A 57,319-nucleotide genomic window follows, 5' to 3' on the forward strand; every position below is an offset into this window, starting at 1 on the left:
TGGGCTCAGTGGGGATGGGCAGGTCGGGTTCGGGGCGCTGAACTCGGGCACCGGCAATATCGGGTTGTTCAACTCCGGCACCGACAACATCGGGTTGTTCAATTCGGGGACGGGCAACTTCGGGATCGGCAACTCCGGTGACTACAACACTGGCATCGGCAACGCGGGCGCCACCAACACCGGCCTGTTGAATGCGGGTCTGGTCAACACCGGTGTGGGCAACGCGGGCAACTACAACTCCGGCGGCTTCAACGCCGGGCACACCAACACCGGCAGCTTCAACTCCGGTGACTACAACACCGGCTATCTCAACCCGGGTAACTACAACACCGGTCTGGCCAACAGCGGCGACGTCAACACCGGTGCGTTCATCTCCGGCGACTACAGCAACGGCGCCTTCTGGCGCGGCGACCACCAAGGACTGGTCGGCTTCTCCTACGCGATCAACATCCCCGAAACCCCAGGCCACGCCGAAATAAGCATTCCGATCGATATACCGATCAATGGCACGATTGGTGACATCAACACCCCGCGGGTCCGAATTCCCGAATTCCCACTCAACGTCTATGTCTTCACTCCCATACACGTCGGCGACGTCGGCCCAATAGTCCTTCCGCCGATTCGGATAACCGGACCAACGCTGACCGGAAACATCGGTGGTCCAACCACCTCGATCGACATCGGTATCGGCGGGACCCTGGGGCCGGCCAAGATCACGATCATCGATATCCCGGCGGCGCCAGGTTTCGGGAACTCGACGACGAGCCCGTCGTCGGGCTTTTTCAATTCCGGCGACGGTAGCGTCTCGGGGTTCGGCAATTTCGGCGATCACACCTCGGGCTTGGTGAATTTCGGTTCCGGAAATTCGGGTGCGCAGAATGCGGGCGCGCTGCAGTCGGGCTTGGCCAACCTGGGGGACACGGTCTCGGGTGCGTTCAACACCGGTCTGGGCGTGCCGGCGCATGTCTCGGGTGTGGGCAATCTGGGCAGTGAGCTGGCGGGATTCTTCCGCGACGTCACCGGGCACGCGCGGTTCAATCTGGGCTTGGGCAATATCGGTTTCGGCAATGTGGGTAGCGCCAATGCGGGCAACTTCAATGTGGGCTCGGGCAACATCGGCGACTACAACATCGGTCCGGGCAACCTGGGTGACTACAACATCGGCCTGGGGAACCTGGGTGACTCGAGTATTGGCTTTGCCAATGCGGGTGACCACAACCTGGGTGTGGCCAATGCCGGCTTCAACAATTTCGGTTTCGCCAATACGGGCAGCAACAACATCGGGATTGGGCTCAGTGGGGATGGGCAGGTCGGGTTCGGGGCGCTGAACTCGGGCACCGGCAATATCGGGTTGTTCAACTCCGGCACCGACAACATCGGGTTGTTCAATTCGGGGACGGGCAACTTCGGGCTCGGCAACTCCGGTGACTACAACACTGGCATCGGCAACGCGGGCGCCACCAACACCGGCCTGTTGAATGCGGGTCTGGTCAACACCGGTGTGGGCAACGCGGGCAACTACAACTCCGGTGGCTTCAACGCCGGGCACACCAACACCGGCAGCTTCAACTCCGGTGACTACAACACCGGCTACCTCAACCCGGGTAACTACAACACCGGTCTGGCCAACAGCGGCGACGTTAACACCGGTGCGTTTATCTCCGGCGACTACAGCAACGGCGCCTTCTGGCGCGGCGACCACCAAGGACTGGTCGGCTTCTCCTACGGTTTCACCATCCCGGCACTGCCCGCACAGCTCGAAGCGCAGATACCGGTCAACATCCCCGCCACCGCCACCGCCGGCGATACGACCATCCACTCGGCCACGTTCCCCGCAATTCACTTCGACACTTTCGGACTACTTCCGCAATCGAACGGTACTTTCGGGCCCGTTACCCTGCCGGACATCACCCTCAGCGGCCCTGCCTTCTCATTGCTCATGGGTGGACCCGACACTGTTGTCGGCATCAAAGCCGGCGGGGTCGCCGGCCCCGTAACGTTCTCGTTTATCGATATTCCGGCGGCTCCGGGTTTCGGGAACACCACGGCGACCCAATCGTCGGGATTCTTCAATTCCGGTGCAGGCAGTGCCTCTGGATTCGGCAACTCCGGCGCCGATAACTCGGGATTGCTGAATCTGGCCTTCGGAAGTTCGGGCTATCAGAATGTCGGTGCGCTGCAATCGGGAATCGCCAACCTGGGTAACACCATGTCGGGCGTGTACAACACTGGCCTTGCGGTGCCCGCCCACGTCTCGGGCATCGGAAACATCGGCCACAACCTCGCCGGCCTGCTACGCGGGACCGCAGGCCAGGTCCCCGTCAACGTGGGCTTCGCCAACAACGGCGCCGGCAACGTCGGATTCGGCAACGTCGGTTTCGGCAACGTCGGTAGCGGCAATATCGGCAGCTTCAATGTGGGCTCGGGCAATATCGGCGACTACAACATCGGTCCGGGCAACCTGGGTGACTACAACATCGGCCTGGGGAACCTGGGTGACTCGAGTATTGGTTTCGGCAATGCGGGTGACCACAACGTGGGTGTGGGTAATGCCGGCTTCAACAATTTCGGTTTCGCCAATACGGGCAGCAACAACATCGGGATTGGGCTCAGCGGGGATGGGCAGGTCGGGTTCGGGGCGCTGAACTCGGGCACCGGCAACATCGGGTTGTTCAACTCCGGGACCGACAACATCGGGTTGTTCAATTCGGGGACGGGCAACTTCGGGATCGGCAACTCCGGTGACTACAACACCGGCATCGGCAACGCGGGCGCCACCAACACCGGCCTGTTGAATGCGGGTCTGGTCAACACCGGTGTGGGCAACGCGGGCAACTACAACTCCGGCGGCTTCAACACGGGCAGCACCAACACCGGCAGTTTCAACCCGGGCGACTACAACACCGGCGGGCTTAACCAGGGTGACTACAACACCGGTTACCTCAACTCGGGTGACTACAACACCGGTTTTGTCAATGCCGGTGACGTCAACACGGGCGCATTCATCTCCGGAAATTACAGCAACGGATTCTTCGCCAGAGGCGATTATCAGAACTTGATCGGTTGGTCCTACTCGATCACGGTGTCCGAGTTCCCCGCATACGGCACCCTCGATATTCCCGTGTACATACCATTCACCGGCGCCATCGGACCCATCACCATACAAGAGTTCACGATTCCCAGTTTGCCCCTGGATGCGTTGGTATATATCAACGGAACCCCCATCCCGATTTTCTATGATTTTGGCCCGATCACCGTCGATGAGACCACCACCGACCCCATTGCGCTGAATTTTGTTTGGGATCAGCTCTATCACTACGAAGTGGGTCCCAGAACGTTCGGTCCCTACGAAATTCCGCTGTTCAGCTTCCCCGGCCCCGGATTCGCCAACTCGACCACCAGCCCCTCGTCGGGCTTCTTCAACTCCGGAACCGGTCCTACCTCGGGCTTCTTCAACTCCGGTGCGGGCAGCCTCTCGGGTCTGATCAACCTCGGAGCCAATAACTCCGGCTTCGCAAACACCGGTATCGGCGGCCTCGGAAACTCCGGCTTCATCAACGATGGCGCACTGCAGTCCGGCATGGCCAACGTGGGCAATACCATATCTGGCATATACAACTCGACCACGCTGGATCCGACAGCGGTGGCCAATGTTTCGGGTATTGCAAATACGGGCGTCGACCTAGCCGGCGTGTTCCGCGGGGCCAGCAGGATTCATAACTTGGGCTTCGCGAACCTTGGGTTTGCAAACCTGGGTAGCGCAAACATCGGCGACCTCAACCTGGGCGGCGCAAACTTCGGCAGTGCAAACATTGGCAGCGGAAACATCGGTTTCGGCAACGTCGGTGGCGGCAATGTGGGCAGCTTCAACCTTGGCTTCGGGAACCTGGGCGACCACAACATCGGTCCGGGCAACCTGGGTGACTACAACATCGGCCTGGGCAACCTGGGTGACTCGAATGTTGGTTTCGGCAATGCGGGTGACCACAACGTGGGTGTGGGCAATGCCGGCTTCAACAATTTCGGTTTCGCCAATACGGGCAGCAACAACATCGGGATTGGGCTCAGCGGGGATGGGCAGGTCGGGTTCGGGGCGCTGAACTCGGGCACCGGCAACATCGGGTTGTTCAACTCGGGCACCGGCAACATCGGGTTGTTCAACTCGGGCACCGGCAACATCGGGTTGTTCAACTCGGGCACCGGCAGCTTCGGGATCGGCAACTCCGGGAACTACAACACCGGCATCGGCAACGCGGGGGCCACCAACACCGGCCTGTTCAACACGGGCCTGGTCAACACCGGTGTGGGCAACGCGGGCAACTACAACTCCGGTGGATTCAACACGGGCAGCACCAACACCGGCAGCTTCAACTCCGGTGATCACAACACCGGTTACCTCAACTCGGGCGACTACAACACCGGCCTGGCCAACAGCGGCGACGTCAACACCGGCGCGTTCATTTCCGGCAACTACAGCAACGGCTTCTTCGTCGATGGCGACCACCAAGGTCTGATCGACGGGACTCCGGGCTTCTTCAACTCGACCACCAACCCATCGTCTGGTCTGCTCAACTCGGGGGAGGGCAGCGAGTCCGGGGTGGGCAACTACGGCGTCGGCAATTCAGGCTTCCTGAACTTCGCCTCGGTTACCGGTGCGGGCAGCTCCGGCCTACTCAATGTCGGCGCACTGCAGTCGGGCATCTTGAACCTGGGCAGTACTATCTCCGGGTTCGGCAACACGGGCTCGGTGACGCCGGCCTTTGTCTCCGGGGTCGCCAACGCCGGAACCAGACTCTCCGGCTTCTTCTTCAGGGGGACCGGTCCGTAGTCGCACGTAGCGCGGCCGGCGTTTGCGCCGGTGGCCCGGGCGCCAGGGGCTACGAGCGCAGCGCCGCCGGGCGGCACATCGGCGCGTTTGCTGCTGGTCGGCTCGGTGCGACTGGACCGCGCCGCTGTCGGTGGTCGGTGGTACACCATTCGTGGACGACGCGGCCGGCGGGTTTGTGATCTGCGACACGCCGTGTCGACGTCCGACACAGCCTTACGACCAGGGAATTTCAAAAATGTCATTCCGAACATCTTGTACCTCTTCTCGTTGTCACCCCCTAGGTGTAGTGTTTCGAGGACCGACAGAACCCAGGTTCACCGGTTCCCAGCAGATTCACGGGATTCGAGGAACTTCCCGGGATCGGCATCGCCAGGTCGACGGACATGGCGGCCGCGCAACGGGAATTTGGGGGCTTGCCGGGCCGCTGAAACATAGCGAAGACGCACAACCCAAATCGTTGCCAGTCCCAACAGGCCAGACTCCCCGACTTCCGCAAAGGAGCGGTACACCCATGACCATCACCGTGTACACCAAGCCCGCATGCGTGCAGTGCAGCGCCACCTACAAGGCACTGGACAAGCAGGGCATCGACTACGACAAGGTCGACATCAGCCTGGACCCGGAGGCGCGCGACTACGTGATGGCGCTGGGCTACCTGCAGGCGCCCGTCGTGGTGGCCGGCGACGACCACTGGTCCGGTTTTCGGCCCGACCGCATCAAGGCGCTCGCCAAGTCGGCGCTGAGCGCATAGCGGCGCCCGGCGCACAGCGGGGCAGACGATAGCGAAGGAGGCTGTGGTGGAGCCGTGCAACCTGGTCTATTTCTCCAGCGTCTCGGAGAACACCCACCGCTTCGTGCAGAAGCTAGGTCTTCCCGCCACGCGGATACCCCTGCACGGCCGTATCGAGGTCGACGAGCCGTACGTGCTGATACTGCCCACCTACGGGGGCGGCCGGGCTAACCCGGACCTCGATCTGGGCTCCAACGCCGGCGGCTATGTCCCCAAACAGGTCATCGCCTTTTTGAACAACGAACACAACCGATCGCTGATCCGGGGCGTGATCGCCGCCGGCAACAACAACTTCGGTGCCGAATTCGCCTATGCGGGCAACGTGGTGTCCCGCAAATGCGGTGTTCCGTATCTCTACCGCTTCGAACTGATGGGTACCGCGGACGACGTCGCCGCCGTCCGCGCGGGACTTGCCGATTTCTGGAAGGAACAGACGTGTCACCAACCGTCACTGCAGAGCCTGTAACCACCAGCGCGCACGCGCTGCCCGGGGAAACGGACTACCACGCGCTCAACGCGATGCTGAATCTGTACGACGCGGACGGCAAGATTCAGTTCGACAGGGACGTTCTTGCCGCACGTCAGTTTTTCCTGCAGCACGTCAACCAGAACACGGTCTTCTTCCACAACCAGGACGAGAAGCTCGACTATCTGATCCGCGAGAACTACTACGAGCGTGAGGTGCTCGATCAGTACTCGCGCAACTTCGTCAAGACGCTGCTCGATCGCGCCTACGCAAAGAAGTTCCGGTTCCCGACGTTCTTGGGGGCGTTCAAGTACTACACCTCCTACACGTTGAAGACCTTCGACGGCAAGCGTTACCTGGAACGCTTCGAGGACCGCGTGGTCATGGTGGCGCTGACGCTGGCCTCCGGTGATGCGACGTTGGCCGAGAAGCTCGTCGACGAAATCATCGACGGTCGGTTCCAGCCGGCGACGCCGACCTTTTTGAACTCCGGAAAGAAGCAGCGCGGCGAGCCGGTGAGCTGCTTTCTGCTGCGCATCGAGGACAACATGGAGTCGATCGGACGATCGATCAACTCCGCGTTGCAGCTATCCAAGCGGGGTGGGGGAGTAGCGCTGCTGCTGACCAACATTCGCGAGCATGGTGCGCCGATCAAAAACATCGAGAATCAGTCGTCGGGCGTCATCCCGATCATGAAGCTGCTCGAGGACTCGTTCTCCTACGCCAACCAGCTGGGGGCGCGTCAGGGTGCCGGCGCGGTGTACCTGCACGCGCACCATCCCGACATCTACCGCTTCCTGGACACCAAGCGCGAGAACGCCGACGAGAAGATCCGGATCAAGACCCTGAGCCTGGGGGTGGTGATCCCGGACATCACCTTCGAGTTGGCCAAGCGCAACGACGACATGTACCTCTTCTCGCCCTACGACGTCGAACGCGTCTACGGTGTGCCGTTCGCCGACATCTCGGTGACCGAGAAGTACTACGAGATGGTCGACGACTCGCGCATCCGCAAGACCAAGATCAAAGCGCGAGAGTTCTTTCAGACGCTGGCCGAGCTGCAGTTCGAGTCCGGCTACCCCTACATCATGTTCGAAGACACGGTGAACCGGGCCAACCCCATTGAGGGCAAGATCACCCACAGCAACTTGTGCTCGGAGATCCTGCAGGTGTCCACGCCGTCGTTGTTCAACGACGACTTGTCGTATGCCAAGGTGGGCAAGGACATTTCCTGCAACCTGGGCTCATTGAACATCGCCAGGACCATGGATTCCCCGGACTTCGCCCAGACCATCGAGGTGGCGATCCGGGCGCTGACGGCGGTCAGCGACCAGACGCACATCACCTCGGTGCCCTCAATCGAGCAGGGGAACAACGACTCCCACGCCATCGGTCTGGGACAGATGAACCTGCACGGCTACCTGGCCCGCGAACACATCTTCTACGGCTCCGAAGAAGGCGTTGACTTCACCAACATCTACTTCTATGCGGTGCTCTACCACGCGCTGCGGGCGTCCAACCGAATCGCGGTCGAACGCGGCACGCGCTTCAAGGGTTTCGACCAATCCAAGTACGCATCGGGGGAGTTCTTCGACAAGTACACCGAACGGGTTTGGGAGCCGAAAACCGAGAAGGTGCGCCAGCTCTTCGCCGACGCGGGCATCCGCATTCCCAACCAGGACGACTGGCAGCGGTTGAAGGAGTCCGTGCAAGCTCACGGCATCTACAACCAGAACCTGCAAGCGGTGCCGCCGACCGGGTCGATTTCCTACATCAACCACTCGACCTCGTCGATCCACCCCATCGTCTCCAAGGTCGAGATCCGCAAAGAAGGCAAGATCGGTCGCGTCTACTACCCGGCGCCCTACATGACCAACGAGAACCTGGACTACTACCAGGATGCCTACGAAATCGGCTACGAGAAGATCATCGACACCTATGCGGCCGCCACTGAGCATGTGGACCAAGGGCTTTCGTTGACGTTGTTCTTCAAGGACACCGCCACCACCCGCGACGTCAACAAGGCGCAGATTTACGCCTGGCGCAAAGGGATCAAAACCCTGTACTACATCAGGCTGCGGCAGATGGCGCTGGAGGGAACCGAGGTCGCCGGCTGCGTGTCCTGCATGCTCTAGGCCCGCAGAAGGTAAGTCGACCGCGGGTTCGAGGCGTCTCGAGCCGCCCTGGCAGCATGTCATGTCTGCCCAGGTCAGCAACTGCTACACGGTAAGGTATTTGACGTGCGGAGAATAAGCCGACCCCACCCCAATGCAGACGCGGGGGTGAAAGTCGACGCACGCAGCGAACGATGGCGCGAGCACCGCAAGAAGGTCCGCAACGAGATCGTCGAAGCGGCCTTTCGCGCCATCGACCGGTTGGGGCCCGAACTCAGTGTCCGCGAAATCGCTGAGGAAGCCGGCACCGCCAAGCCCAAGATCTACCGGCACTTCACCGACAAGTCCGATCTCTTCGTCGCGATCGGGGAGCGTCTGCGCGACATGTTGTGGACGTCGATCTTCCCGTCGATCAACCTGGCCACCGACTCGGCCCGCGAGGTGATCCGGCGCAGCGTCGAAGAGTACGTCAGCCTGGTCGACAAACATCCCAACGTGCTGCGCGTGTTCATCCAGGGTCGCTTCGCGACCCAATCCGAGGCGACGGTGCGGACCCTCAACGAAGGCCGAGAGATCACGCTGACCTTCGCGGAGATGTTCAACAACGAGCTGCGCGAGATGAAGCTGAACCGTGCGGCCTTCGAACTCGCCGCCTTCGCCGCCTTCGGGTCGGCGGCGTCGGCCACCGAATGGTGGTTGGGGCCGGAACCGGACAGTCCGCGGCGCATGCCGCACGATCAGTTCGTCGCGCATCTGACCACGATCATGATGGGCGTCATCGTGGGCACCGCGGAAGCGCTCGGCATTGCGATGGACCCCGACAAGCCGATTCACGACGCGGTACCTGCGCCGACTGCCGACCGCCGTTGACATCGTTGCGGCTATCGATAACACTCGTGTTATCCGATACCGGGGGTACCGGGTATTCGCGTTCAGGTGGACGCCTATCGTCGTAACTGCGCGTACTCACACAACAGGAAAGACCGCCATGACCGATGTCGTGATCCCCAGCACAGAAACAACAGCATCCGGGGAACCGCAGGCGCCCACACCGCCAGTCAAGACCCGCGCGGTCATCATCGGCACCGGGTTCTCCGGTCTCGGCATGGCCATCGCGCTCCAACAACAAGGCGTTGACTTCGTCATCTTGGAGAAATCCGATGACGTGGGTGGAACCTGGCGTGACAACAGCTATCCAGGTTGTGCCTGCGATATCCCTTCACACCTGTACTCGTTCTCGTTCGAGCCCAAGCCGGACTGGCGCAACCCGTTCTCCTATCAACCCGAGATCTGGGACTACCTCAAAGGGGTTACCGAGAAATACGGGCTGCGCCGCTACATCGAGTTCAACTCCCTGGTCGACCGCGCCTATTGGGATGACGAAGAGTGCCGTTGGCATGTGTTCACCAGCGATGGGCGCGAATATGTCGCCCAGTTCCTCATCTCGGGGGCCGGTGCGCTGCACATTCCCTCCTTGCCCGAGATCGAGGGCCGCGACGAATTCGCGGGACCGGCGTTCCATTCGGCCGAGTGGGACCACAGCGTGGATCTGACCGGCAAGCGGGTGGCGATCATCGGCACCGGCGCCAGCGCGATCCAGATCGTCCCCGAGATCGTCGAGCAGGTCGGCGAACTGCAGCTCTACCAGCGCACCCCGCCGTGGGTGGTACCGCGTTCCAATCCGGAGATTCCGCCGGCGCTGCGCCGGGCCATGGAGAACGTTCCAGGGCTTCGCGCACTGGCGCGCCTGGGGATCTACTGGGCGCAGGAGGCGTTGGCCTTCGGCATGACCAAGCGGCCGAATGTGCTCAAAGTCGGTGAGGCCTATGCCAAGTACAACATCCGCCGGTCGGTGAAGGATCGTGAGCTGCGCCGCAAACTCACCCCGCATTACCGCATCGGCTGCAAGCGAATCCTGAACTCGTCGAGCTACTACCCGGCCGTTGCGAACCCGAAGACGCGCCTGATCACCGACCGCATCGCGCGAATCACCCGCAATGGCATCGTGACCGCCGACGGTGTCGAACATCAGGCCGACGTGATCGTGTACGCCACCGGGTTTCACGTCACCGACTCCTACACCTACGTTCAGATCAAGGGGCAGCACGGCGAGGACCTGGTCGACCGGTGGAACCGGGAGGGCATCGGCGCTCACCGCGGCATCGCCGTCGCCGATGTCCCCAACCTGTTTTTCCTGCTCGGCCCGAACACCGGATTGGGGCACAATTCGGTGGTCTTCATGATCGAGTCGCAGATCCACTACGTCGCCGATGCGATCGCCAAGTGTGACAAGCGGGGTGCCCAAGCGCTGGCTCCCACTCGGGCTGCGCAGGATCGTTTCAACGAGGAGCTGCAACGCAGGCTGGCGGGCTCGGTGTGGAACAGCGGCGGATGCAGCAGCTGGTATCTCGATGAGCACGGGCGCAACACCGTGCTCTGGTGTGGCTACACCTGGCAGTACTGGCTGGCCACTCGGTCGGTCAAACCCGAGGAGTATCAGTTCTTCAAGGCCGGCGCCAAGAGCTCGGTCAACGGCTGAGTAGTTGGGCGAAGGCCCGTGCGGCCGCGTCCACGCCGGCGTCGTCGTCGGTGGCAACGAGGTCGAGCAATAGGCCACGGATGACTGCCAGCCCGAGTCGCACCAGCGCGGGATCGGCCGACCCCTCGGTGACGGCGTTGGCCTCGGCCAGCCAGCCGTAGACCGCGCGGGGAACCATCTGAGCGAATCGCTTTTCGCCCTGCGCGGCGCGGGTGTAGCACTCGAAGAACAGACGCTCGAGCTGGCGCAGCTCGGGCCGACGCACGTCGGCCCACATCGCGGTGAAACTTTCCGCCGGGCTGGTCGGCAACTCGGGCAACAGACTCATCTGTCGACGCTCGACCTCTTCGACCACGGCCACCAGCAGATTGTCTCGAGATCCAAAGTGGTGCAGCAGCATTCGATGGCTTGTGCCGACCGCCGCCGCAACGTCGCGCAGCGATCGGTCGCCGACCCCGTGCGCGGCGAAGTCCTCGACCAGAGCGTCCAGTAGCTGTCTGCGCCGCTGAAGGTCAGGCGTGCGCGCCACGGGCACGCCCGAGTTGCTCGGCTCTGCTCTTCAGGCCGCTGGCCTCCATGTCGAGGTAGCGCTTGGTCATGCTGGTCATCAGCCGGCCGACCAGGGAGCCGAATGCGCCGCGCTGGTCGATTTGCTGGCGCACCAGCGTCCGGCCGCCGGGCAGGGGGGTGACGTCGTGGCGCGCGTACGCCAGGGCACCGGGGCCGCGCTGTTCCCATGTCCACGAGACGCCCGGATCGATCTCGGTGACCTTCCAGACGAGCTTGGTCATCCGCGGTTGCTTGATCGCGAACCGTTTGCCCACGGCGAGGCCCGGTCCATCCAGTGCGGCCAGCGAGGTCACCGAGGCGGTCCATTCGGGCCAGCGTTCAACATCGCTGAAGACCGCCCAGACGGTTTCTGGTGGCGCATCGATCTCGACACTGTGCTCGGTAATCATGTACCAAACGGTACATGATTGATCGGCTTCTGGATAGGCCCTGGTAGCGCGGCCGCCCTGGATTCCGAGCCGCTTGGTTGGCGACACGCAAACACAACTTCTTGTGTTGCGCCGCCTTGTCGGCCCCTACGGGTAGTGTTTGTGGCCTAAGCAACGCGCTGGCCAATTTGGCCCAATTTGGCCCAATCGCCCTGGAGGAGTGGAGTTCCGGTGACTGGAAATGCAAAGCTGATCGACCGCGTCTCCGCGATCAACTGGAACCGCGTCCAAGACGAGAAAGACGCCGAGGTCTGGGACCGGTTGACCGGCAACTTCTGGCTGCCCGAGAAGGTCCCGGTATCCAACGACATCCCCTCCTGGGGCACGCTGACCGCCGGTGAAAAGCAGCTGACCATGCGGGTGTTCACGGGTCTGACGATGCTGGACACGATTCAGGGCACCGTGGGTGCGGTCAGCTTGATCCCCGACGCGCTGACTCCCCACGAGGAGGCGGTGCTGACCAACATCGCGTTCATGGAGTCGGTACACGCCAAGAGCTACAGCCAGATTTTCTCCACCCTGTGCTCGACCGCCGAGATTGACGACGCGTTCCGCTGGTCGGAGGAAAACTCCAACCTGCAGCGCAAGGCGGAGATCGTGCTCGAGTACTACCGGGGCGACGACCCGCTCAAGCGCAAGGTGGCCTCCACGCTGCTGGAAAGCTTCCTGTTCTACTCGGGCTTCTACCTGCCGATGTACTGGTCGAGCCGGGCCAAGCTGACCAACACGGCCGACATGATCCGGCTGATCATCCGCGATGAGGCTGTACACGGCTACTACATCGGCTACAAGTTCCAGCGCGGGCTTGCGGCCGCCGACGAGGCCCGGCGTACCGAGCTCAAGGACTACACCTACGAGCTGCTCTTCGAGCTATATGACAACGAAGTCGAGTACACCCAGGATCTCTACGACGAGGTCGGGCTGACCGAGGATGTCAAGAAGTTCTTGCGTTACAACGCAAACAAGGCGTTGATGAACCTCGGCTACGAGGCCCTGTTCCCGCGCGATGAGACCGACGTGAACCCGGCGATCCTTTCGGCGCTGTCGCCCAATGCCGACGAGAACCACGACTTCTTCTCCGGCTCGGGGTCGAGCTACGTGATCGGCAAGGCCGTGGTCACTCAAGACGAGGACTGGGACTTCTAGGGCGCCACCAGGCGCCATCATCGGGCCCGCCATATATGTGCGGTCCGTGAACGGCCGGTGAATTGTGCACACGACAGGACCCCACGGTGGCGCTGGCGAGGCGCCTACCGTGACACTGGTGGGGTGATGAAAACCTTGTCTTCTCACCCCCGGTTCGTCCGGTCAGTGGTTCGTTGGCTGCAGGCGGGCTACCCTGACGGCGTTCCGGGGCCCGATCGGGTGCCCCTGTTGGCGTTGTTGCGCAGCACACCGCTGACCGAGGACCAAATCCGGCAGGTGGTGCGCGATATCACCGCGGAGGGTTCACCCGCGACGGCCGACGGGGTGATCAACCGCGACGAGATTGCGGAATTCATTACCGACGTGACTCACCACGATGCGGGACCGGAAAACATCCAGCGGGTAGCCGGCGTGCTCGCCGCCGCCGGCTGGCCGCTGGCCGGCATCGACCTCAGTGAGACCGAGGATGGCGACGCCGAGACACCCGAAGGGCTTTCGTCACAGGCTTGATGTATCGATGACGAATCGATAGCGCACGTCGCTGGCCAGCACCCGCTCGTAGGCTTCGTTGATGTAATCGGGCTCGATGAGCTCGATTTCGGGCGTGACGCCGTGCTCGGCGCAGAAGTCCAACATCTCCTGGGTCTCGGCGATCCCGCCGATGTTCGATCCGGACAGGCTGCGCCGCATCAGCGCCAGCGCGAATGCCGGCACCTCCATGGGGTGCTCCGGGATGCCCAGCTCCACCAGCGTGCCGTCCACGTCCAGCAAGTTGAGGTACTGGCCCATGTCCAGGTTCGCCGACACGGTGTTCAGGATCAGATCGAAGCTGCCGCGCAGCTTGCGGAAGGTGTCCGGGTCCGATGTTGCGTAGTAGTGGCTGGCGCCCAGCCGCAACCCGTCTTCCATTTTCTTGAGTGACTGCGACAACACGGTCACCTCGGCGCCCATCGCGGTGGCCAGCTTCACGCCCATGTGCCCGAGCCCGCCCAGGCCGATCACCGCAATTCGCTTGCCCGGCCCGGCGTTCCAGTGCCGAAGCGGTGAAAACAGCGTGATGCCCGCGCACAACAGTGGGGCGGCCGCATCCAGCGGCAGTGCGTCGGGGATGCGCAGCACGTAACTCTCGTCGACGACGATCGCCTTGCTGTAGCCGCCCTGCGTCGGTTGGCCGTCTTTGCCGACCGAGTTGTACGTGAAGGTCGCGCCGCGCTTGCAGTATTGCTCGATGCCGCGCTCGCAACAGCTGCACTCGCGGCAGGAGTCCACGAAGCAGCCGACACCGACGTGGTCGCCCACCTTGTGCTTGGTTACCTGCGAACCCACCGCGCTCACCACGCCGGCGATCTCGTGGCCCGGAACCACGGGGTAGTTCGGCTGGCCCCACTCGGCTTTGACGGTGTGGATGTCGGAGTGACAGATGCCGGCGAACTTGATATCGATTGCCACATCGTGCGGGCCGGGGTCGCGACGGGTGATCGTGGTCTTGGTCAGCGGTTCGGTGGCTGACAGGGCGGCGTATGCGGAGACGGTGTTCATGGAAGTCCTCTTCGAATCCTCGGGAGCATCGCTTTTTGTAAAGATTAGCTAAGTTAAAGTTCTGGGGCCAGGTGAGGGCGCTCACTCACCAGCCTATGACTCGGCCCGCGGTCCGGTCTGACCGGTCGAGCGTTCAGTTGATCGGTGCGTTCACCCAGCGCAGGTCATCGACAATGCCCCGAGCGGCAACCAAACCCTCACCCGTCTGCCATATCTCGTCGTTGACGATCAGGACCCGGTTGTCGTGGTTGGCGGACAGATTGCGCCACGGACCGCTGTCCAGCACGGTAGCGGCTCGTTCGGCGGCCGCGGGGGAGGCGCAGGACACGTAGATGATGTCGGCGTCAGCGGCCGAAAAGTCCGGTCCGTTGGCAAGTTCGGCGTCGGTGGTGCCCATCTCGAGATAAGGCTTGTCGGTGAACCGCTGCGATGCGGGCCGATCCACCCCGACCGCGGCGAGCACACTGGCCGCAAAGTTGCGGGACCCATAGATCCGCATGCTGTCACGGGTCAGCTGGACGATCGACGCTTGGAAATGGGTTGCGTCATGTTTGGTCCCCACCTGTCTGGCCCGCTGGGTGAATCCGCTGAGCAGCTCCTCGACCGCGGCGCTGCGGGCGGTCGCGGCCCCGACGCCGCGCAGATTGTCCTCCCACGCCGCCCCCGGTGCCGCCGTGAACACGGTGGGGGCGATCGCCGCCAACTGCGCATACAAATTCGGTGTCAGCGCTTCTGAGCCCAGGATCAGATCCGGGTGGGCCGCATCGATCGCCTTCAGATCCGGTGCGGTCCGGCTACCGACCCCCGGCAGGTCGTGCACGGCGGTGCCGAGGTAGGAGGGCTGGCTATTGGAACCGTCCGGGAAGGCGGCACCGACCACCCGGGATTGCAGTCCCAGCGCACACAGCGCGTCGAGCTGGTCGCCGGAGAGCACCACGATGCGCTGCGGTTCTGCGGAGATCTGGGCGACATCCGGGGTGACGCCCGCGGCGTTGTGCGCCGGGCGGGTTGCCGGCCCCGGGTCGGGTGCGGCCGCCTCGCGCGCGCACGACTCATCGGCCTTGCGGTCGTTTCCCAGCACCCCGGCGCCCGCGATCTGGGTGGTAGGAGTGGCCACCGAACGCGACGCTTTGGTGGCGGGTTGGCTTGACCCGCAACCGGAGCACACCACGATTGCCACACTCAGAGATACAGCGACCAGACCCAGTCGCATCCGGCCGAATTGCACGCGTTCGACGTTAACATCTGCCCAGGTGCGGGCGATCCGCCCGAGCTCGATGGGCGCCGCCGGAACTCAATTACGACAGTTTGTAGGACCAGGCCTGCCGGCCGGCTGATAGCGGGCTAAGATTCGTATCAGTGTTGGGTAAAGCGACCCTGTCCGCGCTGGATGTTTGGAGGAGCTGTTGACAGCCGAAGCGCCCCCTTTGGGAGAACTCGAGGCCATTCGTCCGTATCCGGCCCGTACCGGTCCCAAAGGGAATCTGGTCTACAAGCTGCTGACGACGACCGATCACAAGCTGATCGGCATCATGTACGTCGTCACCTGCTTCATCTTTTTCCTGATCGGCGGGTTGCTGGCGCTGCTGATGCGAACGGAGCTGGCCACGCCGGGCCTGCAGTTCTTGTCGAATGAGCAGTTCAACCAGCTGTTCACCATGCACGGCACGGTCATGCTGCTGTTCTATGCGACCCCGATCGTGTTCGGCTTCGCGAACCTGGTGCTTCCGCTGCAGATCGGGGCGCCCGACGTCGCGTTCCCGCGGCTGAACGCCTTTTCGTTCTGGCTGTTCCTGTTCGGCGCCACGCTGGGTATGGCCGGCTTCATCACGCCCGGTGGCGCCGCCGACTTCGGCTGGACCGCCTACACCCCGTTGACCGACGCCATCCACTCACCCGGCGTCGGCGGTGACCTGTGGATCATGGGCATCGCGGTCGGTGGTCTGGGCACCATCCTGGGCGCGGTCAACATGATCACGACCGTCGTGTGCATGCGTGCGCCCGGTATGACGATGTTCCGGATGCCGATCTTCACCTGGAACATCCTGGTCACGTCGATCCTGGTGCTGATCGCGTTCCCGTTGCTGACCGCGGCGCTGTTCGGGCTGGCTGCCGATCGCCACCTGGGCGCCCACATCTACGACCCGGCCAATGGCGGGGTGCTGTTGTGGCAACACCTCTTCTGGTTCTTCGGTCACCCCGAGGTGTACATTCTCGCGCTGCCGTTCTTCGGGGTGGTCTCCGAGATCTTCCCGGTGTTCTCGCGCAAGCCGATCTTCGGCTACACCACGCTGGTCTACGCGACCTTGTCGATCGCGGCCCTGTCCGTTGCCGTGTGGGCGCACCACATGTTCGCCACCGGTGCGGTGCTGCTGCCGTTCTTCTCCTTCATGACCTTCCTCATCGCGGTACCGACCGGGATCAAGTTCTTCAACTGGGTCGGCACCATGTGGAAGGGGCAGTTGACCTTTGAGACGCCGATGCTGTTCTCGGTGGGCTTTGCCGTCACGTTCCTGCTGGGCGGTCTGAGTGGGGTGCTGCTGGCCAGCCCGCCGCTGGACTTCCACGTGACCGACAGCTACTTCGTGGTCGCGCACTTCCACTACGTGCTGTTCGGCACCATCGTGTTCTCCACCTTCGCCGGGATCTACTTCTGGTTCCCCAAGATGACCGGTCGGCTGCTGGACGAGCGGCTGGGCAAGCTGCACTTCTGGTTGACGTTCATCGGGTTCCATACCACGTTCCTGGTGCAGCACTGGCTCGGCGACGAGGGCATGCCTCGCCGGTACGCCGACTACCTGCCCACCGACGGCTTCCAGAGCCTGAACATCGTCTCGACCATCGGGGCGTTCATCCTGGGCGTGGCGATGATCCCGTTCGTGTGGAACGTGTTCAAGAGCTGGCGCTACGGCGAGGTGGTGACCGTCGACGACCCGTGGGGCTACGGCAACTCGCTGGAATGGGCGACCAGCTGCCCGCCGCCGCGGCACAACTTCACCGAGCTGCCCCGCATCCGTTCGGAGCGCCCGGCGTTCGAGTTGCACTACCCGCACATGGTGGAGCGTCTTCGGGCCGAGGCCCACGTGGGTCGTCACCACGACGAGTTGGCCAAGGCAACGTCGAGCTGATGGAAACGCACCGCCTGGGCCGGTGCTCGGCGTGGCTGGGTGGTAATCGCGAGTGAGCGTGCCCGCCAAAGTGTCGGTGTTGATCACTGTCACCGGCATCGACCAGCCGGGTGTGACCTCCGCGCTCTTCGAGGTGCTCTCCAAGCATGGCGTGGAGCTCCTCAACGTCGAACAGGTCGTCATCCGGCGCCGGCTCACGCTGGGAGTGCTGGTGTCCTGCGCACCGGAAGTCGCCGACGGCGCCGCGCTGCGCGAGGACGTCGAAGCCGCCATCCATGAGGTGGGCCTGGACGTAACGGTGGAGCGCAGCGACGACCTACCGGTCATCCGGGAACCGTCGACGCACACCATCTTCGTGCTGGGCCGCCCGGTGACCGCCGGGGCATTCGGTGCGGTGGCCAAAGAGGTGGCGGCGCTGGGCGTCAACATCGACTTCATCCGCGGCATCTCCGACTATCCGGTCACCGGCCTGGAGCTGCGGGTCTCGGTGCCGCCCGGCACCTATCGACCCTTGCAGACGGCCCTGACCAAGGTCGCCGTCGACGAGCGGGTCGATGTCGCCGTCGAAGACTACGGGCTGGCCTGGCGGACCAAGCGACTGATCGTGTTCGATGTCGATTCGACACTGGTTCAGGGTGAGGTCATCGAGATGCTCGCGGCCCGGGCCGGCGCCGAGGGCACCGTGGCGGCGATCACCGAGGCCGCCATGCGCGGGGAACTGGACTTCGCGCAGTCGCTGCAACAGCGGGTGGCCACCCTGGAGGGCTTGCCGGCCACGGTCATCGACGATGTCGCCGCACAACTGCAACTGATGCCCGGCGCGCGCACCACGCTGCGCACCTTGCAGCGGTTGGGTTTTCGCTGCGGCGTGGTCTCCGGTGGGTTCCGCCGGATCATCGAGCCACTGGCGCAAGAGCTGAACCTGGACTTCGTCGCCGCCAACGAGCTGGAGATCATCGACGGCACACTGACCGGCCGGGTCGTCGGCTCCATCGTCGATCGGCCGGGCAAGGCCGCGGCGTTGCGAGAATTCGCCGGGCGCTTCGGCGTTCCGATGGAGCAAACCGTCGCGGTGGGCGACGGAGCCAATGACATCGACATGCTGGCCGCCGCCGGCCTGGGTGTCGCGTTCAACGCCAAGCCGGCCTTGCGCGCCGTGGCCGACGCGTCGTTGAGCCATCCATACCTGGATACCGTGCTGTTTCTGCTGGGGGTGACTCGCGGCGAGATTGAAGCCGCCGACAACGTCGACGGTGTGATGCGCCGCGTCGAGATCCCCGAGGACTAAACCGCCGCGCGCAATCGCGCTGAGCAGACGCAGACTCGCAGCAAAATCACCGATTTTGTGCGAGTCTGCGTCTGCTCGCGGGTGGGGGAGCGGGTAGCGCGCGAGTCTGTCGAACACCTGATAAAGTTTTCAATTGATAAATTCACAGAAACTGAAATTGTGGAATTCTAAGCGAGGTCGGGTGACGGAGCCGCTCTACAAGCTCAAGGCCGAGTTCTTCAAGACGCTGGGGCATCCGGCCCGGGTCAGGATTCTCGAACTGCTCTCCGAGCGGGATCACACGGTAGCCGAGCTGTTGCCCGAGGTGGGCCTGGAGTCGTCCAATCTGTCTCAGCAGCTCGGCGTCCTGCGCCGGGCTGGAGTGGTGAGCGCGACCAAGGATGGCAACACGGTCATCTACTCGATCACTTCGCCATTGATCGCCGAACTGATGGCCGTGGCGCGCCGGGTGTTGACCGGGATGCTCAGCGGTCAGGTCGCCATGCTCGAGGATCTGCGGGCCGGCGTTCCGGGCGCGGACAACTAGCGGGGCGGCGGGCAATGGGTTGGATCGCCAGAATCATGCGACTGGGCCGGGTGGCCGAGAAGCTGGGGGACGAATCCACCCCGGCGGTGGCGGCGCCGGCCGGGTTGCGGGGGTCCCTTCAGGTGCGCCACGTCGATGCCGGGTCCTGCAATGGCTGCGAGGTGGAGATCTCCGGAGCGTTCGGGCCGGTCTATGACGCCGAGCGGTTTGGGGCCCGGCTGGTGGCCTCGCCGCGGCACGCGGATGCGCTGCTGGTCACCGGGGTGGTGACCAGGAACATGGCGCAACCTTTGAAGAACACCTTGGCGGCCACACCCCAACCGCGGGTGGTGATCGCGTGCGGCGACTGCGCCCTCAACCGTGGGGTGTTTGCCGACGCCTATGGGGTGGTGGGTGCGGTCAGCGAGGTCGTCCCCGTCGATGTCGAAGTCCCGGGCTGTCCACCCACGCCCGACCAGGTGGTTGCCGCGCTGCGATCGGTGACCGGCCGGTGACGGCGACACTGTCGGACGCACCGCCCGAGCATCAGGTTGCGCTGTCGGGCAACGGTTTCGGGGCGGTGCTGAGCGGCGCGACCACGGCGGGCATCGGCGCGTGCGGTACCGCCCTGGGGCTCACCGCGGTCTTCGGCGTGGTGCGGCAGGTTCACATTGCCTGGCTGGTGCCGCTGATCGGCGTCGATTTCGATATTGGGCGCCTCGGTGGGTTCTTCATTGCCCTCACGGGTGCGGTGGCCGTGGTCGCCGGCATTTACAGCATCGGGTATGCGCGCCGTGAGCACCTCGGTGCGGTCGCGCTGACCATGCTGCCGGTGTTTGTCACCGCGATGCTGCTGGTGCCCGCGGCCGGATCGGTGAGCACGTTCCTGCTGGCGTGGGAGCTGATGGCGATTTCCTCGCTGGTGCTGGTTGCGACGGATCATCGCCGCGCTCAGGTTCGTTCGGCGGCGGGCTACTACGCGGTGATGACCCAGCTGGGCTTCGCGACACTGCTGCTCGGACTGATGGTGCTGGCCGCCGCGGCCGGTACCGATCGCTTCGCCGACATGGCGGTGCCGTCGGAGGGGGTACGCACCTTCGTTTTCGTTGCGACATTGCTCGGATTCGGATCGAAGGCGGGCTTGCTGCCGTTGCATGCATGGTTGCCGCGGGCACACCCGGAGTCGCCCAGTCCGGTGTCGGCGTTGATGAGTGCCGCCATGGTCAACCTCGGCATCTATGGTCTGGTGCGGATTGATCTGCAGTTGCTCGGGCCGGGGCCCAAGTGGTGGGGCGTGACACTGCTTGTGATCGGCGCTTTTTCGGCCATGTACGGGGTGCTGCAGGCGTCGGTGGCCACCGATCTCAAGCGTCTGCTCGGGTATTCGACGATTGAAAACATGGGCCTGGTGACCCTCGGGCTGGGGGCGGCCACGCTGTTGTCGGCGGCCGGTGCCGGCCCGGCGGCCGTCATCGCGATGACCGCGGCCCTGCTACACCTGATCGCCCATGCGGCGTTCAAGAGTCTCGGATTCTTGGCCGCCGGTTCGGTTCTGGTGGCGACGCAACAGCGCGACCTGGACATGCTGGGCGGCCTTGCGCATCGGATGCGCTGCACCACCACATTCTTCGGTATCGCCGCACTCGGCGCTTCCGGATTGCCGCTCGGCGCCGGCTTCGTCAGCGAATGGCTGCTGGTGCAGTCGCTGATTCACGCCCGGCCCGAACACAACACCATCGTGGGCTTGGCCACCCCACTGGGAGTCGGTGCCGTCGCACTGACGACGGGGCTGGGGGTGGCCGCCATGGTGAAGGCATTCGGTACCGGGTTTCTGGCGCGACCCCGCTCGGGGTCGGCCGAGCGGGCGCGGGAAGCCCCGGCCACCATGCTCGTGGGCATGGCGGTCGCCGCCCTCGGGTGTGTGGTCATCGCGATCGCGCCGGCGGTCGTCACGGGACCGCTGCAATCGGTGCTGGACACCCTGCCCGCATCCAGGAATGCCGATCTGACCGACCTGGGCACGGTGTTGCGACTACCGGGGATGGACGGCTCGATCTCACCGGCACTGCTGGCCGCGGCCCTGGTGGCGGCCCTGCTGGTGGTGCTGGTGCTGGCTCGCTGGGGGTCGCGTCACCGCCCGGAGCCGGTGACCTCGCCGCTATGGGCATGCGGCGCAGACGAACTCACCGCCCGGATGGAATGCACGCCGACCTCCTTTGCGCAACCGCTGCAACGCGTCTTCGACGACGTGCTGCGGCCCGATACCGGCATCGAGGTGACTCACCTGGAAGCAACCCGCTATCACGTCGAGCAGATCGCCTATCGCGCCCATCTCAGCGATGCCATCGAAGACCGCGTCTACGCCCCGGTGTTGCGGGCACTGGCGTGGTGCGCGCAGGTGATCCGTCGCGCGCACAACGGAAGCGTGCACCTCTACCTGGGCTACGGCGCCCTGGGCGTGCTCATCGTGCTGGTGGTGGCGCGATGAACCTGATGTCGGCGATGGCCGGGGCGGCGCAGATCGGCGCCGTCATTCTCGGTGCCCCGTTGGTGATCGGGCTGATGCGACAGATCCGGGCGCGATCCGAAGGGCGCTGCGGCGCGGGAATTCTGCAGCCCTGGCGCGATCTGCGCAAGCAGTTGCGCAAGCAGCAGGTCACCCCGGAGGGGACCACGGCGGTGTTTGCCGTGGCACCGGCGGTGGTGGCGGCAACCACCCTGCTGATCGCGGCGATCGCACCGCTGGTCGCCACCGGCTCACCGCTGGACCCGGTGGGCGACTTGTTTGTGGTGGTGGGCCTGCTGTTCTTGGGTACCGTCGCGTTGACCCTGGCCGGAATCGACACCGGGACTTCCTTCGGCGGCATGGGCGCCAGCCGTGAGATCACCATCGCCGCCTTGGTTGAACCCACCATCCTGTTAGCGGTCTTCGCGCTGTCCATTCCCGCGAAATCGGCCAATCTTGGCGCCATCGTCGCCTTTAGCCTCGAGAACCCGGCCGAAGTGGTGTCGCTGGCCGGAATACTGGCCTTCGTAGCCTTGGTGATCGTCGTCATCGCGGAGACCGGCCGGCTCCCGGTCGACAACCCCGCCACCCACCTGGAGCTGACCATGGTGCACGAGGCGATGGTGCTGGAATACGCGGGACCACGGCTGGGCGTCATCGAGTGGGCCAGCGGCATGCGGCTCACCGTGCTACTGGCACTGCTGGCGAATCTCTTTGTGCCGTGGGGGATCGCGGGTGCGGACCCCAGCCTGATCGGGATTGCGGTCGGCATCGCGGCGATCAGTATCAAGGTCGCGATTGCCGCCGGTGTGCTGGCTACCGTGGAGGTGTTCATCGCCAAGCTGCGATTGTTCCGGGTGCCCGAATTGCTGGCGGGCTCGTTCCTGCTGGCGCTGCTGGCGGTCACGTCAGCCAATTTCTTTACGGCCCAGGTGTGATGCGATGACCGATCTCAACTACGCCGGTGTGCTTGACCTCGCCCCAGGAGGGCTGGTCCTGACCGCGGTGCTGATCGTGTGGCGGCGCGACCTGCGCTCGATCGTGTGGCTGCTGGCGGCGCAGGGTCTTGCGCTGGCCGCGATCCCGATGATTCTTGGTGTGCACTCCCATGACTGGGAGCTCGTTGGCATCGGTCTGGCCCTGTTCGCGCTGCGCGCAGTGGTCCTGCCGTGGCTGCTGGCCTGTGCGCTGGGAGCCGAGAAACATGAGCAACGGGAGGCGACCCCGCTGGTCAACACCACCGCGTCACTACTGATTGCGGCGGTGCTGACGGTGGTCGCGTTGGCGGTCACCCGCCCCATCGTGGACCTGGACTCCAGCGCGGCGGTCAGCGCCGTACCGGGAGGTCTGGCGGTGGTGCTGATCGCGCTGTTCGTGATGGTGACCCGGCGCCACGCCATCTCGCAGGCCGCGGGATTTCTCATGTTGGACAACGGGATCGCGGCCACGGCGTTTCTGCTGACGGCTGGGGTGCCGCTGATTGTCGAAATGGGTGCTTCGCTGGACGTGCTTTTCGCGCTGATCGTGCTGGGTGTGCTCACCGGACGACTGCGGCGGACGTTCGGCGGCACCGACCTGGACCGGCTACAGGAACTGCGAGACTGATGACTGCTTTGATTCTGGTGCCGATCGTGGCGCCACTGGTGGCGGCAGCCCTCGCACTGGCAGGTGGCTGGCGACGCGCAACCGCGGTGCTCACCGTGCTGTCGGCGGTCGCTGTGCTCGGATCGGGCATTGCGCTTGGTCTTCAGACAACGCCGCAACCACACCTGGTGCTGGGCGGCTTGCTGCGCGTCGACGCGTTGTCGGTGATCATGCTGATCGTCATCGGGGCCGTCGGCACCTTGGCGACCTGGGCGAGCATCGGCTACATCGATGCCGAACTCGAACACGGCCACACCGATCGCCGCGATGCCCGGCTGTACGGGGCGCTGATGCCGGCGTTCTTGGCGGCAATGGCGATCGCGGTGTCCGCCAACAACATCGGGTTGATCTGGGTCGCGGTGGAAGCTACCACGGTTGTCACCGCGTTTCTGGTCGGACACCGTAGGACGCGCACCGCGCTGGAAGCCACCTGGAAGTACGTGGTGATCTGCTCGGTCGGCATCGCAGTGGCATTTCTGGGCACGGTGCTGTTGTACTTCGCGGCGCAACACGCCGGCGCCGACGGTGCCAACGCGCTCAACCTCGATGTCCTGACGGCCTGTGCGGCACACCTCAACCCGGCCGTCACGCGGCTCGCCGGTGGTCTGCTGCTGATCGGGTACGGCGCCAAAGTCGGCCTGGTGCCCTTTCACGGTTGGCTGGCCGACGCGCACAGCCAGGCCCCGGCACCGGTCTCGGCATTGATGAGCGGGGTGTTGCTCTCGGTGGCCTTCTCGGTGCTGATCCGCCTACGGCCGGTCATTGATGCCGCGGTGGGGCCGGGTTACCTGCGCGCCGGGCTATTGACGGTTGGGCTCACAACGGTGCTCATCGCGGCCTTCCTGCTCACCGTGGTCACCGATCTCAAGCGGATGCTGGCCTACTCCTCGATGGAGAACATGGGCCTGATCGCGATTGCGGCCGCGGCGGGAACCAAGCTGGCGATCGCGGCCCTGCTGTTGCATGTGCTTGCGCACGGCATCGGCAAGACGGTGTTGTTCCTGGCCGGTGGGCAGCTGCAGTCCGCGCATGACTCGGCGAGCATCGCCGACATCACCGCGGTGTTGTCGCGGTCGCGGGTGGTCGGCGTCTCGTTTGCCGTCGGTGTCGTTGTGCTGCTCGGGTTGCCGCCGTTCGCAATGTTTGCCAGCGAGGTGTCGATCGCCCGGTCGCTGGCCAACTCCGGGCTGGCCTGGGTGCTCGGTGTGACGTTGCTGTTGATGGTGGTGGCTTTCGCTGCGCTGGTGGCGAATTCGCGGCGGATGCTGCTCGGCGCCGCCAGCGAGGGTGCTCCGCGGATCGCGGTGCCCGCGACGGTGGCGGCGGCCCTGGTGACCGGCGTCGTGGCCTGCATCGCGTTGGGGGTCACCGCGGGACCGCTGGGCGGGCTTTTCGATGCGGCCGCGGGTCAGTTCGGAGCGAACTGATGGCACACAAGACGGTCAGCCGCACGGTTTCGGATGCCGAACTCGCCGAATCGGTGGCGGAACTACTGGCCGAGGGCTACCGGCTTGCGTTGGTCGCGGCGCACGACGATGGCGACGCACTGCGGGTGGTCTACCTGCTGGTGGCGGGACAGCCGGATCGGCGAGTCGAGCTGACGCTGCGCACCGGCGCGGCGAATCCGTCGGTGCCGTCGCTGGCGGGGTTGTCCATCCCGGCGGGCCGCTTCGAGCGGGAAATGATGGACCTGTACGGGATTTCGCCAGTGGGGCATCCGCAGCCACGACGGCTGGTGCGCCACGCGCATTGGCCGCAGGATTGGCATCCGATGCGCCGCGACGCCGGTGACCCGCCGCCCTTCGATGCGGTGGGACGCTTTCCATTCGTGACCGTTGAGGGCCCGGGGGTCTACGAGATCCCGGTCGGGCCGGTCCATGCCGGCCTGATCGAGCCCGGGCACTTCCGGTTCTCGGTGATCGGTGAATCGATACTGCGGCTCAAGGCGCGACTATGGTTCGTACACCGGGGCGTCGAGAAGCTCTTCGAGGGGCGAAATGCGCTGGGCGCCAGGGAGGCTGTGGAACTCGCCGAACGAATCAGCGGAGACAGTTCGGCGGCGCATTCGCTGGCGCACTGCCTGGCCGTCGAGGACGCGCTGGGATTGGATGTGCCCGAACCGGTGCACCGGCTGCGCGCCCTGCTGGTGGAATTGGAGCGGCTTTACAACCACGTGACCGATCTGGGTGCGCTGGCCAACGATGTGGGTTTTGCCCTGGCCAACGCCCATGCGCAGGGCATCCGCGAGCGGGTGTTGCGGATCAACCGGCGGGTCACCGGACATCGCCTGCTGAGGGCCGCGATGGCCCCTGGAGGCGTTGTGCTGCAGGAGCTTCCGGATCCGGCGGAGCTGCACGCGGTGGCCGCAGAGGTTGCCGAGATCAGCGAGCTGACGCTGCGAAATTCGGTCGTCTACGACCGGTTCGCCGAGACCGCGGTGCTGCACAGCGAGGATGCGCGCGCGCTCGGGTGCCTCGGCTACGTTGCGCGCGCCAGCGGCATCGCTACCGATGCCCGGCTGGATCACCCGACGGCCGAGCTGCCGGTCACCGCGGTTGCGGCCCGCGGAGGTGACGTCCTGGCTCGCTACACGATTCGGCGCGACGAGTTCGCCGCATCGGTCGCGTTGGCCTGCCACCTGGTCGAGAACCACCACGGTCGAACCCGGTTCGCGCCGCCGCCGGCGGCCAACGGCGCGCGGTCGGCGGTGACATCGGGCGTGGGGATCGTCGAAGGCTGGCGCGGCGCGGTGCTGCATCGGGTCGAAGTCGACGGCGCGGGCCGCATCACCCGATGCAAGATCGTCGATCCCTCGTGGTTCAACTGGCCCGCGTTGCCGGTCGCCATGGCCGACACCATCGTCCCGGACTTTCCGTTGGCGAATAAGAGCTTCAATTTGTCCTATGCCGGCAATGACCTCTAGTGCGGTGTAGGCCCCTCGCGGGGCCCGGCCCGGCGAACCCGGGCGGGGCGAGACGACCCGGCAACGGTTGCGGTGGCGCGGTACGGCACGATGGTCGAGTGTCTGAAGCTGGGCCTGATACAGCCGATCCCGACCTGTTGATCGACTTCAGAGACGTTTCGCTGCGTCGCGGCGGACGCACCTTGGTCGGTCCGCTGGACTGGGCCGTCGAACTCGACGAGCGTTGGGTGATCCTGGGCCCCAACGGCGCCGGCAAGACCTCCTTGCTTCGGATGGCCGCCGCCTCCGAGCACCCGTCCTCGGGGGTTGCCTTCGTCCTGGGCGAACGGCTGGGCCGGGTCGACGTGTCGGAGCTGCGCGCGCGCATCGGGCTGAGTTCCTCGGCCCTGGCGCAGCGCATACCCACCGACGAAGTGGTGCGAGACCTCGTCGTATCGGCCGGCTACGCGGTGTTGGGCAGGTGGCGGGAGCGCTACGAGGACGTCGACTACCGCCGGGCCGTCGACATGCTGGAGAGCCTGGGCGCCGAGCATCTGGCCGACCGCACCTACGGAACCCTGTCCGAGGGGGAGCGCAAGCGGGTCCTGATCGCCCGTGCGTTGATGACCGACCCCGAACTGTTGCTGCTCGACGAGCCCGCGGCCGGCCTCGACTTGGGCGGCCGCGAGGAATTGGTGGCGCGGCTGGCCGATCTGGCCGCCGACCCGGATGCGCCCGCCCTGGTGCTGGTCACCCACCATGTCGAAGAGGTTCCTCCCGGCTTCAGCCACTGCCTGCTGCTGGCGGAGGGCCACGTCGTGGCATCGGGCCTATTGTCCGACGTGCTCACCGCCGAAAACCTGTCGGCCGCATTTGGCCAACAGATTGCCGTCGATTTCGTCGACGGGCGATATTTCGCCCGCCGGATCCGCGCCCGCGCAGCCCACCGGAGGCAGCAATGAATTCCCCGCCAGACCCCGTTCCATTGCAGGCCAGGCCCGCAGCAACCGTGATGCTGGTCCGCGACACCGGGCTCGACACCGGACTCTCGGTATTCCTGATGCGACGGCACGCGGCGATGGATTTCGCTGCCGGGGTGATGGTGTTTCCCGGCGGCGGCGTCGACGACCGGGACCGCAACGCCGACCTGGGCGGGCTGGGGGCCTGGGCCGGCCCGCCGCCGTTGTGGTGGGCCCAGCGCTTCGGCATCCAACCCGATCTGGCTGAGGCGCTGGTCTGCGCCGCGGCGCGCGAGACGTTCGAGGAATCCGGGGTGTTGTTCGCCGGACCGGCCGACGACCCCGACGGCATCGTCGGTGACGCCTCGATATACAGCGAGTCCCGCGCGGCGCTGGCCGACCACACGCTGTCCTTCGCGGACTTCCTGCGCCGCGAAAACCTGGTGCTGCGCGCCGATCTGCTGCGGCCCTGGGCGAACTGGATTACCCCGGAGGCGGAACGGACCCGTCGCTACGACACCTTTTTCTTCGTCGGAGCACTGCCGGAGGGGCAGCGCGCCGACGGCGAGAACACCGAATCCGATCGGGCGGAGTGGATGCTGCCCCGTGATGCCATCGCCGACTTCGCCGCGGGCCGAAACTTCCTCTTGCCGCCGACCTGGACTCAGCTGGACGCGCTGGCCGGCCATACCGTCGCCGATGTGCTCGCCGTGGAACGCAAGATCGTGCCGGTGCAACCCAACCTCGCGCTCAAGGGCGACAACTGGGAGATCGAGTTTTTCGACTCCGATCGCTACAACCAGGCGCGGATCTCCGGCGGATCGACCGTTTGGCCGTTATGAACGAGTTCGTCAGCGTCGTGGCTGACCAGGGACTGGCCACCTTGGTGGTGTCCAGGCCACCCACCAATGCGATGACCCGCCAGGTCTACCGGGAGATCGTCGCGGCCGCCGACGAGCTGGGACGCCGCGACGACATCGGCGCAGTTGTGCTCTTCGGCGGCCACGAGATTTTCTCCGCCGGCGACGACATGCCCGAACTGCGGACCCTCAACGCCCCGGAGGCCGACACCGCCGCCCGGGTCCGGCTGGAGGCCATCGATGCGGTGGCGGCGATTCCGAAACCAACCGTGGCGGCCGTCACCGGATACGCGTTGGGCGCGGGGCTGACCCTGGCGCTGGCGGCCGACTGGCGGGTCAGCGGTGACAACGTGAAGTTCGGCGCGACCGAGATCCTCGCCGGCCTGATTCCCGGCGGCGGCGGCATGGGGCGCCTGACCCGCGTGGTCGGGTCCAGCAGAGCCAAGGAGCTGGTTTTCAGCGGGCGATTCTTCGACGCCGAGGAGGCCCTCGCGTTGGGCCTGATCGACGACATGGTGGCCCCCGACGACGTCTACGACTCCGCCGTCGCGTGGGCCCGCCGCTATCTGGAATGCCCGCCGCGCGCCTTGGCCGCCGCCAAGGCGGTCATCAACGACGTCTTCGAACTGGAAGCCACCGAGCGGGCCGCCGCGGAACGGCGCCGTTATGTCGAGCTGTTTGCCGCTGGTCAGCGCGGTCCTGACGGCCGTGGGCCGGGCGGTGGTAACACGGGCGACCAAGACGGTCGTTAGGCTGCCCTGCATGACGAGGAGCTCGGAGATACCTGCCGACGCGGCGCCCAACCCGCACGCCACTGCCGAAGAGGTGGAGGCCGCCCGGCACGACAGCAAGCTCGCCCAGGTGCTCTACCACGATTGGGAAGCCGAGAACTACGACGAGAAGTGGTCGATCTCGTATGACCAGCGTTGCGTCGAGTACGCCCGGGGCCGCTTCGACGCCATCGTGCCCGCCCAAGTCCACGCCGATCTGCCGTATGAGCGGGCGTTGGAGCTTGGCTGTGGTACCGGGTTTTTTCTGCTCAACCTGATCCAGGCGGGGGTCGCCCGGCGCGGCTCGGTGACCGACCTATCCCCGGGCATGGTCAAGGTCGCCACCCGCAACGGGCAGTCACTGGGGCTCGACATCGATGGCCGAGTGGCCGACGCCGAGGGCATCCCCTACGACGACGACACGTTCGACCTGGTGGTCGGGCACGCCGTGCTACACCACATCCCCGATGTCGAGTTGTCGCTGCGTGAAGTGATGCGTGTGTTGAAACCGGGCGGCCGGTTCGTGTTCGCGGGGGAGCCCACCACGGTGGGCAACGAGTACGCCCGCACGCTGTCCACCCTGACCTGGCGAATCGCCACCAACGTCACCAAACTGCCCGGCCTGGGCGGCTGGCGGCGGCCGCAGGAAGAGCTCGACGAATCCTCGCGGGCCGCGGCCCTGGAGGCCATCGTCGACCTGCATACCTTCGCCCCCGAGGACCTGGAACGGATGGCGAAAAACGCCGGGGCGATCCGCGTCGAGACGGCCAGTGAAGAGTTCAGTGCCGCCATGTTCGGCTGGCCGGTGCGCACGTTCGAATCCTCGGTGCCGCCCGGGCGACTGGGCTGGAACTGGGCGAGGTTCGCCTTCAACGGCTGGAAGGCACTGAGCTGGATGGACGCCAACGTCTGGCGGCATGTGGCGCCCAAAGGCTGGTTCTACAACGTGATGGTCACCGGGGTTAAGCCCTCCTGAGCCCTGCGGGCACCGGCGTCGTTTTCGGCGTCGACGACGTCGCCTACCTGCGCTCCGACGCAGGTACCGCCGCCCTTCGCGCGGTCGCCGATCTGGAACTGCGGGACGCGACCCGAATCGCCGACATCACCGCGGCGCGCGCCCGCTTCGGCGAGCGCACCCCCATGCTGATCGAGACGACCCTGCTACGACGCCGGGCCGTGGCAAAACTGGGTGGGCTGTGCCCGAGTACGCCGGTGTCGGACTGGCTGTTCACCGACACCGCCTTGCAGCAGGCCACGGTGGCGGCGGTGGCCCTGCACCGGGCCAGGCGATTGGCCGATCTGACGGTGCACGACGCGACCTGCTCCATCGGCACTGAGCTGGCCGCGCTGTGCCGATCGGCGGCGACGGTGATCGGCAGCGACATCGACCCGGTACGGCTGGCGATGGCGCGCCACAACCTGGGGGGCGCGGTCGGGTTGTGCCGTGCCGACGCGCTGCGGCCGGTGACCCGGGACACGGTCGTCCTGGTCGATCCGGCGCGTCGCAGCAAGGGGCGCCGGCGCTTCAGTCCGGCCGATTATCAGCCCGGGCTGGGGCCCGTTCTCGACGTCTACCGCGATCGGCCGCTGGTGGTGAAGTGCGCGCCCGGGATCGATTTCGATCAGGTGAGTCGCCTGGGTTTCGACGGCGAAATCGAGGTGACCTCCTACCAGGGCTCGGTTCGCGAGGCGTGCCTGTGGTCGCGGGGCCTGGCCGCAGCTGGGGTGCGCCGTCGGGCCAGCATCCTCGACAGCGGCGAACAGATCACCGATTCCGAGCCCGACGACTGCGACGTGCGTCCCGCCGGGCGCTGGATCATCGATCCCGACGGAGCGGTGGTCCGGGCCGGCCTGGTGCGCCACTACGGCGCCAGGCACCGGCTGTGGCAGCTCGATCCCAATATCGCATATCTGTCCGGCGACACCCTGCCAGAAGGGATACGGGGCTTCGAGGTGCTCGAGGCGCTACCGTTCGACGAGCGGCGGCTGCGTCAGGCCCTGAACGCGCTGGACTGCGGAGCGCTGGAGATTCTGGTCCGGGGCGTACAGGTCGATCCTGACGCCCTGCGCCGGCGGCTACGGCCGCGTGGCGGCCGCGCGCTGTCGGTGGTGATCACGCGCATCGGTACGGGAAGCGCCAGCCACGTGACGGCATACGTTTGCTGTCCGTCGCGGTAGCGTCCGGGTACGCTGGCGGCGGTCACCCCTTTGCAACGCCACCGCCCGTTTTGGTCTGCGAGGAAAAATCAACGATGCGCTTAATGATTGCGGCCGCAATGCTTGTCAGTGCGGTCCTATTGGCTTGGCCGGCTGCCGCCGAGCCGCCGTCCTGTGCCAGCCTCGGCGGCAACGTCGAAGGCGCTCAGATGTGCCACATCCACGCGACGGGATCCACGTACACGTTGGACATCACGTTTCCCCAGGACTACCCGGATCAGCAGGCGCTGACCGACTACATCACCCAGAACCGGGACGGGTTCGTCAGCGTGGCGACCGGGTCCGGGCGACGTGATCAGCCCTATCAGATGGACGCCACCACCGAACAACACGCCGCCGGCCAGCCGCCGCACAACACCCGCAGCGTGGTGCTGAAGTTCTTCCAGGATCTCGGTGGCGCACACCCCTTCACCTGGTACAAGGCTTTCAACTACAACCTCGGGACCAAGCAGCCGATCACCTTCGACACCTTGTTCGCGCCGGGGACCACCCCGCTGGACGCCATCTACCCGATCGTCCAGCGCGAGCTGGCGCACCAGACCGGGCTCGGTGTGGCGATCCTGCCCTCCAATGGTCTGGACCCGACGCACTACCAGAACTTCGCCATCACCGACACCGACGTGATCTTCTATTTTGCTCAGGGTGAGCTGCTGCCGTCGTTTGCCGGCGCTACCCAGGCCCAGGTGCCGCGCAATGCCATCCCGCCCCTGGCGATCTGAGGTTCACACGGGGCCGGCCAGCGATTCCATCGCCGCGGCGCCGATGCCCAGCGTCAGCTGGGCCACACACCCGATGATCGGCACCACGAAGGCCACGTTGTGCCGTGCGAGCCGGTACACGCTGATGATGAGATCGGCGAGAAATATCACGATGCCGCCCCAAAAACCCAGCCCGATCGCTTTGTCGACCCAGGAGGGATCACCGCAGGTCTGGTAGCCGCACGGGTCGGTACCCATGACGAGCAGGCCCAACACCAACATCGTCACCACGAATAAGAAGGCGTGCAGGACCAGCAGGGCGATGGTGAGGGTGACATTTACCGCTCGATGGGCCTTGGCGCGACGGCTGCCGGCGCCGCCGGTGTGCACCGGGGCGAGATCGTCGGTAGACACCCAACAAGTATGGCCGCTAGGCCGGCGCGAAGCTGTATACCTGGCCGTCGCTGGTCGCAGTTACCACGCGGCCGTCGACGGCGATCGACACCCCGACCGGATATCCGGTCGCCGCGGGCAGCGAATAGCTGTTGATCGTGTGGCCGTCCGCCGGGTTGAACACCAGCAACGACATACCGGGTCCGCCTTCGTGGGGCGGACCCGCGACGATCGTGTAGCCGACGTTTCCGGCCGCCAGGCTGGACGTCGATAGGGGCGTGACGTCATCGCGGCGCCAGGCCTGGTCGGCATGGTCGCCCGCGTCGCGAAACGCCGCCAGCCGGGTGTCGGGGCCGCCGCCGGAAACGATCAGGCCCTCCGGGGTGACCGTCGGCGGTGTCTGAGCCAGAAATCCCAACGGCACCGACCACTTCACCTTGCCGTCCGTTGCGTGCAGGGCCCACAGCCGTTGGTCGCGGCCGTTGACGTACACGGTTTCGCCGTCGGCCGATAGCACCGGACTGGCAACCACGCCGTCTTTGACGGCGTCGCTGGTCCACTCCCGAACCAGTTGCTGCGCGTGGTATTTGAGCCCGACCAGCCCCGCCGCCGGCGCTCCGGGTTGCCAGACGCCGACCACCACCATGCCGTTGACCTTCGAGAACGCCGGGGCCGCCGCCACCGGGCAGCCCTGTCGTGCCGGAGCGCAGTCGGCCAGACCACGCGCCGGATCAGTCGGATCGACGCCCTCCACCAGATCCATCGGACTGCCCACGATCTTGCCGCGGTGGGCGTCGAACACCAGCATCTGTCCCAGATGGGTGGCCACGAGTAGCTGGCCGTTGCCCAAAAATCGCGGGGTGGACGGCATGCCGATCACCGGTTGGCGCCAGCGCGTCCACTGGGTGACAGGGAAGGCAACGATCGCGCCCGGCTGGCCGACGTAGAGGTTGTCGAATCCGTCGAACAACGGACCGGCGAAGCCGCCGCCCTGGACCAGCCGAACACACCAGCGTTGCCGGCCGTTATCGTTGTTCTCCCACTCCATCAGCGAACACCCGGCCGGGGTCTGCGAGTTGAGCGCGAGGTAGCCGCGCCCGCTCAACGCCGGCCCGGCGGCCAGACTTCCCTTGACCGAACGCGTCCACTTCAGCGCCAGCTTGCTGGAGCCGGCGGTGGTGGTGTAGCTGCTGTTGGCGGCGTCGCCGTACTGTGCGGGCCAACCTAGCGCGGGTGCGGCGTCCACCCACGAATCGGTATTGCCGCAGCCGCCCAGCCCGATCGTGAGTGCAGCCGCGAGAGCGGTCGTCAGGAGACGTCGGGCAAACACCGGATGATTTCGCAGGGTTCCCAAATCCTTCCGCTACGCGGTAGCTCACGGGGTCCGGCCCGTCTGCATGAGCAGCGATCGAGTACAGGTGAGGGTAACGCGTGGCGGTGTACTCGTGGCGATTGCCCGACGTCCCTCGGGGTGGTCAGGCCTCGGGACGCTGTGCGTCGTGCATCGGCGTCACGCTAGGCTTTCCGCCCATGACGACCATGTGGGGTGCGCCGCTTCATCGCCGCTGGCACGGGTCGCGGTTGCGGGACCCCCGCCAGGCCAAGTTCCTGACGCTGGCATCGCTGAAATGGGTGCTGGCCAACCGCGCGTACACGCCGTGGTACCTGGTGCGGTACTGGCGGCTGCTCAAGTTCAAACTCGCCAACCCGCACATCATTACCCGGGGCATGGTCTTCCTCGGGAAGGGCGTGGAAATCCATGCGACACCTGAGCTGGCGCAGCTCGAGATTGGCCGCTGGGTGCACATCGGGGACAAGAACACCATTCGTGCCCACGAGGGATCGCTGCGCTTCGGCGACAAGGTGGTGCTGGGCCGCGACAACGTCATCAACTGCTACCTCGACATCGAGTTGGGGGACTCGGCGTTGATGGCCGATTGGTGCTACGTCTGCGACTTCGATCACCGGATGGACGACATCAACGTCCCGATCAAAGACCAGGGGATCATCAAGTCGCCGGTGCGGATCGGGCCTGACACCTGGGTCGGTGTCAAAGTGACGGTGCTGCGTGGCACGTCGGTGGGGCGCGGTTGTGTGCTGGGCGCGCATGCGGTGGTCCGTGGTGACATCCCCGACTATTCGATCGCGGTGGGATCACCGGCCAAGGTGGTCAAGAACCGCCAGCTGTCCTGGGAGACCTCGGCGGCTCAGCGCGCGGAGCTGGCCGCGGCGCTGGCCGACATCGAGCGCAAGAAGGCGGCTCACTAGCCGGCGGTGCGCCTGGCGCCTCAGGCGGTGGCGAACAGCTGATTGTGTGCGATCCACTCGCTGATCCGAGCCATGGTGGCCGGTAGCACTCGCGCCGAGAACACGAGATGGTCGGAGCCGGGAATCTCGACGTAGGTGCCGTTGCGGTACCGGCTGGCCGTTTGGCGTGCAATCGCGCTCCCCACGATGCGGTCGTACTCGCCGCCTAACACCAGAACCGGACCCGTGACCGCGGGGTAGTCGACGCGCGCGACCTTGGAGCGGTCCAGCCAGGGCAGGGCCAGCTCAAAGAACAACACGCGTCCGGATTCGCAGACCAGATCATCGAACATTTCGCGGGCCGCGCCGGCCGACTGGGCTCCGGCAATACCGGTCCGAAACCGGGGCCACGACGGGGGCGCTACTGGCTTGGTCCATGGCCGCGGCCGCAGCGCGTGCCGCATCGAAAGGCCCGCCGTTGTGCGGTTCAGACCAACGGGTCCGACCGGCGAGGGGCAGGCGGCGACCACGCCGATGTGGCGGGTTCGCGCTGCGACCAGCTGGACCAGCAGGCCGCCCAGGGAGTGTCCGACCAGCAGGGGCGCGGAGTCGAGCGAGGCCACCAGCTCGACCAGGTCATCGGCGTAGTCACGCAGGCTCAGCGTGGCAATGCGGGCCGCGCCGTCGGGCAACGGCAATTCGTGATGGCGCAACGTCGGAGTGTGGACCGTGAAGCCGTGGTGTTCGAAAGCGGACCGGGCGTCGGCCAGCTGCCTGCCGCGGCTCCATGCGCCATGAATCAGGACGACATGTTTGCGCACTCCTGCAGTATTGCCGTCGCGGTCATCGTGCTGCGCGATTATCGGGCGTCTCGCGCGGCCTGCGGCTGGCGCGGTCCTACTCGGGGTGGTCGTCGACCTTGAAGTCGAACCGGACATCGCCGGCGTCGATGCTGGTCACGGTCACATTGACGCCATAGGTCTTGCTGCCGTCGATGAGCTGACACCGCAGTGTCGCGCCCACCACGCCCTTGAGGTTGTCGGGGCAGCTCACCGAGTCGGGTCGTTGGCCCACCTTCTGATACAGCTTGTTGCTGATGATGTGTGCGACCTTGTCCTTGTCGACGGTCTCCACCATGTCGAACTTGACGTCTTTGCCGTCGACGCTGGTCACGGTGACGTTGACGTTGTATGTGGAGTCTTTGACCTTCATTTCGCAGTTGAGCTGAGCCCCGACCTTGGCCGGGAGATCTCCCGGGCAGGTCACCGACTCGGGCTTGTTGCCGGAAGCGTCGGTCATCTTGGCCTTGATCTGCTCGGCCACATCGCTTTTGCTCACCGAATGCGATCCGGTTCCGATCGAACAGGAACAGGCGCCGGCGCTGGCCATCAGGCCCACCGCGGCGCCTGAGACCAGAAACGTCCGCACGATCGAATGAGCCATATCGCCTCCCTGGCGTCGACAACTGGGAATCGGCTGATAATTACATGTCAAACAGCTCCGGAAAGGCGAATCAGCCAAACACCAAGCAAACGCTACTGTTTGGCAAAGAGATCCGGCGCCCGCAGGTCAGCCGATGTCGTGATAGCGGCGCAACGCCTCGGCGCGCTCGGTGCCGTGATCCACGATCGGCGCCGGATATGTTGACGGGCATGGGCCGCCGCGCCGCTGAATCCGATGCACGTTGTCGACATCGCGCAGTTCGGGGACCCAACGTCGAATGTAATCGCCCGCAGGATCGAACTTTTCGGCTTGTGCGCTCGGATTGAAGATCCGAAAGTACGGCGCGGCGTCGGTGCCGCATCCCGCCGACCACTGCCAGCCGTGCTGATTGCTGGCCAGGTCACCGTCGGTGAGTTGGTCAAGGAACCAGGCGGCCCCCCATTGCCAGGGCAGGTGCAGGTCTTTGACCAGGAAGGATGCGGCGATCATCCGGACCCGGTTGTGCATGAACCCGGTTTCGCGCAACTGACGCATCCCCGCATCGACCAATGGATATCCGGTTTCTCCGGCCTTCCAGCACTCGAAAAGGCGTCTGGCGTCGGCGTCGGTGTCGGTCACGATGCCGTCGAAGTTGCTGTTCCAGTTGTGCCAGGCGCTGGCCGGCCAGTGGTGCAGGACGGCGCCATAAAAGTCCCGGAACGCCAACTCACGTAGGTAACTACGCGCTCCCGTGCCGGTCAGGTCCATGCCCGCGACCATGGTCCGGGGATGGATGGTGCCGAACTTCAGGTGCGCCGACATCCGGCTGGTGCCCTCGATGTCCGGCCGGTCGCGGTCATGCTCATAGCGGTCCAGCTTGGCGGTGCGGAATGCTGTCCATTCCCGGATGGCCGCGGCCTCACCGGCGGCCAGGTCAAGCTCAGTGCCCGGATCGGGGATCTCGCACTGCTCGATGTCGGTCTGCGCCGGATCCAGCCAACACGCCGATCCGGGCCCCGTGCCAGCCGGTGCTCGCCATCGCGCGTCCTGCCATTTGTGGAAGAACGGTGTGAACACCTGGTAGGGGCTGCCATCGTTTTTGACGACTCGACCCGGTGAAACCAGATACGGCGAGCCCGTCGCTACCAGTGGCACGCGGCCCAGCCCCGCCGCAACCCGTTCGTCGCGACGCCGCCCAAACGGCGCGAAATCGCCGGTAACGTGCACCGATGATGCGTCGATTGCTTTGGCTATCAGCGGAATCCGCTGCTCGGGCCGACCGCGTGTCACCAGTAGGCGGCCCTGCAGTGCATCGTTGAGTTGGCGAAGTGAGTCGCCGAGGAACTGGAGGCGGCGCAGGCCTGCGGAAGCTTCCAGGCGCGGGTCGACCACGAAGCAGGCGAGCACTTCCTCGCTATCGGCGGCAGCGGCCAGTGCCGGATGATCGCCAAGCCGCAGATCGCGGCGAAACCACAACAGCGCCCTTGTCATTGGGTGGTTCAGCGGTTGAGTCGCCAGACGTGGGTGGCCAGCACGGTGGCGAACGCGCACCACACGGCGTAGGGGAGCATCGCCAGCCCGGCGCGCCGATCGGCGTCGGCGGTTCGCCGCACCAGGTCGGCGCTGCTGGTCGCCAGGACCGCGGCACCGAGCGCTGACGCTCCCAGCCGGTGGAACCGGAAGAACAGCCAACTCCACCCGGCGTTGAGTACCAAGTTGATGCTCAACGCGCCGATGTAGCGGCGTGCCTTGTCGCGCTGGCCAGTTGCGTTCAACCGGTCGATGGCCACTGCCGAACTGGCGGCGATATCGCCGTAGAGCGCGGTCCACACCATGGGGAAGGCGACCGAAGGTGGCTGGTAGGACGGTTTGCGCAGTCGCGCGTACCAGTCTGAGGTTCGTGGCGGGCTGGCAATGCTTCCGCTGCCGGCCGCCGCGGTCACCGCAAGTGCGGTGCCGGCCAGTGTCGATTTGTTCATTCTGATCCTCCGTCCGCGTGCGAATACGCTAAATCAGGTTGGTGAGCAGTGGTTTTGGGATCACTGGGCCACCAGATGCGATCGCCGATCAAGGTGAACAGCGCCGGAATTACCAGGGTACGTACGACGAAGGTGTCCAACAGAATTCCCAGGCCGACGATGATGCCCAACTGGGTCAGCACGATCAGGGGCAGCACAGCGAGCACGCAGAAGACGGCGGCCAGAACGATTCCCGCGCTGGTGATGACCCCGCCGGTGGCGGACACCGCCCGGACCATCCCGGCGCGCGCGCCATTTCGTGCCGACTCCTCACGGGCTCGGGTGACCAGGAATATCGTGTAGTCCACCCCGAGGGCGGCCAGGAACAGGAACGCGAACAGTGGGGTGCTGTTGTCCAGGGCGGGAAAGCCGAATACGTGGATGCTGGCCCAGCCGCCGAGTCCCAACGCGGCCAGCGCGCCGAGAATGGTGGCGGCCAGCAGGATCAGCGGAGCCAACGCGGAGCGCAGCAGCGCGTAGAGCACCACCAAGATGACGGCAAGGATGGCCGGAATCAGCAGGGCACGGTCGTGTTCGGCCGCGTCGCGTACGTCAAGTGCCTGCGCATCCGGCCCGCCGACCAACGCGGAGGGGGACGCTTGGCTGGCCGAATGTCGAAGCGCTGCAATCGTTGTGAACGCCCGTTCGGAGGATGGTGGGGCGTCGATCACCACCGACCACTTGGTCAGTCCGGCCCCGAACTTGCCGGAGCGGCCCGACTCGGTAACCGAGACCACGCCCGGTGTTGCGCTAATGGCTTGCCGCACTTGCGTCGCCTGCGCCGAGGGGGCTACCACCAGTGTGGGGTTAACCAGGCCGGCGGGGAAGTGTTGGGCCACGATGTCGTAGCCGGAAACCGAATCAGCTTTGACCCGGAACTGCTCGGTCTGAGACAGCCCGATGCGGGTGCCGAGTAGCCCGGTAGCCAACCCGATCAACAGGGCGACGGTGACCAGGGCGACCGGAGCGGGTCGGCGAGCCACCCGTTGGGCGACCGCATGCCAAAAGCCGGAATCGAGCGCCGTGGTGTCCTCGGCGCGGGGAATGAAGGGCCAGAACAGTCTTCGCCCACACAGCGCCAGCAGCGGTGGCAGCACCACTAGCACCGATACCGCCGCGACGACCAGCCCGCACGCCGCCAGGGCGCCCAGGCTGCGGGTGCTGGGGGTTGCCGCGAAGACCAGCGTGAGCAGCGCCAGCACCACGGTGGCATTGCTGGCGGCGATCGCCGGTCCGGCCATGCGCACCGCCCGGGCCAGCGCGTCGCGGTGATCGCGGTGAACCGGAAGTTCCTGCCGGTATCGAGAAATCAGCAGCAGCGCGTAGTTGGTCCCGGCGCCGAAGACCAGCACACTGGTGATCCCCGAGGTGGATCCGTCGAAGTTCAGCCCGGTGAGGGCGGCGACCGCGGTCCCGACTGTGGTCGCGACCCGATCGGCGAAGGCGATCACCAGCAATGGCAGCAGCCATAGCACCGGCGAGCGGTAGGTGAGGATGAGCAGCAGCGCTACCACCGATGCCGTCACCGCCAGCAGGGTGATGTTGGCGTTGGTGAATGCATTGGCGATGTCGGCGCCGAAGGCCGGTCCTCCGGTGACATGGGCGTCCAGGTCCGCCGGCAGTCCCTGGTGCGCCGCCTCGCGCAACGCCTTGACAGCGTCGTTGAGGGCCAGGCCCGACAGGTTCGCGCTGATGGGCACCACCGAGATTGCCGCTTTTGTGTCGGCCGAGATCAACGGTGCTGCCGGTCGCGGGTTCGCGCCGGGGTGTGCCGCGGCCTGCATGCGCTGTGCCGCCTGTTGTGCCGCGCGGCGATCGGCGGCGTCCAGCGTGGTCCCGTCCGAGCGGGTGACGACCAGAATCAGTGGGGCCCGGTCGCCGCCGGGGAAGCGGCCCAGCTCGGATTCGACTTTCGCCGACTCCGCGTCGGCGGGTACCGACTGCGGTGCTTGCCCGGCCGTGGAGTTTCCTCCTACCAACACCATGAACACCGTGGCCAGTGCGACGACACCCACCGAGATCAGCCACGACCTCTTGGCCGCTAGTGCCGCCACAAGTCTGTCCCAAACCACGTGCGCAAGTATTTCAGTTATTTAAGTAATTTTCAATAAAGGGTGCACCCGGTGTGCTCCGCTGGTGCCGCACCAAATGCCAAAAGCTATGGGGAATAGCGTAATTCATGCAGATCGTCTGATCGCATGCCGGTCGGCGCCGGGTAGCGCCGCTCGAGGCGCCGGTGCTGACCGCCGGGTTTGGCCAGTAGTGTCGTCGGCTTAGCGGGCAGTCATGCCTGGTAAGGGCATTCGGGCCGGCGAAGGGACTCCGTTGGGCATCATCACCAGGGCGGCCACACCGCTAATCCTGGCCATCGCCTCGCTGTGCGCGCTGGTCGCCACCCCGGCGGTAGGGGCGCCCGATGCGCTGTCCGCGGCCGTGGACAGCGCGTTTCGACCGCTGCTGGTCCAGTACGACATACCCGGTATGGCCGTAGCGGTGACGGTCAACGGCCAACAGCGCTACTTCAACTATGGAGTTGCCGCCAAGCAAAGCGGTGCCCCCGTGACGGCGGACACCATCTTCGAGATCGGTTCGGTGAGCAAGACGTTCACCGCAACGCTGGCCTGCTACGCGCAGGAACTCGGCAGAATATCGCTGGCGGGGCACCCCTCCGCGTACATGCCGCAGCTCGCGGGCAGTGCCATCGACAAGGCCACCCTGCTGAACTTGGGTACCTACACCGCCGGCGGACTGCCCCTGCAATTTCCGCCCGAGATCACCGACGACGCCCAGATGCAGGCCTACTTTCAGCAATGGACACCCGATGACGCCCCGGGCCAACAGCGGCGCTACTCCAACCCGAGCATCGGGCTGCTGGGCCACCTCACCGCGCTGGCGATGAACAGCGATTTCGCCGATCTGGTCCAAACCCGGGTCTTTCCCAAGCTGGGGCTGTCCCACAGCTTCATCCGGGTGCCGCAAGCCCAGATGGACGACTACGCGTGGGGGTACAACGCCAGCAACGAACCGGTTCGGGTGAACCCGGGGGTTTTTGCTGCCGAAGCCTACGGCGTCAAGGCATCTGCACCTGACATGCTGCGCTTTGTCGAGGCCAACATCTCACCCGAGGGCCTACCGGTGTCGATGCGCCGTGCCGTGGAAGCAACCCACCTCGGATACTTCAATGTCACTGACATGGTCCAGGGGCTTGGCTGGGAGCAGTATTCCTACCCGGTCACCCTCGATCAGCTGCTGGCCGGCAACTCCAACACCATCGCCATGCAGCCAAACCCGGTTACCCCGGTCACCGGGGCACCCCCGTCCGGCCCGCGGCTGTTCAACAAGACCGGTTCCACCGACGGGTTCGGCGCCTATGCCGCGTTCGTGCCCGACAAACGGATCGGCATTGTGATGCTGGCGAACAAGAACTTCCCCAACGCCGCGCGCATCACGGCGGCCCATGCGGTGCTCGAAAAACTCGCGGCCGAGTCGCGATAAACCGGATCAACGGTCGAGCCCGCACCGGACTTCGCGAACCGGCGCCCGCCTCCGTCAGCTACTTCAACTGGTTAAAGATTAATGAACTGAAATTAATTGCCGATGCGGATATGCTGCACATTGCCATGGATGCGGATGAACAGGCCTGCAGCCGCCAGGGGCTCGAGTCGGCGATTTCGGCCGATCTGCGGGAGTTATCGACCGAATCCGATCAGATCGGCCACTTGTTTGCGGTGTCACACAGCGTGCGCCCCAACGATTTTCGGGCGCTGCTACACATCATGGTCGCCGAAACCGGCGGTCGGCCGCTGACCTCGGGTCAACTCGGGGAGCGGATGGGTTTATCGGCCGCCGCGATTACCTATTTGGTGGGTCGGCTCATCGAATCCGGCCACATTCGCCGCGATAATCACCCCGACGACCGTCGCAAGGTCGTCCTGCGGTATTCCGAACCCGGCCTGGCGACCGCCCGGTCTTTCTTCACTCCGCTGGGAATGCACACCCATGCCGCGCTGGACGGCGTTCCCGACCCGGATCTGGTGGCGGCGCATCGAGTCTTTACCGCCCTTATCGCCGCGATGCGCCTGTTTCGGACCGATCTGAGCTCGCCGTAGCGCTAGGGCGCGCTCTGGCCGATCTTCTTCAGGGCGGCCACAAGGCCCGCGGGATCGGCGACGGTCACGGTCAGTGCCGAGTGATCCCGCAAACCCAACACCCGGTGGATCCGCGGCTCGAAGTGGACACACGCCCCGGCCTGCGCATTGGTGCCAAAGGTAAGACCGTCGTCGACCATCGACAGTCGCGGGCCTACCGCGGTCCACCATCGGTATGGCCCGGTGACGTGGGAGTCGGTCACGCTCGACAGTGGCGCTTCGGCATGAAAGGGCCCATAGCGGGCCACGAAACGGCCGTCGTCGGTCAGCGTGACGCCTTGGCGGCCCGGCCACCGGAACGGGAGCCACATGGGGGCCAGGCGGGCGTCGTAGCGGTAGGGAAAGTACTCGCCCCGGTCTTGCGGCGTCATTGCATGGCTCCGATCGTTGGCGCCCCACCTGCCTGTGTCTCCTCAAGGCTACTGGTCGCACCGCATGGTTTCGACGTGGTGGTTGGGTCGGTGGCTGTTCCACAATTGACGGGCCGGCGGGCTCGACTTGCCGGGGCGTAGCGTCGACAGACACACGAAAGGTAGATCCCCAGATGCTGGGATGCATTGTGCCGCGTTTGGCCCAACTCCTGGAGGCGGTCGGTCTCGTCGTTGGGGTGCGGGTTACCGAAGAACCGGCCCACACCGTCGAACAACTCGGCAAGGGCCTAGAGGTCCGTCGTTATGGTCCGCGCGTTGCGGCCGAAACCGTGGTCGACGACACCGAGGAAGGCGCCCGAAATCGCGGATTCCGCGTCCTGGCCGGCTATATTTTCGGCGCCAACCACGCCAAGTCGAAACTGGCGATGACGGCTCCCGTGAGCCAACACCGCGATCAGACCGGCGCGGGCGAACCCATCGCGATGACAGCGCCGGTGGCGCAGCAAGCCGGCGACGGCGGCATGTGGACGATACGGTTTTTCATGCCGGCCAAGTGGACCCTGGATACCCTGCCGGTGCCGAACGACGACGCCGTCGCCCTGGTAGCGGTGCCGGCGGAGACCTACGCGGTGCTGCGCTTCAGCGGTGATCGCGGCCCGGGCGCGGTGGCGGCACGCACCACGGAGCTACTCGGCTTGCTCGACGGCACCGATCTGCAACCGGTTGGTTCGCCGGTGGCATGGTTCTACGATCCGCCGTGGACAATTCCGTGCCTTCGTCGCAACGAGATCGCCGTTCCGGTGACCAGGCGCTGACCAGGCCTTCGGTAGAGTCATAACTTCTGCATCGAGCGTGGCTTTTGCACTGTGGTGATCGACCGAGCTGCGATTGAGCAGTAGTGTTTGACCACGCCAAGAATGGGTAACCGGTTTCCGCCGGATAATGTCGTTGCCAATAGAAGTGGGGTTGGTCGCGGCTGGATTGCCGTGACCGGTTGGAAATCATGTATCACCGATGGTGTCGCGCAGCGATCGCGGTCGTTTTCGTGCTGGTGAGCGTTGAGACGCCGGCACTGGGGCGGGCCGCCGTCGGAGTGACGGCATATCCCGGATTGGAAATTCATCAGGGCTCGGTGGTGTGCGTGATTGGATTCGTGGAACCGCAGATGCGGATAGCCTTCAGTGCCGGTCGATGCAATGGCGATCCGATGGTGACCGACCGCTACGGCAATGCGGTCGGTGCCGTGACGCTGGCCGGCCAGGCGACGGTCAATGAAGTGGCGGTCGACGGTGCGGCTGCCGGTGTCGACTATGAAGTCATCACCTTGGCCCCCGAAGTGGCCGCTACCGACCTGCTGCCTACCGGACTTCGATTGCAGTCGAAACCAGGGTTTCGGGTCCAGCCCGGTGCACGGGTGTGTGAGGCCACCGCGGCGAGGCAAAGCTGCGGCCGCGTCGACACCGTCACCGAGAGCCGCTTCGTCATTGCCGGCATGGACTCGGATCAGCACGAGATTGGTGCACCCGTATACGTGCTGGACGACGACAACCACGCCTTGATCGCCGGCTTGCTCGACGGTGTGCGTGGCTCGACATCCGAAGCCCAGTCCTGGCCGGCGGTCATGCGGCAGGTCTACCTCGATTCACGCTCGGTGGACTCCACGCAGCCACCCCCGCAGGGGCGCACGATCGGCAGCTAGCTGATCACCGATGACGCCCCAGCAAGTGGCGCAGGGCCGTGTCGAGGTCGGGCTGGCGGAACCGGTGCTCAGCCAGCGCCAGCCGCGCCGGCAGGACGCGCTGACTGGCACACGCGAGTTCGCGGGCGCCCTGATCGCCCAGCAATAGCCGCGGTCCCAGTGCCGGGACCGGCAACACCGCGGGTCGGTGCAAGACCTGAGCCAGGGTGCGCGTGTACTCGGCGTTACGCACCGGTTGTGGTGCAACAGCGTTCACCGGACCCGATAGCGCGGTGTCCCACAAGGCGCGGTGATAGATGTCGACCAGGTCGTCGATCCCGATCCAGGACAGCCACTGACGACCGTCGCCAAGGCGGCCGCCCAGCCCGGCGCTGAACAGGGGGCGCAGCAACTGCAGGGTGCCGCCGCGGGGAGACTGCACGATGCCGGTGCGTACCAGCACCACTCGCACGCCGTCTTGTCGGGCGGGGCCGGTCGCCGCTTCCCACTCGGCGACGACATCGGCGAGAAACCCCTCACCGCGACCGCTTTCCTCGGTCAGCATCTCGTCGGCACGGTCGTAGCCGTAATACCCGACAGCCGAGGCCGAGATCAGCACGCGAGGCCCGTCAGCGCCGCGGCCCAGTAACTCGGCAAGCCGACGCGTCGGACCAATTCGGCTCTCGCGTATAGCTTTTCGATGCGCTGAGGTGAACCGCCCGGCGATTGAGGCGCCGGCCAGATGAATCACCGCGTCGATCCCCGTCAGTAACTCGGGGTCAGGATCGTGCGGGTCCCAGTGCCGCTCGTCGGCGCCGCGTGGGGTGCCCCGAACCAAGCGCACGACCCGGTGCCCGCCAGTGCTCAAAAAGGCGGTCAGCGCCGAACCGACCAGCCCGGAGGACCCCGTGACCGCAATCGTTGTGGAACCCAGGCCAGCAGCGGCGGCCAGTTTGTGCGCGGCCAGATCATCGGCAAGCTGTTGGTGGCGGTATACGAACATCGGCCGCAATGCCGATGCCGGTATCGGGGTGTCGACCCGGTCGATCACCCGGGTCCGGCCCGCGCCGGCGTCCTCGAAGTCGTGAGTGTGCCGCCACCGCACCGCGATTCGGGCCGGCAGCGAAGCCAGCCCGTCGCTTGCGATGGTGTCGACGAAACGCCTTGGGGGATCGTAGGAATCGGGCTGGTGCTGGGCCAACCAGCGCAGGCCGCCGGGAAGCGCCAGCGTCGCGCGACCATCTTCGAGTGATCGGGCCTCGGTCACCAACCGCATGGGTTGCCAGGGCGGTGACAGTCGGCTGAATGCTCCAGGCCTGCTGTGCCACTCGAATACCTCATCGCGTGGCGCGTCGACCACGCTGGAATACACCACACCCATCGTTGCACGTTACCGCCGCGGGCGGCCGCGCGGCGACGGCGTGCCCGATAGCGGATAGTGATCAGCATGAGCGTTGTCGATGGCATCCGTTCTTTGCTGGATACCACCCTGGATCGGGCACTCGATCGCACCATCGTTGGGGGATACACCCGTGTCGGCTATCAGCTTCGCCATTCGGGCTGGTCCGACGATCCCTCACCGGCAGCCCTGCGGGGCCGCACCGCGATGGTCACCGGCGCAAATCGCGGCCTGGGTAAGGCCATTGCCGCCGGGTTGGCCGAGCTGGGAGCCACCGTTGTGTTGACCGTGCGCGATCGCGACAGTGGGCAGCGCGCACGCGACGAGATCGCCGCGGCCTCCGGCGCCGACGTGCGGGTGGAGGTCTGCGATGTCTCCAGCCTCAGTGCCGTTCGGGCCTTCGCGGCAGACCTGCGCACCCGGGTGTCCCGGCTGGACGTGCTGGTCCACAATGCCGGGTTGCTGCCCGCGGCCCGCGCCGAGACCGACGAGGGCCATGAGATCACGCTGGCCACCCACGTCTTCGGGCCGATACTGCTGACCGAACTGCTGGTTCCGATGCTGGCCGAGTCCGACGACCCGAGAGTGATCCTGATGTCTTCGGGCGGCATGTACACCCAATCGCTGCCGATCGGGGATCCCGAATACCGTGCCGGTGGCTACCGCGGGGCCGTCGCATACGCCCGCACCAAGCGCATGCAGGTGGCATTCACACCGCTGCTTGCCCGGCGCTGGGGCGGCGAGCGCATCCGCGTCTACTCCATGCATCCCGGCTGGGCCGACACTCCGGGGGTGGCCACATCACTGCCGGGTTTTCGCGCGGTCACCGGGCCGCTACTGCGCACCGCCGAGCAGGGCGCCGACACCGCGGTGTGGTTGGCGGCCACCAGACCGGCACCGCTGAGCGGCACCTTCTGGCATGACCGTCGGACTCGCCCGGAGCACTACCTGCCGTGGACCCGATACAGCGACGATGACCGCCAACGGCTGTGGCGGTACTGCGCGGACGCGATCGGCATCGACTAGCGATCAGGCAGCGCGTGCTCGACGATCGGCAACCGGGGCAGCGGCTGCCGTTCTCCGCGCTTGGCCGCCAGGTACACCTGCGCGGTCTGCTCGGCCACGGTCTGCCAATCGAAGTCGGAGTTGAGCCGTTCCCGCGCGGCCCGGGCACGTTGCTGCGCGGCGGCCGGATCGTCGAGCACACCGCACACCGCGGCGGCCAGCGCCGCCACGTCGCGGGGTGGGCACGATACCCCGGTGACCCCGTCGATCACCGCTTCGCCCAACCCGCCGATATTCGACGTCACCAACGGTGTTCCGGCCGCGGCGGCCTCCAGCGCGACCAGTCCGAACGGCTCGTAGTGGCTGGGGAACACCGCGGCGTCGGCCCGATGAAGCAGGGTCAGCAGTTCGGCGTGCTCGAGGTGGCCCAGGAACTTGGTGGCCTTGAGCACCCGGTGTTTGCGTGCCTGCTCGACCAGCCAATCCTGTTGGGTGCCTTCGCCGGCGATGGTAAGTGTGGTGCCTGGGTGCGCGCGCCTGATCCGCGGCAGTGCGGCAATGGCATTGTGCACACCCTTCTCGTACTCCAGCCGGCCGACGTAGAGCAGTTCCGGTGGCCCGGTGCGTGGTTTACGGACCGCAAAAGGCCAGCGCGCCGCGTCGATACCGTTGCGAATCACCGCCGTTTCGGCCAGCCCTGGGCCGAACAGCTCGGTGATCTCGTCGCTCATCGATCCCGAACATGTGATCAGCGAATCGGATTCACGCACCAGCCAGGATTCGACCGCGTGCACCTGACGACTCAGATCTCCCGAAACCCAACCGGAATGCCGCCCGGCTTCGGTCGCATGAATCGTGGAAACCATTGGCACGTCGTAGTAGTCGGCGAGCGCAATCGCCGGATGTGCCACCAGCCAGTCGTGCGCGTGCACGATGTCGGGTTGCCAGGGTTGCTCCGCGCCGGGACCGCTGAGGGTAAGACCGGCCCGGACCATGGCGTGACCCATGGCCAGGGTCCAAGCCATCATGTCGCTACCGAAGCTGAATTCGTGCGGATCCTGCGCGGCCGCGATCACCCGGACTCCCTCGCTGATCAGATCAGACGATGGGTGGGTGCTGGGGTCGGTGCCCGAGGGCCGGCGGGACAGCACCACGACTTCGTGGCCGGCCGCGACCAATGCGGTGGCGAGGTGGTGGACATGGCGGCCGAGCCCGCCGATCACCACCGGTGGGTACTCCCACGACACCATCAGGATCTTCATGAACGTGGCCCCCTCCACGAACCTGCACAAAATGCCGGCCCCAGCGGCGCGCTCACTTGGGCAGCCTTCGTGCGTCCAGAGCCCCGAACAGGCCATCGGCGCGGTTCCAGCCTTGGGCCAGTCGCTGGGCGTTGTCGCGCCGGCCCGACGCCAGCGCCCCGGCGATCTCTCGGGTGGCGTGCGCATGCAAGTGCGCGCGATAGCGCGCATAGTCGGCGGCGGAGTCCTTGCTCACCATGAACGGCCAGTCGCTCGAGACGGTCAGCAGCGTCTCACGCAGGATCTGATCGGCGACGTGATCGCGGGGGATCGGGCCATCCAGGGACGCGGTCTGGGCCAGCGCCTTGTCGACGGTGGTCAGCGCGGTGTCGACCACCTCGGAGTTGAGCTGGACCAGATCGGACACCTTGGGGCCGTTCCAGACTTGCCAGTCCTTGCCGGAACCCCAAGAGCTGGGGGGCAATTCGACCGGAGCGCCCACGAATCCGTTGACCATGGCATCGTGCAGCGTCCCCACCCCCACGCCAGCGGCAGGCAGGGCGCGTAGCACCCGCTGCAACCAGGTCGGCCCCTCGTACCACCAATGGCCGAACAACTCGGTGTCGAACGCGGCGACCACGTGCGCGGGCCGGCCGATGCGCTGTGACTCGGCAATCAGCCGGCCGCGCACCACCTCGACGAAGTCGGCTACGTGGACGTCGATCGCGCGGTCGGCGCGCTGCGGGTCGTAGGGGGCTTTGGCCTCCGATGCCACATTGCGGCCGGTGACGCGGGCCGGTTTGAGGCCGGTCAGGTGATCGTAGGTGTGGAAATCGCGGTATGCGGCATGCCCGGGGTAGCCGGATTTCGGTGACCACACCCGGTAGCTGACCTGCAGATCACGCCCGAACGCGACCACGTCGGTGTCGCCGACCGGTCGGCCCAGTGCGGTGTCGCCGTGCAGGGATGGGCCGTCCACCATGAAATGGCTGACCGCGGCGGCCGCGTAGTCGTGCTCCATGCCGGGGGCGTATGCGCATTCGGGTGCCCAGATCCCCGATGGGCTGTGTGCCATCCGCAGCCGTGCATCGGCCAAACCTTCGCGCAGCGCGAATTCCCGCAGCCGCGGATTCAGCAGTGGTTGGAACGGGTGGGCCAGTGGGCCGCCGAGCAACTCGACGGTGCCGGCGTCGATCAGGGCGCGCAGCAGCGGGCTTGCGCCATGGCGCCAGGCGGTGGCGAAGTCGTCAAGCGCCTGATCGGCCTCGGCGCACTCGCGGGTTCCGAAGTCGCGTAGGGCCTCCGGTGTGCAGGAGAGGTGTTTGGCCGACTTCGATGCGGGCGCAGACCGGACGCTGGTGGCCTCGGCCGCGCGCAGCCGCCAATTGGCCAACCAGTGGTGCATCCCGTCCAGGCAATAGGGGTCATCGAGTTGGGCGTTGACTACCGGAGTCATCCCCAGCGTGATGAGCCCGCGGCGCCCCTCGTCGGCGAGGGTGCGCAGCACGCGGAACAACGGCAGGTAGGCGGCCGACCAGGACTGGTAGAGCCACTCCTCGCCGACCGGCCATCGGCCGTGGTGGGCAAGCCAGGGCAGATGGGTGTGCAGCACCAGGGTGAACAACCCGGGCACCCGGTCTGGCGAATTGGTGTTGTCCCAATTGGTCAATGCCGCACCGCGATCGCAATCAGATCCAGGCTGTCGTCAATTTCGTGGGCGGGTTCCAGCCCCGCCACGATGATGTCGAAGTCCGCGGTGGTCACCGCCGCGACATCGGCGGCCAGTTCGGGTGACCACGGTTGTTCGGCGACCGCGCGGGCGATCTGGGCGTCGATGATCGAGCCGCCATGGCGCTCATCTATCGCACGCAGCTGCGGCGCGTGAAACAACCCGTACATCGTCACCTCGGCAAAACCCGCTTCTAGCAGCAATTCGGTGAGTTCGGCGGCGTTGAGTTCGCGGGTGTGGAAGGGGTTGATCGGGGTGTCGCGGCCGGGGGAGAAGGTGATCCGGTTCGGCGTGGACACCATCAATACGCCCGACGGGCGCAGCACCCGCGCGCATTCGCGGACGAATTGCCCCTGGTCCCATAGGTGCTCAATGACCTGGAAGTTGACCACCACGTCCATCGATGCGTCGGGAAGCGGCAAGTCCGCCAGGTTTGCCTGCATCACCTCGACCCGGGGGTAGCGGTGGCGGACATGCGCCACAGCGGCCTCGTCGTAGTCCACGGCCACAACGCGGCGCGCGACACCGGCGATCATGTCGGCGCCGTAGCCTTCGCCGCAGCCCGCTTCCAGCACGTCGCGCCCCGCGCAACGAGGCGCCAAGCGTTCGTATACGACCTCGTGGCGACGGAACCAGTAGTTCTCGATGTCCAGATCGGGGATGGTGCGTTCGCCCGTCAGCATCAACACCGCATCGACCGGCGGCGCACTGGCGGTCGGGATCTGGTCGGGAACGTCGGGGACGAATGAGCTCATTGCTAACGCAGGCTAGTGCCTAGCGCCCGATTCGCGAACCGTAGCCAGAAATGCCCGGAATGCTCGAGCCCCCGACGCGGGGGTCTGGCGGGGTGGGATAGCCGCGGGTTATGGGGGGTGAGCGGGCAATTGAGCAACTGCCACCCGCTAAGGTGTGAGGGCAGACCGCGAGAAGTTACCGCCTAGTAACATGCCGTGCGGTTGCGAACCGCGTGACCGAAGTCCTGCAGTCGACGGCTGCGGGACTCCTTCGAGGAGGACGAGCCACACCCATGACAAACATTGTGGTCCTGATCAAGCAGGTCCCAGACACCTGGTCGGAGCGCAAGCTGACCGAGGGCGACTGGACGCTAGACCGCGAGGCCGCCGATGCGGTCCTGGACGAGATCAACGAACGAGCGGTGGAAGAAGCGCTGCAGATCCGCGAGCGCGAAGGCGGCGAGGGTTCGGTGACCGTGCTGACCGCGGGTCCCGAGCGCGCCACCGAGGCGATCCGCAAGGCCCTGTCCATGGGTGCGGACAAGGCCGTCCACCTCAAGGACGACGGCATGCACGGCTCGGACGTCATCCAGACCGGGTGGGCGCTGGCACGTGCGCTGGGCGCCATCGAGGGCACCGAGCTGGTGATCGCGGGCAACGAGTCCACCGATGGCGTGGGCGGCGCGGTGCCGGCCATCATCGCCGAGTACCTGGGCCTGCCGCAGCTCACCCACGTGCGCAAACTGTCGGTCGAGGGTGGCAAGGTCACCGGCGAGCGTGAGACCGACGAGGGCCTGTTCACCCTGGAAGCCTCTCTTCCGGCTGTGGTCAGCGTCAACGAGAAGATCAACGAGCCGCGCTTCCCGTCCTTCAAGGGCATCATGGCCGCCAAGAAGAAGGAAGTCACCGTGCTGACCCTCGCCGAGATCGGGGTTGAAGCCGACGAGGTGGGCCTGGCCAACGCCGGGTCGACGGTGCTGTCGTCGACCCCGAAGCCTGCCAAGACTGCCGGTGAAAAGGTCACCGACGAAGGTGAAGGCGGCAACCAGATCGTGCAGTACCTGGTTGCGCAGAAAATCATCTAGCGAGTGCCCTGCATTTCAGGCCCAATGACGAAAGAGCGATAAACCCCATGGCTGAAGTATTGGTGCTCGTTGAGCACGCGGAAGGCGCGCTGAAGAAGGTCAGCGCCGAATTGATCACCGCCGCCCGTGCGTTGGGCGAGCCGGCCGCCGTTGTGATCGGCGCCCCCGGCACCGCCGCGCCGCTGGTCGACGGACTGAAGGCGGCCGGTGCCGCCAAGATTTACGTCGCTGAGTCCGACGTCGTCGACCAGTACCTGATCACCCCGTTCGTCGACGTGCTGGCGGGACTGGCCGAATCCTCGGCCCCGGCGGCCGTGCTGGTGGCTGCCACTGCCGACGGCAAGGAGATCGCCGGGCGGCTTGCTGCCCGGATCGGGTCGGGTCTGCTCGTCGACGTGGTGGGGATCAACGACGGTGGCAAGGCCGTCCACTCCATCTTCGGTGGCGCGTTCACCGTCGAGGCCCAGGCCACCGGTGACACCCCGGTGATTTCGGTGCGCGCCGGTGCGATCGAGGCCGAGCCGACCGATGGCGCCGGTGAGCAGGTCAGCGTGGACGTCCCGGCCCCTGCCGAGAACGCCACCAAGATCACCTCGCGTGAGCCGGCGGTCGCCGGCGACCGCCCCGAGCTGACGGAAGCCACGGTGGTGGTGTCCGGTGGCCGTGGTGTCGGCAGTGCCGAGAACTTCAGCGTGGTCGAGGCGCTGGCCGACTCGCTGGGGGGTGCGGTCGGTGCTTCGCGTGCCGCGGTCGACTCCGGCTACTACCCGGGTCAGTTCCAGGTGGGGCAGACCGGCAAGACGGTTTCGCCGCAGCTCTACATCGCGCTGGGTATCTCCGGGGCGATCCAGCACCGCGCGGGCATGCAGACGTCCAAGACCATCGTTGCGGTCAACAAGGACGAAGAGGCGCCGATTTTCGAGATCGCCGACTACGGCGTGATCGGCGACCTGTTCAAGGTTGCCCCGCAATTGACCGAGGGGGTCAAGGCTCGCAAGGGCTGATCGGCCGATTCAGTAGTAGTAACGGCCCCGCAGGCTTGCCTGCGGGGCCGTTATCGTCGGCTGCGACATTTCGTCATCTGACGTGCACCGACATGTCACAGCGCTGATGCCGGTTAGCTGACCGGTTAGGCCACGTTGGTGGCATGAGCATCGCTTCTGTCCTCATACCCAGCGACAAGCTGCGTGGCCCGGCGACCGATGCGGGTGCCGGCCCACGCTATTCCCTATTGCTGTCCACCGATTCCGCGCTGATCGAGGCCGCTCAGCGCCTGCGCTATGACGTGTTCGCCGCCACGCCGGGCTTCGCGCTACCGGCGGCCGACGACCGCAGGGATGTCGACCGGTTCGACGAGTACTGCGATCACCTGCTGGTCCGCGACGACGACACCGGTGAGCTGGTGGGGTGCTACCGGATGTTGCCACCGGCAGGGGCCATCGCCGCGGGAGGCCTCTATACCGCTACCGAGTTCGACGTGGGTGCCTTCGACCCGCTGCGGCCGTCGCTGGTGGAAATGGGTCGCGCCGCGGTGCGTGACGGGCACCGCAATGGCGCGGTGGTGCTGTTGATGTGGGCGGGAATTCTTGCCTACCTGGACCGCTGTGACTACGACTACGTAACCGGCTGCGTGTCGGTGCCGATCGTCGAGCCAACCGGCCGGGACGGCATCACGCCGGGCCGCGAGCTGCGGGGCGTGCGTGACTTCGTGCTGAGGCGCCACCCGGCTTCCTACCGGGTGGACCCCTACCGGCCGGTGCGCATCGACGGCAAGAGCCTGGATGACATCGCCCCACCGCCGCGGCCGGCGATCCCGCCGTTGCTGCGTGGCTATCTGCGGCTGGGCGCGCAGGCCTGCGGCGAGCCCGCCCACGATCCGGACTTCGGGGTGGGGGATTTCTGTGTGCTGCTCGGCAAGCGTGACGCCGACATCCGCTACCTCAAGCGGCTCAGATCGGTGTCCGCGGCCGCGGAAATGGCGGGCGAGCTGGCGGGCGGAGCGGCCTGATGAACGCTGAGGCCGGGCACTCCTGGCTGCCTCGCACCTCGTGCGACATCAGCTGCGTCAGCCTCGGCCACCCGGCGGTGCCCCGCCGGGTACCGGCCACCCTGCGGGTGGCGTTGCGCATCGTCTGGGCGCTGCTGCTGATGCCGGGGCTGCCGCTGCTCGGCGTGCCGGTGCCCGGCCGCAGCCACGCACAACGCGCATACTGCCGGCTGGTCCTGCGTTGTTTCGGTGTCCGGATCACGGTGTCGGGCAGCCCGATCCGCAACCTGCGCGGGGTTCTGGTGGTCAGCAACCACATCTCCTGGCTGGACGTCTTTGCCATCGGCGCGGTACTGCCAGGTTCATTTGTGGCCCGCGCGGACATGTTCACCGGACCCGGGGTCGAGATTGTGGCCCGACTGCTGAAAATCATTCCGATCGAGCGGACCAGCCTGCGCCGGCTGCCCGGCGTGGTCGACACCGTCGCCCGCCGGCTGCGCGCAGGACAGACCGTGGTGGCCTTTCCGGAAGGAACCACCTGGTGCGGGCTGGCGTCGGGCAGCTTCTATCCCGCGATGTTTCAGGCCGCGATTGACGCCGGCCGTCCGGTGCAGCCGCTGCGGCTGACATATCACCACGTCAACGGTGCCATCTCGACCATCCCGGCCTTCGTCGGAGACGACACCCTGGCGCGCTCGGTTCGCCGGGTGCTCGCCGTGCGTCGCATCGTGGCGTCGGTGCATGTCGATTCCCTGCAACTGCCGGGCCGCGATCGCCGGGCCCTGGCCAGCCGCTGCCAGTCCGCAGTGCACGCTGGGGCGGCGCACCCGGCACACCGGCCCGCGCTGGTGGCCTGAAAAGCCTCTCACCCTGCGGCAACGTGTCTGTGGACAATGGGTGACAGGGACCGTCAGCCCAGCGTGCAGGAGGCCGTCATGACAACATGGCCAACACCCGATCCGCCCGCCGGCGGCCAGGAGTCGGTGTGGGACTATCCCCGGCCGCCGCGGTTGGAGCCGTTCGCCGGTTCGATCACCATCGAGCTGGGCGGCCAGACGATTGCGTCGGCGACCCGAGCCTGGCGCGTGCTGGAGACCAGTCACCCACCCACGTACTACCTGCCCGAAGATGCGTTCGGCGACGGTGTGCTGCGCCCGGCGGCGGGCGGTTCATGGTGCGAGTGGAAGGGCCGGGCGAGCTACTTCGACCTGGTAACCCCGGCGCGACAGGCCGCGCGCGCGGCATGGACCTACCCAAACCCCACCCACCCCTTCCAGCCCATCGCTGGTGCGATCGCGGTGATGGCGGCCCAGGTGGACCGCTGCACGGTCAATGGCGAGCCGGTGGTGCCCCAACCCGGCGGTTTTTACGGCGGATGGATCACCAGCTGGATTGTCGGCCCGTTCAAGGGCATTCCTGGATCGATGGGGTGGTAGGCGCGGCCACCGGCTCAGGAGTTTGGGGTCGCTGACCTGGCCGGTATCGTGGGGCGAGTCATGGTCTACCTCGATCACGCCGCCACCACCCCGATGCATCCAACCGCCATCGAGGCGATGACGGCTGTGCTGGCCACCGTGGGCAACGCGTCGTCGCTGCACACCACCGGGCGGGCTGCGCGCCGGCGCCTCGAGGAATCCCGCGAGCTGATCGCGGCCAAGCTGGGGGCACGCCCCTCGGAGGTGATTTTCACCGCGGGGGGCACCGAGAGCGACAACCTGGCCGTCAAGGGAATGTACTGGGCGCGCCGGGACGCGCAGCCCGCCCGTCGGCGCATCGTCACGACGCGGGTGGAGCACCACGCCGTTTTGGACACGGTGGACTGGCTGGTTGAGCACGAAGGCGCCGAGGTGACCTGGCTGCCCACCGACGCCGATGGCTCGGTGTCGGCCAGCGCGTTGCGCGATGCGCTGGAGAGCCATGACGATGTCGCGTTGGTATCGGTGATGTGGGCCAACAACGAGGTCGGCACGATCATGCCGATCGCCGAACTGGCCGGGGTTGCCGCCGAGTTCGGTGTCCCCATGCACAGTGACGCCGTGCAGGCCGTCGGCCAGATACCGGTGGACTTCGGTGCCTGTGGCCTGGCGGCGATGAGTGTGACGGCACACAAGTTCGGCGGCCCGCCCGGAGCCGGGGCGCTGCTGATGCGACGCGACGTCAGTTGTGTGCCGCTGCTGCACGGTGGTGGCCAAGAGCGCGATATCCGGTCCGGCACTCCCGACGTCGCCAGTGCGGTCGGTATGGCGGCGGCGGCGCGGATCGCGGTGGACGGGCTGGAAGCCAACTGTGCGCGGCTGCAGACGTTGCGGGACCGCCTCGTTGCCGGGGTGCTCGCCGAAATCGACGACGTTCGTCTCAATGGTGCCCGCGATCCGCTACGGCTGCCCGGCAACGCGCACTTCACCTTCCGCGGTTGCGAAGGTGATGCGCTGCTGATGCTGCTGGACGCCAACGGAATCGAGTGCTCGACCGGATCCGCCTGCACCGCCGGTGTCGCGCAGCCGTCGCATGTGCTGATCGCGATGGGCGCCGATCCGGCCAGCGCGCGCGGCTCGCTTCGTCTTTCGCTGGGGCACACGACAGTCGAGGCGGACGTCGATGCGGCGCTGCAGGTGCTGCCCGCAGCGGTGGCTCGCGCCCGCTCTGCCGCCGTGGCTGCCGCGGGAGCGGCCTGGTGAAAGTTCTAGCCGCAATGAGCGGAGGCGTCGACTCATCGGTGGCGGCCGCCCGCATGGTCGATGCCGGCCACGACGTCGTCGGCGTGCATCTGGCGCTGTCGACCGCGCCGGGCGCGCTGCGTACCGGCTCCCGGGGTTGTTGCTCCAAAGAGGACGCATCCGACGCGCGCCGGGTCGCCGATGTGCTTGGAATCCCGTTCTATGTATGGGATTTCGCCGAGAGGTTCAAAGAGGATGTGATCGACGACTTCGTGTCCTCCTACGCCCGCGGTGAGACCCCCAACCCCTGCATTCGCTGCAATCAGCGCATCAAGTTCTCGGCGCTGTATGCCAAAGCGTTAGCTCTGGGCTTTGACGTGGTGGTTACCGGCCACTATGCCCGGCTATCCGAGGGGCGGCTGCGCCGCGCTGTGGACCAGGACAAGGACCAGTCCTACGTGCTGGCGGTGCTGACCGCCGAGCAGCTGCGCCACGCGATGTTCCCGATCGGGGACACCCCCAAGCCGCAGATTCGGGAAGAGGCGTCCCGGCGCGGCCTGGCGGTGGCCGACAAGCCGGATAGCCACGACATCTGTTTCATTCCGTCGGGCAACACCCAGACGTTTCTGGGCGAGCGGATAGGGGTTCGTCGCGGCACCGTGGTGGACGCGGCCGGTGCGGTGCTGGCCACCCATGACGGCGTGCACGGTTTCACCATCGGGCAACGAAAGGGCCTGGGAATCCCCGGGCCGGGACCCGACGGCCGCCCGCGCTACGTGACGGCGATCGACGCCGAAACCGGCACGGTTCGGGTCGGTGACGTGGCCGATCTGCAGGTGCACGCGCTGACGGGGCGGGCGCCCATCTTCACCGCGGGGACCGCTCCGACGGGCCCGCTCGAGTGTGCGGTTCAAGTGCGTGCGCACGGTGAAACCACCAGTGCGGTAGCCGAATTGGTCGGCGACGAACTGTCGGTTCGGTTACATTCCCCGCTGCGGGGGGTGGCACGGGGTCAGACGCTGGTGTTGTACCGCCCCGATCCGGACGGCGATGAGGTGCTGGGCAGTGCCACCATCACCGCAACCTCGGCGTGCTCGCCGGTGTCCTAGCCCGGCACGTTGGCGGCGATGTTGGTCAGCACGATGTCAGAGACCGAATCCGGGAACCCGCAGAAGGTGACTTCCAGCAGGGCCACCGAAAGCACCCGGTAGTCGCGGCCGCAGTCACCGGGGCGCATGCGCAGCGAGTCGGCGTCGGCTTTCCAGCTGCTGACAAACAACCAGCCGCTGGAACTGTCTGCGCAACTTC

Annotated in this window: 53 protein-coding genes (2 of these 53 cut by a window edge); 36 read left to right on the forward strand and 17 right to left on the reverse strand. The window is 65.9% G+C overall.

Features of this window, described 5'->3' with window-relative positions; translation table 11 throughout:
- The 6 genes from CCUG20998_RS07750 to CCUG20998_RS07775 form a co-directional block, all read left to right on the forward strand.
- Window positions 1-4,828 carry the 3' portion of a PPE family protein gene (locus tag CCUG20998_RS07750; RefSeq protein ID WP_116269098.1) on the forward strand. 3,437 nt of this gene lie to the left of the window's left edge, so only the last 4,828 of its 8,265 coding nucleotides appear in the window; the start codon falls outside the window, past its left edge; the stop codon is at window positions 4,826-4,828.
- Window positions 4,829-5,339: 511 nt separating this feature from the next.
- Window positions 5,340-5,579: a redoxin NrdH gene (locus tag CCUG20998_RS07755; RefSeq protein ID WP_012393468.1), complete on the forward strand. Its 240-nt coding sequence runs from the start codon at window positions 5,340-5,342 to the stop codon at window positions 5,577-5,579.
- A 46-nt stretch (window positions 5,580-5,625) separates the two neighbouring features.
- The gene (nrdI, locus tag CCUG20998_RS07760) at window positions 5,626-6,084 is read left to right on the forward strand and encodes a class Ib ribonucleoside-diphosphate reductase assembly flavoprotein NrdI (protein WP_020724596.1); all 459 of its coding nucleotides are present in this window, start codon (window positions 5,626-5,628) and stop codon (window positions 6,082-6,084) included.
- The gene (gene nrdE, locus CCUG20998_RS07765) at window positions 6,054-8,219 is read left to right on the forward strand and encodes a class 1b ribonucleoside-diphosphate reductase subunit alpha (protein WP_012393470.1); all 2,166 of its coding nucleotides are present in this window, start codon (window positions 6,054-6,056) and stop codon (window positions 8,217-8,219) included. Before nrdI ends, nrdE begins: the two co-directional genes overlap by 31 nt.
- Window positions 8,220-8,324: 105 nt before the next feature.
- Entirely contained in the window at window positions 8,325-9,068 is a 744-nt protein-coding gene (locus CCUG20998_RS07770; RefSeq protein ID WP_036455309.1) for a TetR/AcrR family transcriptional regulator, read from the forward strand.
- Between the two features lie 118 nt (window positions 9,069-9,186).
- Window positions 9,187-10,737 (forward strand): flavin-containing monooxygenase, encoded by a 1,551-nt coding sequence (locus CCUG20998_RS07775; RefSeq protein ID WP_020728125.1) that lies wholly within the window; start codon window positions 9,187-9,189, stop codon window positions 10,735-10,737.
- On the opposite strand, the gene CCUG20998_RS07780 is transcribed toward CCUG20998_RS07775, so the two are convergent.
- Complete coding sequence (locus CCUG20998_RS07780; RefSeq protein WP_036455776.1) at window positions 10,727-11,266, reverse strand: TetR family transcriptional regulator; 540 nt, start codon at window positions 11,264-11,266, stop codon at window positions 10,727-10,729. The two genes, CCUG20998_RS07775 and CCUG20998_RS07780, sit on opposite strands and share 11 nt — an antisense overlap.
- Entirely contained in the window at window positions 11,250-11,696 is a 447-nt protein-coding gene (locus CCUG20998_RS07785) for an SRPBCC family protein (RefSeq protein ID WP_036455312.1), read from the reverse strand. The genes CCUG20998_RS07780 and CCUG20998_RS07785 overlap by 17 nt, the downstream gene beginning before the upstream one ends.
- Before the next feature lie 210 nt (window positions 11,697-11,906).
- Here CCUG20998_RS07785 and nrdF point away from each other — a divergent pair, with 210 nt between their 5' ends.
- Together nrdF and CCUG20998_RS07795 are read left to right on the forward strand one after the other, a co-directional pair.
- Window positions 11,907-12,881, forward strand: a complete 975-nt coding sequence (nrdF, locus tag CCUG20998_RS07790) for a class 1b ribonucleoside-diphosphate reductase subunit beta (RefSeq protein WP_012393475.1) — start codon at window positions 11,907-11,909, stop codon at window positions 12,879-12,881.
- A gap of 126 nt (window positions 12,882-13,007) precedes the next feature.
- Window positions 13,008-13,391, forward strand: coding sequence for a DUF3349 domain-containing protein (locus tag CCUG20998_RS07795; protein WP_036449685.1), 384 nt, complete (start codon window positions 13,008-13,010; stop codon window positions 13,389-13,391).
- Here the strand turns inward: CCUG20998_RS07795 and CCUG20998_RS07800 are convergent.
- Window positions 13,380-14,420, reverse strand: a complete 1,041-nt coding sequence (locus CCUG20998_RS07800) for an NAD(P)-dependent alcohol dehydrogenase (protein ID WP_011739967.1) — start codon at window positions 14,418-14,420, stop codon at window positions 13,380-13,382. The genes CCUG20998_RS07795 and CCUG20998_RS07800 overlap by 12 nt on opposite strands.
- Before the next feature lie 133 nt (window positions 14,421-14,553).
- Window positions 14,554-15,633: an iron-siderophore ABC transporter substrate-binding protein gene (locus CCUG20998_RS07805; RefSeq protein ID WP_099052700.1), complete on the reverse strand. Its 1,080-nt coding sequence runs from the start codon at window positions 15,631-15,633 to the stop codon at window positions 14,554-14,556.
- 193 nt (window positions 15,634-15,826) lie between these two features.
- On the opposite strand from CCUG20998_RS07805, the gene ctaD reads away from it, so the two are divergent.
- From ctaD to CCUG20998_RS07880, 15 genes are all read left to right on the forward strand, one after another.
- Window positions 15,827-17,548: an aa3-type cytochrome oxidase subunit I gene (gene ctaD, locus CCUG20998_RS07810; protein WP_020728131.1), complete on the forward strand. Its 1,722-nt coding sequence runs from the start codon at window positions 15,827-15,829 to the stop codon at window positions 17,546-17,548.
- Window positions 17,549-17,606: 58 nt separating this feature from the next.
- Window positions 17,607-18,836: a phosphoserine phosphatase SerB gene (gene serB, locus CCUG20998_RS07815; protein WP_015355083.1), complete on the forward strand. Its 1,230-nt coding sequence runs from the start codon at window positions 17,607-17,609 to the stop codon at window positions 18,834-18,836.
- Between the two features lie 181 nt (window positions 18,837-19,017).
- On the forward strand, window positions 19,018-19,362 hold the full coding sequence (locus tag CCUG20998_RS07820; RefSeq protein ID WP_012393480.1) for an ArsR/SmtB family transcription factor: 345 nt from the start codon (window positions 19,018-19,020) through the stop codon (window positions 19,360-19,362).
- A 14-nt stretch (window positions 19,363-19,376) separates the two neighbouring features.
- On the forward strand, window positions 19,377-19,856 hold the full coding sequence (locus tag CCUG20998_RS07825) for an NADH-quinone oxidoreductase subunit B family protein (RefSeq protein ID WP_012393481.1): 480 nt from the start codon (window positions 19,377-19,379) through the stop codon (window positions 19,854-19,856).
- Window positions 19,853-21,829: a proton-conducting transporter transmembrane domain-containing protein gene (locus CCUG20998_RS07830; RefSeq protein WP_036455315.1), complete on the forward strand. Its 1,977-nt coding sequence runs from the start codon at window positions 19,853-19,855 to the stop codon at window positions 21,827-21,829. Before CCUG20998_RS07825 ends, CCUG20998_RS07830 begins: the two co-directional genes overlap by 4 nt.
- A gap of 5 nt (window positions 21,830-21,834) precedes the next feature.
- Entirely contained in the window at window positions 21,835-22,785 is a 951-nt protein-coding gene (locus CCUG20998_RS07835) for a respiratory chain complex I subunit 1 family protein (RefSeq protein WP_085979883.1), read from the forward strand.
- A gap of 4 nt (window positions 22,786-22,789) precedes the next feature.
- A complete protein-coding gene (locus CCUG20998_RS07840; RefSeq protein WP_020728134.1) occupies window positions 22,790-23,452 on the forward strand; it encodes a hydrogenase-4 component E in 663 nt (220 codons plus the stop codon).
- Window positions 23,452-24,918, forward strand: a complete 1,467-nt coding sequence (locus tag CCUG20998_RS07845) for a proton-conducting transporter transmembrane domain-containing protein (RefSeq protein ID WP_036455318.1) — start codon at window positions 23,452-23,454, stop codon at window positions 24,916-24,918. The genes CCUG20998_RS07840 and CCUG20998_RS07845 overlap by 1 nt, the downstream gene beginning before the upstream one ends.
- Window positions 24,918-26,414 (forward strand): hydrogenase large subunit, encoded by a 1,497-nt coding sequence (locus tag CCUG20998_RS07850; protein WP_036455320.1) that lies wholly within the window; start codon window positions 24,918-24,920, stop codon window positions 26,412-26,414. Before CCUG20998_RS07845 ends, CCUG20998_RS07850 begins: the two co-directional genes overlap by 1 nt.
- Before the next feature lie 98 nt (window positions 26,415-26,512).
- Window positions 26,513-27,355 (forward strand): ABC transporter ATP-binding protein, encoded by an 843-nt coding sequence (locus CCUG20998_RS07855; protein WP_012393487.1) that lies wholly within the window; start codon window positions 26,513-26,515, stop codon window positions 27,353-27,355.
- Window positions 27,352-28,194: an NUDIX hydrolase gene (locus tag CCUG20998_RS07860; protein WP_015355090.1), complete on the forward strand. Its 843-nt coding sequence runs from the start codon at window positions 27,352-27,354 to the stop codon at window positions 28,192-28,194. The genes CCUG20998_RS07855 and CCUG20998_RS07860 overlap by 4 nt, the downstream gene beginning before the upstream one ends.
- A complete protein-coding gene (locus CCUG20998_RS07865; protein ID WP_012393489.1) occupies window positions 28,191-28,964 on the forward strand; it encodes an enoyl-CoA hydratase in 774 nt (257 codons plus the stop codon). The genes CCUG20998_RS07860 and CCUG20998_RS07865 overlap by 4 nt, the downstream gene beginning before the upstream one ends.
- Before the next feature lie 10 nt (window positions 28,965-28,974).
- Window positions 28,975-29,958 carry a class I SAM-dependent methyltransferase gene (locus tag CCUG20998_RS07870; RefSeq protein ID WP_012393490.1) on the forward strand — a complete coding sequence of 328 codons (984 nt, stop codon included), beginning with the start codon at window positions 28,975-28,977 and terminating at the stop codon, window positions 29,956-29,958.
- Between the two features lie 164 nt (window positions 29,959-30,122).
- A complete protein-coding gene (locus tag CCUG20998_RS07875) occupies window positions 30,123-31,160 on the forward strand; it encodes a THUMP-like domain-containing protein (protein ID WP_012393491.1) in 1,038 nt (345 codons plus the stop codon).
- Between the two features lie 74 nt (window positions 31,161-31,234).
- Window positions 31,235-31,918, forward strand: coding sequence for an esterase (locus CCUG20998_RS07880; RefSeq protein WP_020728139.1), 684 nt, complete (start codon window positions 31,235-31,237; stop codon window positions 31,916-31,918).
- Between the two features lie 3 nt (window positions 31,919-31,921).
- On the opposite strand, the gene CCUG20998_RS07885 is transcribed toward CCUG20998_RS07880, so the two are convergent.
- Window positions 31,922-32,311, reverse strand: a complete 390-nt coding sequence (locus tag CCUG20998_RS07885; protein WP_012393493.1) for a DUF6264 family protein — start codon at window positions 32,309-32,311, stop codon at window positions 31,922-31,924.
- A 16-nt stretch (window positions 32,312-32,327) separates the two neighbouring features.
- Window positions 32,328-33,644 carry an outer membrane protein assembly factor BamB gene (locus CCUG20998_RS07890; protein ID WP_020728140.1) on the reverse strand — a complete coding sequence of 439 codons (1,317 nt, stop codon included), beginning with the start codon at window positions 33,642-33,644 and terminating at the stop codon, window positions 32,328-32,330.
- 176 nt (window positions 33,645-33,820) lie between these two features.
- Between CCUG20998_RS07890 and CCUG20998_RS07895 the strand changes: the two genes are divergently transcribed.
- Window positions 33,821-34,558 (forward strand): acyltransferase, encoded by a 738-nt coding sequence (locus tag CCUG20998_RS07895; protein ID WP_011739985.1) that lies wholly within the window; start codon window positions 33,821-33,823, stop codon window positions 34,556-34,558.
- 20 nt (window positions 34,559-34,578) lie between these two features.
- On the opposite strand, the gene CCUG20998_RS07900 is transcribed toward CCUG20998_RS07895, so the two are convergent.
- From CCUG20998_RS07900 to CCUG20998_RS07920, 5 genes are all read right to left on the reverse strand, one after another.
- Window positions 34,579-35,358 (reverse strand): alpha/beta hydrolase, encoded by a 780-nt coding sequence (locus CCUG20998_RS07900; RefSeq protein WP_020728141.1) that lies wholly within the window; start codon window positions 35,356-35,358, stop codon window positions 34,579-34,581.
- A 76-nt stretch (window positions 35,359-35,434) separates the two neighbouring features.
- The gene (locus CCUG20998_RS07905; protein WP_020728142.1) at window positions 35,435-35,980 is read right to left on the reverse strand and encodes an anti-apoptotic protein; all 546 of its coding nucleotides are present in this window, start codon (window positions 35,978-35,980) and stop codon (window positions 35,435-35,437) included.
- A gap of 126 nt (window positions 35,981-36,106) precedes the next feature.
- On the reverse strand, window positions 36,107-37,450 hold the full coding sequence (locus CCUG20998_RS07910) for a cryptochrome/photolyase family protein (protein WP_020728143.1): 1,344 nt from the start codon (window positions 37,448-37,450) through the stop codon (window positions 36,107-36,109).
- An 8-nt stretch (window positions 37,451-37,458) separates the two neighbouring features.
- Window positions 37,459-37,938 carry a TspO/MBR family protein gene (locus CCUG20998_RS07915; RefSeq protein WP_036455324.1) on the reverse strand — a complete coding sequence of 160 codons (480 nt, stop codon included), beginning with the start codon at window positions 37,936-37,938 and terminating at the stop codon, window positions 37,459-37,461.
- Window positions 37,935-40,049: an MMPL family transporter gene (locus tag CCUG20998_RS07920; RefSeq protein ID WP_036455328.1), complete on the reverse strand. Its 2,115-nt coding sequence runs from the start codon at window positions 40,047-40,049 to the stop codon at window positions 37,935-37,937. The genes CCUG20998_RS07915 and CCUG20998_RS07920 overlap by 4 nt, the downstream gene beginning before the upstream one ends.
- A 214-nt stretch (window positions 40,050-40,263) precedes the next feature.
- Here CCUG20998_RS07920 and ampC point away from each other — a divergent pair, with 214 nt between their 5' ends.
- Both ampC and CCUG20998_RS07930 read left to right on the forward strand, forming a co-directional pair.
- Window positions 40,264-41,472, forward strand: coding sequence for a class C beta-lactamase (ampC, locus tag CCUG20998_RS07925; protein ID WP_036455335.1), 1,209 nt, complete (start codon window positions 40,264-40,266; stop codon window positions 41,470-41,472).
- Window positions 41,473-41,582: 110 nt separating this feature from the next.
- On the forward strand, window positions 41,583-42,086 hold the full coding sequence (locus CCUG20998_RS07930; RefSeq protein WP_020728147.1) for a MarR family winged helix-turn-helix transcriptional regulator: 504 nt from the start codon (window positions 41,583-41,585) through the stop codon (window positions 42,084-42,086).
- Window positions 42,087-42,088: 2 nt separating this feature from the next.
- Here the strand turns inward: CCUG20998_RS07930 and CCUG20998_RS07935 are convergent, their stop codons facing one another.
- Entirely contained in the window at window positions 42,089-42,496 is a 408-nt protein-coding gene (locus tag CCUG20998_RS07935) for a hypothetical protein (protein ID WP_011739992.1), read from the reverse strand.
- 173 nt (window positions 42,497-42,669) lie between these two features.
- On the opposite strand from CCUG20998_RS07935, the gene CCUG20998_RS07940 reads away from it, so the two are divergent.
- Window positions 42,670-43,311, forward strand: a complete 642-nt coding sequence (locus tag CCUG20998_RS07940; RefSeq protein WP_020728148.1) for an SOUL family heme-binding protein — start codon at window positions 42,670-42,672, stop codon at window positions 43,309-43,311.
- 236 nt (window positions 43,312-43,547) lie between these two features.
- Entirely contained in the window at window positions 43,548-44,195 is a 648-nt protein-coding gene (locus CCUG20998_RS07945; RefSeq protein ID WP_231389642.1) for an Rv1815 family serine proteinase, read from the forward strand.
- Between the two features lie 4 nt (window positions 44,196-44,199).
- Here CCUG20998_RS07945 and CCUG20998_RS07950 read toward each other — a convergent pair whose 3' ends face one another.
- On the reverse strand, window positions 44,200-45,555 hold the full coding sequence (locus CCUG20998_RS07950; protein ID WP_020728150.1) for a TIGR01777 family oxidoreductase: 1,356 nt from the start codon (window positions 45,553-45,555) through the stop codon (window positions 44,200-44,202).
- A gap of 66 nt (window positions 45,556-45,621) precedes the next feature.
- On the opposite strand from CCUG20998_RS07950, the gene CCUG20998_RS07955 reads away from it, so the two are divergent.
- Window positions 45,622-46,599 carry an SDR family NAD(P)-dependent oxidoreductase gene (locus tag CCUG20998_RS07955; RefSeq protein ID WP_036455336.1) on the forward strand — a complete coding sequence of 326 codons (978 nt, stop codon included), beginning with the start codon at window positions 45,622-45,624 and terminating at the stop codon, window positions 46,597-46,599.
- Here CCUG20998_RS07955 and CCUG20998_RS07960 read toward each other — a convergent pair.
- The 3 genes from CCUG20998_RS07960 to CCUG20998_RS07970 are packed head-to-tail and all read right to left on the reverse strand — an operon-like array spanning window position 46,596 to window position 50,303.
- Entirely contained in the window at window positions 46,596-47,840 is a 1,245-nt protein-coding gene (locus tag CCUG20998_RS07960) for a glycosyltransferase family 4 protein (protein ID WP_012393506.1), read from the reverse strand. The two genes, CCUG20998_RS07955 and CCUG20998_RS07960, sit on opposite strands and share 4 nt — an antisense overlap.
- A 52-nt stretch (window positions 47,841-47,892) precedes the next feature.
- Window positions 47,893-49,488, reverse strand: a complete 1,596-nt coding sequence (locus CCUG20998_RS07965) for a 1,4-alpha-glucan branching protein domain-containing protein (protein ID WP_036455337.1) — start codon at window positions 49,486-49,488, stop codon at window positions 47,893-47,895.
- Entirely contained in the window at window positions 49,485-50,303 is an 819-nt protein-coding gene (locus tag CCUG20998_RS07970) for a class I SAM-dependent methyltransferase (protein ID WP_020728153.1), read from the reverse strand. The genes CCUG20998_RS07965 and CCUG20998_RS07970 overlap by 4 nt, the downstream gene beginning before the upstream one ends.
- Window positions 50,304-50,575: 272 nt before the next feature.
- On the opposite strand from CCUG20998_RS07970, the gene CCUG20998_RS07975 reads away from it, so the two are divergent.
- The 7 genes from CCUG20998_RS07975 to mnmA all read left to right on the forward strand — a co-directional run bounded on the left by CCUG20998_RS07975 (window position 50,576) and on the right by mnmA (window position 57,120).
- Window positions 50,576-51,367 (forward strand): electron transfer flavoprotein subunit beta/FixA family protein, encoded by a 792-nt coding sequence (locus CCUG20998_RS07975; RefSeq protein ID WP_012393508.1) that lies wholly within the window; start codon window positions 50,576-50,578, stop codon window positions 51,365-51,367.
- A gap of 47 nt (window positions 51,368-51,414) precedes the next feature.
- A complete protein-coding gene (locus CCUG20998_RS07980) occupies window positions 51,415-52,371 on the forward strand; it encodes an electron transfer flavoprotein subunit alpha/FixB family protein (protein ID WP_020728154.1) in 957 nt (318 codons plus the stop codon).
- 143 nt (window positions 52,372-52,514) lie between these two features.
- Window positions 52,515-53,375 carry a GNAT family N-acetyltransferase gene (locus CCUG20998_RS07985; protein WP_036455338.1) on the forward strand — a complete coding sequence of 287 codons (861 nt, stop codon included), beginning with the start codon at window positions 52,515-52,517 and terminating at the stop codon, window positions 53,373-53,375.
- Window positions 53,375-54,211 carry a lysophospholipid acyltransferase family protein gene (locus CCUG20998_RS07990; protein WP_020728156.1) on the forward strand — a complete coding sequence of 279 codons (837 nt, stop codon included), beginning with the start codon at window positions 53,375-53,377 and terminating at the stop codon, window positions 54,209-54,211. Before CCUG20998_RS07985 ends, CCUG20998_RS07990 begins: the two co-directional genes overlap by 1 nt.
- 78 nt (window positions 54,212-54,289) lie before the next feature.
- Window positions 54,290-54,790 (forward strand): DUF427 domain-containing protein, encoded by a 501-nt coding sequence (locus tag CCUG20998_RS07995; protein WP_012393510.1) that lies wholly within the window; start codon window positions 54,290-54,292, stop codon window positions 54,788-54,790.
- A gap of 60 nt (window positions 54,791-54,850) precedes the next feature.
- Entirely contained in the window at window positions 54,851-56,032 is a 1,182-nt protein-coding gene (locus CCUG20998_RS08000; RefSeq protein ID WP_020728157.1) for a cysteine desulfurase family protein, read from the forward strand.
- The gene (gene mnmA, locus CCUG20998_RS08005; RefSeq protein WP_011740003.1) at window positions 56,029-57,120 is read left to right on the forward strand and encodes a tRNA 2-thiouridine(34) synthase MnmA; all 1,092 of its coding nucleotides are present in this window, start codon (window positions 56,029-56,031) and stop codon (window positions 57,118-57,120) included. Before CCUG20998_RS08000 ends, mnmA begins: the two co-directional genes overlap by 4 nt.
- On the opposite strand, the gene CCUG20998_RS08010 is transcribed toward mnmA, so the two are convergent.
- Window positions 57,117-57,319, reverse strand: partial view of a sensor domain-containing protein gene (locus CCUG20998_RS08010; RefSeq protein WP_036455339.1) — the 3' portion only. It continues 427 nt past the right edge of the window; the window shows 203 of its 630 coding nt (coding positions 428-630); its start codon lies off the right edge, out of view; its stop codon occupies window positions 57,117-57,119. The genes mnmA and CCUG20998_RS08010 overlap by 4 nt on opposite strands.

The sequence above is a fragment of the Mycobacterium marinum genome (assembly GCF_003391395.1).
Lineage (GTDB): Bacteria > Actinomycetota > Actinomycetes > Mycobacteriales > Mycobacteriaceae > Mycobacterium > Mycobacterium marinum.

Bases quoted from the DNA above. Each gene is read 5' to 3' on its own strand.
- CCUG20998_RS07755 (WP_012393468.1), top strand. From the start codon at position 5,340: ATGACCATCACCGTGTACACCAAGCCCGCATGCGTGCAGTGCAGCGCC.
- CCUG20998_RS07775 (WP_020728125.1), top strand. From the start codon at position 9,187: ATGACCGATGTCGTGATCCCCAGCACAGAAACAACAGCATCCGGGGAA.
- CCUG20998_RS07785 (WP_036455312.1), bottom strand. From the start codon at position 11,696: ATGATTACCGAGCACAGTGTCGAGATCGATGCGCCACCAGAAACCGTC.
- CCUG20998_RS07795 (WP_036449685.1), top strand. From the start codon at position 13,008: ATGAAAACCTTGTCTTCTCACCCCCGGTTCGTCCGGTCAGTGGTTCGT.
- CCUG20998_RS07800 (WP_011739967.1), bottom strand. From the start codon at position 14,420: ATGAACACCGTCTCCGCATACGCCGCCCTGTCAGCCACCGAACCGCTG.
- CCUG20998_RS07805 (WP_099052700.1), bottom strand. From the start codon at position 15,633: ATGCGACTGGGTCTGGTCGCTGTATCTCTGAGTGTGGCAATCGTGGTG.
- CCUG20998_RS07825 (WP_012393481.1), top strand. From the start codon at position 19,377: ATGGGTTGGATCGCCAGAATCATGCGACTGGGCCGGGTGGCCGAGAAG.
- CCUG20998_RS07835 (WP_085979883.1), top strand. From the start codon at position 21,835: ATGTCGGCGATGGCCGGGGCGGCGCAGATCGGCGCCGTCATTCTCGGT.
- CCUG20998_RS07840 (WP_020728134.1), top strand. From the start codon at position 22,790: ATGACCGATCTCAACTACGCCGGTGTGCTTGACCTCGCCCCAGGAGGG.
- CCUG20998_RS07845 (WP_036455318.1), top strand. From the start codon at position 23,452: ATGACTGCTTTGATTCTGGTGCCGATCGTGGCGCCACTGGTGGCGGCA.
- CCUG20998_RS07850 (WP_036455320.1), top strand. From the start codon at position 24,918: ATGGCACACAAGACGGTCAGCCGCACGGTTTCGGATGCCGAACTCGCC.
- CCUG20998_RS07860 (WP_015355090.1), top strand. From the start codon at position 27,352: ATGAATTCCCCGCCAGACCCCGTTCCATTGCAGGCCAGGCCCGCAGCA.
- CCUG20998_RS07865 (WP_012393489.1), top strand. From the start codon at position 28,191: ATGAACGAGTTCGTCAGCGTCGTGGCTGACCAGGGACTGGCCACCTTG.
- CCUG20998_RS07870 (WP_012393490.1), top strand. From the start codon at position 28,975: ATGACGAGGAGCTCGGAGATACCTGCCGACGCGGCGCCCAACCCGCAC.
- CCUG20998_RS07875 (WP_012393491.1), top strand. From the start codon at position 30,123: ATGCTGATCGAGACGACCCTGCTACGACGCCGGGCCGTGGCAAAACTG.
- CCUG20998_RS07880 (WP_020728139.1), top strand. From the start codon at position 31,235: ATGCGCTTAATGATTGCGGCCGCAATGCTTGTCAGTGCGGTCCTATTG.
- CCUG20998_RS07895 (WP_011739985.1), top strand. From the start codon at position 33,821: ATGACGACCATGTGGGGTGCGCCGCTTCATCGCCGCTGGCACGGGTCG.
- CCUG20998_RS07905 (WP_020728142.1), bottom strand. From the start codon at position 35,980: ATGGCTCATTCGATCGTGCGGACGTTTCTGGTCTCAGGCGCCGCGGTG.
- CCUG20998_RS07910 (WP_020728143.1), bottom strand. From the start codon at position 37,450: ATGACAAGGGCGCTGTTGTGGTTTCGCCGCGATCTGCGGCTTGGCGAT.
- CCUG20998_RS07915 (WP_036455324.1), bottom strand. From the start codon at position 37,938: ATGAACAAATCGACACTGGCCGGCACCGCACTTGCGGTGACCGCGGCG.
- ampC (WP_036455335.1), top strand. From the start codon at position 40,264: ATGCCTGGTAAGGGCATTCGGGCCGGCGAAGGGACTCCGTTGGGCATC.
- CCUG20998_RS07930 (WP_020728147.1), top strand. From the start codon at position 41,583: ATGCTGCACATTGCCATGGATGCGGATGAACAGGCCTGCAGCCGCCAG.
- CCUG20998_RS07935 (WP_011739992.1), bottom strand. From the start codon at position 42,496: ATGACGCCGCAAGACCGGGGCGAGTACTTTCCCTACCGCTACGACGCC.
- CCUG20998_RS07940 (WP_020728148.1), top strand. From the start codon at position 42,670: ATGCTGGGATGCATTGTGCCGCGTTTGGCCCAACTCCTGGAGGCGGTC.
- CCUG20998_RS07950 (WP_020728150.1), bottom strand. From the start codon at position 45,555: ATGGGTGTGGTGTATTCCAGCGTGGTCGACGCGCCACGCGATGAGGTA.
- CCUG20998_RS07955 (WP_036455336.1), top strand. From the start codon at position 45,622: ATGAGCGTTGTCGATGGCATCCGTTCTTTGCTGGATACCACCCTGGAT.
- CCUG20998_RS07960 (WP_012393506.1), bottom strand. From the start codon at position 47,840: ATGAAGATCCTGATGGTGTCGTGGGAGTACCCACCGGTGGTGATCGGC.
- CCUG20998_RS07970 (WP_020728153.1), bottom strand. From the start codon at position 50,303: ATGAGCTCATTCGTCCCCGACGTTCCCGACCAGATCCCGACCGCCAGT.
- CCUG20998_RS07975 (WP_012393508.1), top strand. From the start codon at position 50,576: ATGACAAACATTGTGGTCCTGATCAAGCAGGTCCCAGACACCTGGTCG.
- CCUG20998_RS07980 (WP_020728154.1), top strand. From the start codon at position 51,415: ATGGCTGAAGTATTGGTGCTCGTTGAGCACGCGGAAGGCGCGCTGAAG.
- CCUG20998_RS07985 (WP_036455338.1), top strand. From the start codon at position 52,515: ATGAGCATCGCTTCTGTCCTCATACCCAGCGACAAGCTGCGTGGCCCG.
- CCUG20998_RS07990 (WP_020728156.1), top strand. From the start codon at position 53,375: ATGAACGCTGAGGCCGGGCACTCCTGGCTGCCTCGCACCTCGTGCGAC.
- CCUG20998_RS07995 (WP_012393510.1), top strand. From the start codon at position 54,290: ATGACAACATGGCCAACACCCGATCCGCCCGCCGGCGGCCAGGAGTCG.
- CCUG20998_RS08000 (WP_020728157.1), top strand. From the start codon at position 54,851: ATGGTCTACCTCGATCACGCCGCCACCACCCCGATGCATCCAACCGCC.